26 protein-coding genes are annotated in these 41,950 nt (G+C 57.4%); 23 read left to right on the plus strand and 3 right to left on the minus strand.

The window, feature by feature from the left end; translation table 11 throughout:
- Window positions 1-586 precede the first annotated feature (586 nt).
- The 11 genes from PMI17_RS17225 (at window position 587) to lplT (ending at window position 20,463) form a co-directional block, all read left to right on the plus strand.
- Window positions 587-1,723, plus strand: coding sequence for an efflux RND transporter periplasmic adaptor subunit (locus PMI17_RS17225; RefSeq protein ID WP_007890889.1), 1,137 nt, complete (start codon window positions 587-589; stop codon window positions 1,721-1,723).
- A gap of 9 nt (window positions 1,724-1,732) precedes the next feature.
- On the plus strand, window positions 1,733-4,867 hold the full coding sequence (locus PMI17_RS17230; RefSeq protein ID WP_007890891.1) for an efflux RND transporter permease subunit: 3,135 nt from the start codon (window positions 1,733-1,735) through the stop codon (window positions 4,865-4,867).
- Window positions 4,857-6,257, plus strand: a complete 1,401-nt coding sequence (locus tag PMI17_RS17235; protein WP_007890894.1) for an efflux transporter outer membrane subunit — start codon at window positions 4,857-4,859, stop codon at window positions 6,255-6,257. The genes PMI17_RS17230 and PMI17_RS17235 overlap by 11 nt, the downstream gene beginning before the upstream one ends.
- 142 nt (window positions 6,258-6,399) lie before the next feature.
- A complete protein-coding gene (locus PMI17_RS17240; RefSeq protein WP_007890895.1) occupies window positions 6,400-7,641 on the plus strand; it encodes an MdtA/MuxA family multidrug efflux RND transporter periplasmic adaptor subunit in 1,242 nt (413 codons plus the stop codon).
- A complete protein-coding gene (locus tag PMI17_RS17245) occupies window positions 7,638-10,805 on the plus strand; it encodes a multidrug efflux RND transporter permease subunit (RefSeq protein ID WP_007890897.1) in 3,168 nt (1,055 codons plus the stop codon). Before PMI17_RS17240 ends, PMI17_RS17245 begins: the two co-directional genes overlap by 4 nt.
- Window positions 10,802-13,906, plus strand: coding sequence for an efflux RND transporter permease subunit (locus tag PMI17_RS17250; protein ID WP_007890899.1), 3,105 nt, complete (start codon window positions 10,802-10,804; stop codon window positions 13,904-13,906). Before PMI17_RS17245 ends, PMI17_RS17250 begins: the two co-directional genes overlap by 4 nt.
- The gene (locus tag PMI17_RS17255) at window positions 13,907-15,310 is read left to right on the plus strand and encodes an efflux transporter outer membrane subunit (RefSeq protein WP_007890901.1); all 1,404 of its coding nucleotides are present in this window, start codon (window positions 13,907-13,909) and stop codon (window positions 15,308-15,310) included.
- A gap of 277 nt (window positions 15,311-15,587) precedes the next feature.
- A complete protein-coding gene (locus PMI17_RS17260) occupies window positions 15,588-16,262 on the plus strand; it encodes a hypothetical protein (protein WP_007890903.1) in 675 nt (224 codons plus the stop codon).
- Window positions 16,263-16,476: 214 nt separating this feature from the next.
- The gene (locus PMI17_RS17270) at window positions 16,477-16,956 is read left to right on the plus strand and encodes a type VI secretion system tube protein TssD (RefSeq protein WP_036621632.1); all 480 of its coding nucleotides are present in this window, start codon (window positions 16,477-16,479) and stop codon (window positions 16,954-16,956) included.
- Window positions 16,957-17,125: 169 nt separating this feature from the next.
- A complete protein-coding gene (gene aas, locus PMI17_RS17275) occupies window positions 17,126-19,276 on the plus strand; it encodes a bifunctional acyl-ACP--phospholipid O-acyltransferase/long-chain-fatty-acid--ACP ligase (RefSeq protein WP_007890908.1) in 2,151 nt (716 codons plus the stop codon).
- Window positions 19,273-20,463, plus strand: a complete 1,191-nt coding sequence (gene lplT / locus PMI17_RS17280) for a lysophospholipid transporter LplT (protein WP_007890911.1) — start codon at window positions 19,273-19,275, stop codon at window positions 20,461-20,463. Before aas ends, lplT begins: the two co-directional genes overlap by 4 nt.
- Before the next feature lie 81 nt (window positions 20,464-20,544).
- On the opposite strand, the gene PMI17_RS17285 is transcribed toward lplT, so the two are convergent.
- The 3 genes from PMI17_RS17285 to mutH form a co-directional block, all read right to left on the minus strand.
- Window positions 20,545-21,585 (minus strand): NADP(H)-dependent aldo-keto reductase, encoded by a 1,041-nt coding sequence (locus PMI17_RS17285; RefSeq protein WP_007890927.1) that lies wholly within the window; start codon window positions 21,583-21,585, stop codon window positions 20,545-20,547.
- 144 nt (window positions 21,586-21,729) lie between these two features.
- Entirely contained in the window at window positions 21,730-21,948 is a 219-nt protein-coding gene (locus PMI17_RS17290; RefSeq protein WP_007890930.1) for a YgdI/YgdR family lipoprotein, read from the minus strand.
- Between the two features lie 104 nt (window positions 21,949-22,052).
- Entirely contained in the window at window positions 22,053-22,739 is a 687-nt protein-coding gene (gene mutH / locus PMI17_RS17295; RefSeq protein WP_007890931.1) for a DNA mismatch repair endonuclease MutH, read from the minus strand.
- A 682-nt stretch (window positions 22,740-23,421) separates the two neighbouring features.
- Between mutH and rppH the strand changes: the two genes are divergently transcribed.
- From rppH to recD, 12 genes are all read left to right on the plus strand, one after another.
- On the plus strand, window positions 23,422-23,949 hold the full coding sequence (gene rppH / locus PMI17_RS17300; protein ID WP_007890933.1) for an RNA pyrophosphohydrolase: 528 nt from the start codon (window positions 23,422-23,424) through the stop codon (window positions 23,947-23,949).
- Between the two features lie 12 nt (window positions 23,950-23,961).
- Entirely contained in the window at window positions 23,962-26,208 is a 2,247-nt protein-coding gene (gene ptsP / locus PMI17_RS17305; RefSeq protein WP_007890934.1) for a phosphoenolpyruvate--protein phosphotransferase, read from the plus strand.
- 112 nt (window positions 26,209-26,320) lie between these two features.
- Window positions 26,321-27,202: a prolipoprotein diacylglyceryl transferase gene (lgt, locus tag PMI17_RS17310; RefSeq protein WP_007890935.1), complete on the plus strand. Its 882-nt coding sequence runs from the start codon at window positions 26,321-26,323 to the stop codon at window positions 27,200-27,202.
- Window positions 27,199-27,993, plus strand: coding sequence for a thymidylate synthase (gene thyA, locus PMI17_RS17315; RefSeq protein ID WP_007890936.1), 795 nt, complete (start codon window positions 27,199-27,201; stop codon window positions 27,991-27,993). Before lgt ends, thyA begins: the two co-directional genes overlap by 4 nt.
- A gap of 198 nt (window positions 27,994-28,191) precedes the next feature.
- Window positions 28,192-28,662, plus strand: a complete 471-nt coding sequence (locus PMI17_RS17320; protein ID WP_036621637.1) for a prepilin-type N-terminal cleavage/methylation domain-containing protein — start codon at window positions 28,192-28,194, stop codon at window positions 28,660-28,662.
- A complete protein-coding gene (locus PMI17_RS17325; RefSeq protein WP_007890938.1) occupies window positions 28,653-29,192 on the plus strand; it encodes a prepilin peptidase-dependent protein in 540 nt (179 codons plus the stop codon). Before PMI17_RS17320 ends, PMI17_RS17325 begins: the two co-directional genes overlap by 10 nt.
- Complete coding sequence (locus tag PMI17_RS17330; protein WP_007890939.1) at window positions 29,189-29,608, plus strand: DUF2509 family protein; 420 nt, start codon at window positions 29,189-29,191, stop codon at window positions 29,606-29,608. Before PMI17_RS17325 ends, PMI17_RS17330 begins: the two co-directional genes overlap by 4 nt.
- 1 nt (window position 29,609) lies before the next feature.
- Window positions 29,610-29,882, plus strand: a complete 273-nt coding sequence (locus PMI17_RS17335; protein WP_238344411.1) for a prepilin-type N-terminal cleavage/methylation domain-containing protein — start codon at window positions 29,610-29,612, stop codon at window positions 29,880-29,882.
- A gap of 111 nt (window positions 29,883-29,993) precedes the next feature.
- The gene (gene recC, locus PMI17_RS17340; protein WP_007890942.1) at window positions 29,994-33,374 is read left to right on the plus strand and encodes an exodeoxyribonuclease V subunit gamma; all 3,381 of its coding nucleotides are present in this window, start codon (window positions 29,994-29,996) and stop codon (window positions 33,372-33,374) included.
- A 107-nt stretch (window positions 33,375-33,481) separates the two neighbouring features.
- Window positions 33,482-36,379, plus strand: coding sequence for a pitrilysin (ptrA, locus tag PMI17_RS17345; RefSeq protein ID WP_007890943.1), 2,898 nt, complete (start codon window positions 33,482-33,484; stop codon window positions 36,377-36,379).
- Window positions 36,376-39,915 (plus strand): exodeoxyribonuclease V subunit beta, encoded by a 3,540-nt coding sequence (gene recB / locus PMI17_RS17350; RefSeq protein WP_007890944.1) that lies wholly within the window; start codon window positions 36,376-36,378, stop codon window positions 39,913-39,915. The genes ptrA and recB overlap by 4 nt, the downstream gene beginning before the upstream one ends.
- A complete protein-coding gene (gene recD / locus PMI17_RS17355; protein WP_007890945.1) occupies window positions 39,912-41,750 on the plus strand; it encodes an exodeoxyribonuclease V subunit alpha in 1,839 nt (612 codons plus the stop codon). The genes recB and recD overlap by 4 nt, the downstream gene beginning before the upstream one ends.
- The last annotated feature ends 200 nt before the right edge of the window (window positions 41,751-41,950 follow it).

Genomic DNA, 41,950 nt, shown 5'->3' on the forward strand with positions numbered 1-41,950 from the left:
ATTAGGAGAATGCCTAAAAACGATGCAAAGGACGTATGAGAAACGTCTGCTCCTGAAGGGGGTAAATCTGGTGCTCGCTGTCCCCCTCCTCGGTCCTCCCCCATAAATGGGGGAGGAAGAAGCTGCCAGATGTGCGTTGGGGAGCGGCATGTGGCAGCGTCTCCTTCCCCCGCTGGCGGGGGAAGGCCGGGATGGGGGATAGCGAGCACATGCAAAATTGCAGGCCCGCCTCCGCCGATGGCGAACGAAAGTCGCACCGAGCAGTTTGCCGGTCGCCATTAATGGCGCCCCTACAAAACCGGTGAGTTCGGATGTGATGATTGTCGTAATACAAAACCGGTGAGTCCGGATGTGATGATGGTCGTAATACAAAACCGGTGAGTCCGGATGTGATGATGGTCGTACGATTTGAAACCCACAAAACGCTAAAAATTCCAACGATTTATGGCACGAAAGGTTTACCATTTTCCTTTGGAAAATATATTTTACGCAACCTTAACAACCGCGCGTTTCCCGCCTCCCTACAATGACCCTCCAGAGTCATTCCCTTCGTGACTATTCACCTCCTATCTTTTAGAGAATAACTATGCGCCTGAAACTTCTTTCTGCCAGCGCGGTGTTTTTACTGGCAGCCTGTGACCAGGGCGGAGCCAAGCCCGCCGCACCCGCAACGCCGCAGGTTGGTGTTGTGAACCTGAAAGCGCAACCCGTTACGCTTGTCACCCAGCTGCCGGGCCGAACCACGGCGGTGCGTACCGCGCAGGTGCGTCCGCAGGTCAGCGGCGTGATTGAGAAAATCCTGTTCACCGAAGGCGGCGAAGTGAAAGCCGGTCAGCCGCTGTATCAGATCGATCCCGCCACCTACCAAGCGGCCTACGACAAAGCGATGGCAACCTGGCAAAACGATGCGATGGTGGTGAAACGCTATCAGCCGCTGGCCAGCGCGCACGCCATCAGCCAGCAAACTTACGACGATGCGGTGGCCGCCGCGCGCGAAGCGCAGGCCGATGTGGAAACCGCTAAGGTCAATCTCGATTACACGCTGGTGAAAGCGCCGATTGCCGGCCACATCAGCCGTTCGCTGTATACCGCCGGTGCGCTGGTCACCAACGGGCAAACCGACTATCTCGCCACCATCACCCAGCTCGATCCGATCTACGTCGATGTCAGCGAATCGGCGACCGATCTGCTGCGTCTGCGCCGCGCGCTGGCCGACGGCAAAATTGCCAAAGTGGATGACAACACCGCCGCGGTCGGCTTAACGCTGGAAGACAACAGCCAGTACGGCGAGCAGGGCAAGCTGGCGTTTTCAGAAGTGAACGTCGATACCGCCACCGGCACCGTGGTGCTGCGCGCGGTGTTCCCCAACGCGCACAACGAACTGCTGCCCGGCATGTACGTGCACGCCAGCTTCCCGCAGGGCATTCAGCAGCAGGGCATATTGCTGCCGCAGGAAGCGATCATGCATGACAGCAAAGGCCAGCCGTATGTCTTCGTGGTGAAAGGCGACAACACCATCGAGCAGCGCAGCATTCACACCGGCGAGATGATCAAAGGAGAATGGCTGGTGACGTCGGGCCTGCAGCAGGGGGAAAACGTGGTGGTGAATAACCTGCAAAGCGTGCGCAACGGGGTGAAAGTCACCACCGCCGCCGCCAACACCAACGACACGCCATCCGCCAATGCGGTCAGTCTGTCGATGACTGACGCAGCAGCGCAATAAGGGGGCGGCATGTCGAAGTTTTTTATTGAACGTCCGATCTTTGCCTGGGTTATCGCGATTATCGTGATGCTGGTCGGCGCCATTGCTGCCATCAGCCTGCCGGTCAATCAATATCCCAACATCTCCGCGCCTGCGGTCTCAATTTCGGTGACCTATCCGGGGGCCAGCGCCGAAACCACGCAAAACACCGTGGTGCAGGTGATTGAGCAGCAGCTCAATGGTCTGGATGGTTTGCGCTATCTGGAATCAAGCAGCGCCTCGGACGGCAGCGCGCAGATCATCGCCACCTTTAATCAGGGCATCAATCCGGATATCGCCCAGGTACAGGTGCAGGATCGCGTGTCGCTGGCGGAGTCGCAGCTGCCCACCGACGTGACGCAGCAAGGGATTCGCATCCGTAAGTACCAGAAAAACTTCATGATGGTGATCGGGCTGATCTCTAAAGACGGCAAGCTGACCAACGGCGATCTCGCCGACATGCTGGTGTCGAAGCTGGAAGATCCGATCTCGCGCACGCCGGGCGTTGGTGACTTTATGGTGCTGGGATCGGAGTACGCGATGCGCATCTGGCTCGATCCGGCCAAACTGTACAAATACAACCTGATCCCCAGCGATGTCACTACCGCGATTGATAACCAGAACGTGCAGGTGTCGTCCGGTTCGCTCGGCGGTTTGCCGACCATTCAGGGAGCGAAAACCGAGGCGACGATTCTCGGCAAAACCCGTTTCACTACCGTGCAGCAGTTTGAGAATGTGCTGCTGAAAGTGAACAGCGATGGCTCGCAGGTGCGGCTGAAAGATGTGGCCAGCGTAGCGCTGGGGCCGCAGAGCTACGGTATTGATGCCACCCTGAACGGCAAGCCCGCCGCCGGTATCGCGCTGCGTCTGGCGACCGGTGCTAACGAGCTGGATACCGCCAAAGCGGTGCGCCAAACCATCGCCGACTTAAAAGCGTCGCTGCCGGATAACGTCGAGATTCAGTACCCATACGACACCTCGCCGGTGGTCAGCGCCTCGATTGAAGAGGTGGTAAAAACGCTGATCGAAGCGGTAGTTTTAGTGTTCTTCGTGATGCTGATCTTCCTGCAAAACCTGCGCGCCACGCTGATCACCACGCTGGTGGTGCCGGTAGTGCTGTTGGGTACTTTCGGCATTTTGTCGGCGTTTGGTTACAGCATTAACACCTTAACCATGTTCGGCATGGTGCTGGCCATCGGGCTGTTGGTGGATGATGCGATTGTGGTGGTGGAGAACGTCGAGCGCGTAATGCACGAAGAGCAGCTCGACCCTAAAGCCGCCACCATCAAATCGATGCAGCAGATTCAGGGCGCGCTGTTTGGTATTGCGCTGGTGCTGTCGGCGGTGCTGCTGCCGATGGCGTTCTTCTCCGGATCGACCGGCGTGATCTATCGCCAGTTCTCCATCACTATCGTCTCGGCGATGGCGCTGTCGGTGATCATGGCACTGATCTTCACCCCGGCGCTGTGCGCCACCCTGCTGAAACCGGCGGCGGCGGAGCACAAAACCACCGGCTTCGCCGGCTGGTTCAACCGCAAGTTTGATAGCGGCGCGATGCACTACACCAACGGCGTCAGCAAAGTGATCTCCCGTCGCGGCCTGTTTCTGGTGATCTATCTGGCTATCGTCGGCGTGACGGGCTTTTTGTTCACCCGCGTGCCCACCACCTTTCTACCGGCTGAAGATCAGGGCCTGATGATGGTGCAGATGACGCTGCCGGTGAACGCCTCGTCACAGCGTACCCAGCAGGTGATTAACGATCTCAACGCCTATCTGGAACAGAACGAAGCCTCGGTGGTCACCACCACCTTTGGCGTGGCGGGCTTTAACTTTGCCGGTCGCGGCCAGAGCAACGCCATGGCCTTTGTGCGTTTGAAAGATTGGGGCGATCGTACCCACAGCGGGCAAAGCGTGCAGGATCTCGCCAACCGCGTGATGGCGCACTTCGCCAACTATCAGAACGCCAAAATCTTCGCCATGGTGCCGCCAGCGGTAATGGAGCTGGGCAACGCCACCGGTTTCGATCTCTATCTGCAGGATACCGGCGCGCACACGCATCAGCAGATGATGGATGCCACGCATCAGCTGATTACGCTGGCGAACAACGATCCGCATCTGGCGCAGGTGCGCCTCAACGGGCTGGAGGATGAACCGCAGTATCAGCTGGAGATCAATGACGAGAAGGCCAGCGCGCTCGGCCTGAGCATGACCGATATCAACAACACCTTGTCGGTGGCGTGGGGCTCCAGCTACATCGATCAGTTCATGTATAACGGCCGCGTGAAAGAGGTGTATCTGATGGGCAAAGCGGATTCACGCGTTACGCCATCGGATCTGGATAAATGGTACTTCCGCAACAGCAGCGGCAGCATGGTGCCATTCTCCGCCTTTGCCTCGGGCAAATGGGTGTACGGATCGCCACACTTCGAACGCTTTAACGGCTTAACCGCCGAGGAGATCCTTGGGTCACCTGCGCCGGGCCAAAGTACCGGCGAAGCCATGAAAGCGGTAGAACAGCTGGCGAAACAGCTGCCGCACGGTTTCCGCGTGCAGTGGTACGGCATTTCCTATGAGGAGCAGGCGTCCGGTAGCCAAACCACCCAGCTCTATCTGATTTCGATTGTGGTGGTGTTCCTGTGTTTGGCAGCGCTGTACGAGAGCTGGTCGATTCCGTTCTCGGTGATCATGGTGGTGCCGCTCGGCATCCTCGGCACCATCAGCGCGGTGCTGCTGCGCGGTTTGCAGAATGATGTGTTCTTCCAGGTGGGCTTGCTAACCACGGTGGGGCTGGCGGCGAAAAACGCCATCCTGATCGTCGAGTTCGCCAAAGAGCTGCATGAGCGCGAAGGCAAAACGCTGGTGGAAGCGGCGGTAGAAGCGGCGCGGCTGCGTATCCGGCCAATCATCATGACTTCGATGGCGTTTATCCTCGGCGTGCTGCCACTCACCATTTCTAACGGCGCAGGCGCGGGCAGCCAGCACTCGATCGGCACCGCAGTGGCGGGCGGCATGATCACCGCCACCTTCCTCGCCATCTTCTTTGTGCCGATGTTTTACGTGGTGGTTTCACAGCTGTTTGCGCGCAAGAAAAAAACATCCACAGAGGTGATTAACCATGAGCAGTAAAACTTTTAAGCGCGCGCTGTTGCCGCTGGCGTTGGTGCTGGCCGGTTGTACGCTGGCGCCGCACTATCAGCGTCCGGCAATGCCGGTGGACGCCAAATACGACCAGCCAACGCCGGTCGGCAACGTCGCCGATCTGCCGTGGCAGAACTTCTTCACCGATGCCACGCTGCGCAACCTGATTCAGCTGTCGCTCGACAACAACCGCGACCTGCGCGTGGCGGCGCTGAATGTCGAAGAGGCGCAGCAGGGCGTGACGGTGCAGCGCGCGGCGATGATGCCGTCAATCAGCGCCAGCGCCAGCCAGACGTCGGCGCATGAACCGGCCAATCTCTACAACACCAAAAGCACCGGCGCGGTGACCTATCATGAACTTAACAGCGGTTTGAACGTCACCTCATGGGAGCTGGACTTCTTTGGCCGCCTGCAGAGTCTGAGCGATCAGGCGCAGGAAACCTACCTGTCGAGCGCCGCCACCGAACGCGCCACGCGCATTTCACTGATTTCGGAAGTGGCGACGGCGTGGCTGACGCTGAGCTCGGATAACGATCTGCTGCATCTGGCGCAACGTACTGCGCAAAGCCAGCAGGAGTCGTATCGCATCACCCAACTCAGCTATAACGGCGGCGCCAGCAGCGCGATGGATCTGGCGCAGGCCGAGAGCACGGTGCGCACGGCGCAGGCAGACGTGGCGAGCTACACGCGCCAGGTGCGGCAGGATGTTGATGCGCTGCGCCTGCTGGTCGGCACCGATCTGCCCGCCACGCTGCTGTCACACGCCACGCTCGATGCCCACTGGCAGTTCCCGGCCACGCCCGCCGGATTGCCGTCAGATCTGCTGACGCGTCGTCCGGATATCATGGCCGCTGAGCATACGCTGAAAGCGGCCAACGCCAATATCGGCGCGGCGCGGGCCGCCTTCTTCCCTAGCATCACGCTGACGGCGTCCGGCGGATCCACCAGCAGCTCGCTCGGCAGTTTGCTGGGCGGCGGCACCGGCGCGTGGTCGTTTATGCCGTCGATTAACCTGCCGATTTTTGACGGCGGTAAAAATACCGCTAACCTCAACATCGCGCATATCGAGAAACGCATTGAAATTGCTGACTATGAGAAGGCGATCCAGACCGCGTTTAAAGAGGTGAATGATGCGCTGGCCGGGCAAGATACCTGGCAGGATCAGCTGACGGCGCTGCAGCAGGAGGTTGGTGCCAATCAGCGCGACTACGACTATTCCGAATTGCGCTTTAAGCAGGGCGTCGACAATTATCTCAATGTGTTAGTGGCCCAGCGTTCGCTTTACAGTTCGCAGCAGTCACTGATCGGCGCGCATCTCGGCCAGCTCAGCCAGAAAATCACCTTGTACAAGGCGCTGGGCGGCGGCTGGCAATCCTGAATCTCTTAACGAAACCCTTACGGTTCGCGTATGGAATTCGCGCGGGCATTCAGCCGATAATGCGCGCAGTGATGATTTCCCAATGAAATAATCCCCTGTTTTACAGGGGATTTTCCGTTTCCTTGTTAACCTGAAGACTCTGATGACAAACAACGCTTCCCGCTCCTCCTCTTTCCGCTGGCTGAAATGGCTGCTTCTTTTGCTTGTGCTGTTACTGGTAGCGGGCGTGATCTGGCGCGTGGTTGGCGGGCACGGCGGCATGCCGCCCGGCGCAGAGAAGGGCGCGCGCGGTGGACATCGCGCGGGCGCGGGCGGCCCGCCGGGCATGGCTATGATGGGCGGCGCGACGCTGGTGCACAGCGGCGTGGCCAGCACGGCGGATGTGCCGCAATATCTGAATGCGCTCGGCACGGTGATCCCCAACGCCAGCGTCACGGTGACCAGCCGCGTGGCCGGTCAGCTGGAAAAAGTGTTCTTCACCGAAGGGCAGAAAGTCAGCGCCGGTCAGCTGCTGGCGCAGATCGATCCGCGCAGCTATCAGGCGACGCTGGCGCAGTATCAGGGCGATCTCAATCAGAACCAGGCGTTGCTGAAAAGCGCGCAGTTAACGCTGGTGCGTTATCAGAAACTGGCGGCGCAGGATTCGCTGTCGCGTCAGGATCTCGACACGCAAACCGCCACCGTGGGGCAATATAAAGGTGCGGTGGCCGCCGATGAAGCGCAGATCGCCAGTGCCAAGCTGGATATCGAATACGCGCGCATCACCTCGCCGATTAGCGGACGCGTCGGTTTGCGCCTGGTCGATCCCGGCAACATGGTGCAAACCAGCGATACCACCGGCATTGTGGTGGTGACGCAGATGCAGCCCGCCGCCGTCACCTTCAGCGTGCCGCAGAGCAACATCCCGCAGCTGACCCAAGCGCTGCACGGCGGACAAAGCTTATCGGCCACCGCCTTCGATCAGGACAACAGCACCCCGCTGGCGCAGGGCGAGGTGCAGTTCATCAGCAACCAGATTGATACCGCAACCGGCACCATCGCGCTCAAAGCCACCTTCCCGAACGAAGATGAAGCGCTGTTCGCCAACCAGTTTGTGAACCTGCGTTTGCAAACCAGCATCCTGAAAAATGCCACGGTGATTCCGGCGCAGGCGCTGCAGTTGAGCAGCGACGGCAGCTTTGTGTTTGTGATTAATAAAGACAACACCGTGACGCGTAAAGCCGTCACCACCGGGCCAACGTTCGGTGACGATCAGCAGGCGATCCTTAAAGGCGTGGAACCGGGCGATCGTCTGGTGACCGAGGGCATTGATCGTCTGACCAACGGCAGCAAAGTGCAGCTGGCCGATGAGAGCAAAACCGGCGCGAGCGCGGCAAGCCAATGAATCCGTCGCGCCTATTTATCCAGCGTCCGGTCGCCACCATCCTGCTGATGGTCGGCGTGCTGATCGCCGGGATTTTCTCCTATCGCTTTCTCTCGACTTCGGCGCTGCCGCAGGTGGATTACCCGACTATTCAGGTCACCACGCTCTATCCCGGCGCCAGCCCGGATGTGATGGCGTCATCGGTCACCTCGCCGCTGGAGCGCCAGCTGGGGCAGATGGCCGGATTGAGCCAGATGACCTCGACCAGCTCGAGCGGCTCGTCAATCATCACGCTGAAGTTCAGTCTCGATCTGTCGCTGGATGTCGCCGAGCAGGAAGTGCAGGCGGCAATCAACGCGGCCAATAACCTGCTGCCGAGCGATCTGCCGAATCCGCCGACCTATAAAAAGGTGAACCCGGCCGATACCGCGGTGATCACCCTGGCGGTAAGCTCCGACACGCTGCCGCTGACCCAGGTGCAGGATCTGGTCAACACGCGCGTGGCGCTCAAGCTGTCGCAGATTAACGGCGTCGGCATGGTGACGCTGGCGGGCGGCCATCAGCCAGCGATTCGCGTGCAGATGGATCCGAAAGCGCTGGCGGCGCATAAGCTGTCGCTGGAAGACGTCAATACGCTTATCAGCAACAGCAACGTTAACGGCTCGAAAGGTGGCTTCGACGGCAAATATCACTCGGTGACCATCGACGCCAACGACCAGCTGCGCACCGCCGATGAGTACGGCAATCTGATCATCACCTATCAAAACGGCGCGGCGCTGCGGCTGAAAGATATCGCGCATATCGAACAAGGGCCGGAGAACAGCTTCCAGTCGGCGTGGGCGAATAACAGCCCGGCGATTGTGGTCAGCGTGCAACGCCAGCCCGGCGCCAACGTGATTCAGGTGGTCGACAGCATCAAAGCGCAACTGCCGAAGCTGCAGGCGGCGCTGCCGGACGGCGTGAAGATGAGCATTCTGTCCGATCGCACGCAAACCATTCGCGCCTCGATCAGCGACGTGCAATTTGAGCTGATGCTGTCGGTGGCGCTGGTGGTAATGGTGACGTTCCTGTTCCTGCGCAACGTGGCGGCGACGCTGATTCCGAGCGTGGCGGTGCCGCTGTCGCTGATTGGCACCTTCGGCGTGATGTATCTGGCCGACTTCAGCCTGAATAACCTGTCGTTGATGGCGCTGACCATTGCCACCGGCTTCGTTATCGACGATGCGATTGTGGTGGTGGAGAACATTTCGCGGCGGCTGGAGGAGGGCGAAACGCCGATGCAGGCGGCGCTGAAAGGCTCGCAGCAGATTGGCTTCACCATTATTTCGCTGACCTTCTCGCTGATTGCGGTGCTGATCCCGCTGCTATTTATGGGCGATGTGGTCGGACGGCTGTTCCGCGAATTCGCCATCACGCTGGCGGTGTCGATTCTGGTGTCGATGGTGGTCTCACTGACGCTCACGCCGATGCTGTGCGCTTATCTTTTGCAGCACATTCCGCCGGAGAAACAGTCGCGCTTTTCGCGCAAAGGCGGCGAGCTGTTCGACAAGCTGGTGCGCGGTTACGACCACCTGCTGACGGTGGTGCTGAATCATCAAAAACTGACGCTGCTGGTGGCGCTGGCGACCTTTGCGCTCACCGCGCTGCTGTATATCGCCATCCCGAAAGGCTTCTTCCCGACTCAGGACACCGGCCTGATTCAGGGCGTTACCGTGGCGTCGCAGGATGTGTCGTTTAGCGAGATGTCGAAGCGCCAGCAGGCATTGGCGAAAGTGATTCTGCAAAACCCGTCGGTGGAGAGTTTGTCATCGACCATCGGCATCGACGGCAGCAACACCAGCCTGAACAGCGGGCGCATCCAGATCAACCTCAAGTCGTTTGACGATCGCGCTGATAAAGCCGACGTGGTGATCACCCAGCTGCAGCAAGCGGCGGCGCAGGTGGCGGGTATTCAACTCTATCTGCAACCGGCGCAGGATTTAACCGTTAACGATCAGGTCTCGCCGAGCCAGTATCAGTTCACACTCGATGATGCCGACAGCGAAAACCTGGTGAGCTGGACGCCGAAAATGGTCGCCGCGTTGCAGCAGCGTCCGGAGTTTAACGGCGTGGTAAGCAATCTGCAGGATCAGGGCCGCGTGGCCTACGTGGAATTGAACCGTGATAAGGCGGCGCGCTACGGCATTACCGCCGCCGATGTCGACACCGCGCTGTATAACAGTTTCGGCCAGCGGCTGGTCTCCACCATCTTTACCCAGGCCAATCAGTATCGCGTGGTGTTGGAAGTGGCGCCGCAGTACCAGCAATCTCCAGCGTCATTTGATGATGTCTATTTGCCAGTGACCAGCAGCACCAGCTCATCCAGCGACGACAGCAGCACGTCGTCGTCGGATGAGACCAGCACAACGACCGGCATGGTGAAACTGACGTCGATCGCCACCATTCACCAGCGCACCGGCTCGCTGATGCACATGCGGCTGAATCAGTTCCCGGCGGTGATGGTGTCGTTCAACCTCAACAGCGGCTATTCGCTGGAGGATGGGCAGAAGGCGATTGCCGAGGTGACGCAGCAGCTGAATCTGCCGTCGAGCATCACCCTGCGTTATCAGGGCGAAACCTCGGCGTTCCAGAGCGCCACCGGCAACACGCTGTGGCTGATTCTGGCGGCGCTGATCACCATGTACGTAGTGCTCGGCATTCTGTATGAGAGCTTTATCCATCCGGTGACCATTCTCTCGACGCTGCCGTCGGCGGCGGTTGGCGCCTTGCTGACGCTCTTGCTAGCGGGCAGCGAGTTCAGCCTGATCGCGCTGATTGGCGTGATCCTGCTGATCGGCATCGTCAAAAAGAACGCGATTATGATGATCGACTTCGCGCTTGAAGCGGAGAACAAGCAGCACATGAGCGCGCGCGAGGCGATTCATCAGGCCTGTTTGCTGCGCTTCCGCCCGATTCTGATGACCACCATGGCGGCGCTGCTCGGCGCGCTGCCGCTGATGCTGGCGTCCGGTTCCGGTGCCGAACTGCGCCAGCCGCTCGGGTTGGTAATTGTCGGCGGCCTGATTGTCAGCCAGGTGCTGACGCTGTTCTCCACGCCGGTGATCTACCTGTGGTTTGATGGCATCGCGCAGCGCGGCAAGCGCTATATGCAGCGCAAGCAGCAACAGGCGCGGGGCGATCGATGAACTTAACCCGGCTGTTTATCTTCCGTCCGGTTGCCACGCTGCTGCTGACGCTGGCGATCCTGCTGCTCGGGGCGCTGGGCTATCGGCTATTGCCGGTGGCGCCGCTGCCGCAGGTGGATTTCCCCACCATTATGGTGAGCGCCAGCTTAGCCGGTGCCAGCCCGGAAACCATGGCGGCGACCGTGGCGACGCCGCTGGAGCGTTCGCTTGGGCAAATTGCTGGCGTTAGCGAAATGACCTCTAGCAGCTCGCAGGGATCGACCAGCGTGATTTTGCAGTTTGATCTCGATCGCGACATCAACGGCGCGGCGCGTGACGTGCAGGCGGCGATCAACGCCGCGCGCAGCCTGCTGCCGAGCGCCATGGAGTCGCTGCCGACCTACCGCAAAGCTAACCCATCGGATGCACCGATTGTGATGCTGGCGCTAACTTCCGCCACGCGCACGCCGGGCGAACTCTACGATCTCGCCGAAAGCAAAATTGAGCAGGCGATGGGCCAGGTAAAAGGCGTGGGCGAAGTGTCGCTGATGGGCAGCGCCTTGCCGGCGGTGCGCATCGACCTGCAGCCGCTGAAGCTAACGCAGTACGGCATTTCGCTCGACACGGTGCGCAGCGCCATCGCCAACGGCACCACTAATAAGCCGAAGGGCATTTTGCAGGGCAGCAGCCAATCCTGGGTGGTGGACAGCAACGGCCAGCTGGACAAAGCCGCGCAGTATCAGGATCTGATCGTTAGCTATCAGGACGGCAAAGCGGTGCGCCTGCACGACGTCGCCACGGTTTACGATTCGGTGGAAGACCAGTATCAGGCCGGTTTCCTGGATTCGATGCCATCGGTGATGGTGGGCATCAAGCGCCAGGCCGGTGCCAATATGCTCGACACTATTGATGCCATCAAAGCGCAGCTGCCAGCGCTGGAGAGAGATCTGCCCGCCGATACCCAGCTGAAAGTGGTGGTTGACCGTTCACCGACGGTGCGCGCCTCGCTGTACGACACCGAAGAGACGCTGCTGGTGGCGATGCTGCTGGTGATCGCCGTGGTGTTTGTCTTCCTGCGCAACGTACAGGCGGTGGTGATTCCGGCGCTGGCGCTGCCGGTGTCGCTGATTGGCACCTGCGCGGTGATGTATTTGCTTGGTTACAGCCTCGATAACCTGTCGCTGATGGCGCTGATTATCGCCACCGGTTTTGTCGTCGACGATGCGATTGTGGTGCTGGAGAACATTACGCGCCATATCGAAGAGGGACTTAGCCCACTGCGTGCGGCGCTGCGTGGCGCGCAGGAAGTGAGCTTTACCGTGCTGTCGATGACCATGTCATTGATTGCGGTGTTCATCCCGATTCTGCTGATGGGCAGCATCGTCGGCCGCCTGTTCCGCGAGTTTGCCGTGACGCTGACGGTGTCGCTGCTGATCTCGATGTTTGTGTCGCTGAGCCTGACGCCGATGCTGTGCGCGCGCTTACTCAAGCCAAAAGCGAAAGTCACTCAGCGGCCGCATCCGCTGTATCAGTTTATCGAAAACCAGCTCAATGGGTTGCTGGCGGCCTACTCGCGCGGATTAACCTGGGTGATGGCGCACCAAAAGCTGACCCTGTTCAGCCTGGTGCTGACCGTATTACTCAATCTGTTCCTGTTCTCGGTGGTACAAAAAGGCTTCTTCCCCAATCAGGATACTGGCCTGCTGATGGGCGCGCTGCGGGCCGATCAGAACATCTCTTTTCAGGCGATGAAGCCGAAAATGCTGCAGTTCACCAAAATTATCCAGTCCGATCCGGCGGTGGAGAGCGTGATGTCGTCGATGGGCAGCGGCATGTTCGGTTCGCGCAACAGCGCCAACTTCTTTGTGCGGCTGAAGGATTTTGATCGGCGCGATGCCACCGCCACCGAAGTGGCCAACCGCCTGAGCCTGAAGACCAGCCATATCGCCGGGGCGCAGATGTTCCTGATGGCGGCGCAGGATCTGCATATCGGCGGGCGCAGCGCCAACGCTACCTATCAATACAGCCTGCAGGCCGACGATCTCGATCTGCTGCGCGAGTGGACGCCGAAAGTGCAGGCGGCGCTGGCAGCCATCCCGCAGCTCAACAGCGTCGATTCCGATGCGCAAACCGGCGGCCAGGAAGTGGTGATCAACATCGATCGCGATCGCGCCACCCGGCTCGGCGTTAACGTGCAGATGCTTGATACCATGCTGAACAACGCCTTCAGCCAGCGCCAGGTCGCCACGCTGTATCACACCCTCAATCAGTATCACGTGGTGATGTCGCTGCAGGATAGTTACACGCGCGATCCGGCGATTCTCCAGCAGCTGTATGTGATTAACGACAGCGGCGATCGCGTGCCGCTGGCAGCATTCGCCAGCTTTAAAGGCGGCAACGCGCCGCTGTCGGTGGCGCATCAGGGCCAATCGGCCACCAGCACCGTAGCGTTCAACCTTAATGATGGCGTATCGCTGGAGCAGGCGCAGGCGCTGATCAAGCAGGCGATGGCGCAGCTCGGTTTGCCGTCTACCATTCAGGCCGGTTTTGCCGGCACGGCGGCGGCGTTTGCCCAGCTCACCGCCACCATGCCGTGGCTGATTATCGCGGCGCTGGCGGCGGTGTATATCGTGCTCGGCGTGCTGTATGAGAGCTATATCCATCCCATTACCATTCTCTCAACACTGCCGTCGGCGGGCGTTGGGGCGCTGTTACTGCTGCTGCTCACCAATACGCAGCTGACGGTGATTGCGCTGATCGGCATCATCCTGCTGATCGGTATCGTGAAAAAGAACGCCATTATGATGATCGACTTTGCCATACACGCCGAGCGCACGCAGGGCATGTCGCCGCAGCAGGCGATTACCCAAGCCTGTCTGATGCGCTTCCGTCCGATCATGATGACCACGCTGGCCGCCTTCTTCGGCGCGCTGCCGCTGGCGCTGGGCAGCGGTGGTGATGCTGACTTGCGCAGCCCGCTCGGCATGGCGATTGCCGGTGGTCTGGCGCTGAGCCAGCTGCTGACGCTGTTTACTACGCCGGTGGTTTATCTCTGGCTCGATCGTTTAAGCCGTGCCACGCAGCGTCAGTGGCTGCGGTTGCGTCATGTGGAATCCCGATAGATGAAAATGTCCGTGAAAATAACTCCCGCCCTGCTGGCGCTGTTGCTGGCCGGTTGTGCCGTTGGCCCCGATTATCAGCGCCCCACCATGGCGATGCCGACCCATTTTAAAGAGGCCAAAGGCTGGCAACAGGCGACGCCGCAGGATACCGCCAGCAAAGGCGAGTGGTGGCGGGTGTATCACGACGCCACGCTGGATAGCCTGCTGAAACAGGTCAGTATCTCCAATCAGAACGTCGCCAGCTATGCCGCGCAGTACCGTGAAGCGCAGGCGCTGACCGCGCAATCACGCGCCGCGCTGTTGCCGTCGCTGGGTTACGATGCCAGCAGCACGCGCAGCGGCAGCCGCGCCAGCACCAGCGGACAACGCAGCGTCAGCAACAGCCACGCCGCCGATCTCAGCGCCAGCTGGGAGCTGGATCTGTGGGGCAAACTGCGCCGCACGCTGGAGGAGAACAACGCCAGCGCCGAGGCCAGCAAAGCCGAACTGGCGAATATCACCCTGAGCGCGCAGTCCGAACTGGCGCAGGACTATTTCCAGCTGCGCATCATCGACGAGAAAATCGCGCTCTATCAGCGCAGCATTGATGCGTATCAGCGTTATCTGAAGGTAATTGAAAACAAATATGCCGCTGGCAGCGAATCGCGCGCCACCTTAGCGCAGGCGCAGATGCAGCTGGAGAGCGCTCGCGCTTCGGCGCAGGATTATCAGTGGCAGCGCGCGCAGATGGAGCATGCGATTGCGCTGCTGCTGGGCCGCGCACCGGCTGATTTTTCACTGCCGGTGGCGAAGCTGGATGCCGCGTTACCTGAGATCCCCAATAGCCTGCCCTCGCAGCTGCTGCAGCGTCGGCCCGATATCGCCTACGCCGAACGTAACGTGGCGGCGGCCAATGCGGCGGTCGGCGTGGCGATTGCCGGTTACTATCCCGATCTGACGCTGAGCGCCAGCGGCGGCGTGAGTTCATCGGCGATCAATAGCCTGTTCTCGCTGCCCAATCGCGTCTGGTCATTGGGGCCGGAGCTGAGCGGCACGCTGTTAGATTTCGGGGCTACCTCGTCGAAGGTAGAACAGGCGCGCGCCGCCTATGATGCCAGCGTCGCCAGCTATCGCCAGGCGGTGCTGACGGGCATGGGCGAAGTGGAAGATTATCTGGTGCAGCTAAATACCCTGCAGGGCGAAATCGCCTCGCAGCAGCGCGCCACCGACGCGGCGCAGGAATCGGCGCGGGTCACGCGCAATCAGTATGATGCCGGGATGATCGACTATCTCGACGTCGCCACCACCGAGAACAGCAGCCTGAGCGCGCAGCAGAGTTTGCTGTCATTGCAGAGCACCCAGTGGGTCAGCAGCGTGGCGCTGATCGCCGCCCTGGGCGGCGGCTGGCAGGCGGATTCGCAGTAAACCTGGTCGCCATGAATGGCGTAATGCCGATCGGTTCAGCGCCGTATCAAATCACCGCAGCTTCCGTAGCGGCGCGATTTATCGCGCAATGAATTGCGCCGCTACAATGTGTGCGCTCAGTAATAGGGTTTTCATCTCTTAACTGACAAGCATTACGCCACAGATGGCGACTCTATTTAGAAAGTGCGGACTGTGTCCCGAAAATTATCCTTACAGTTTGAATGGACTCATGATATTTTTTTTGCATCAGGATGATTTTTAACCGCAAGGATTAACTATGTATCACAGTAAATTGATAATCGAGGATATTCAGGCTGATAAGTTGATGGCCCTTCAACTCGAAAAGGCTTTTTCTGGTGTAAGAATGCAGGTTCTTGAGCAGGCCAATAAAATCGGTGATGGTGCAACGCGCTTATCGTATTACATATCATGCTTTACTGATAATTATCAGGATGTTTGCGCCCGATTGAAAGAAGAGGACCTAAGATTTCTTGATGGTGTCGCAGAGCTTGTTAAACACCGCGACCTTATATACAGAATGTTGCATATCTATTTCGAAGATATTTTTAGATTCAAAACTCGTAGCCAGCTCGAAACCATTAAATCAAAACTATTAAAGGCTGGCGTGGTGATTTCAGCCAGTGCTTTAAACAATCAGGCGTTTGTTATTGGAATAACGACGACAGTTTGTCTTGGCACCAGTCTCAGCACTACGATTTTCAAATGGACAGGTAAAGCAGCCACGCTTGCTGTAACTGGACTGGGATTGTACGGCATAGTCCAGCACGCGGCAGAAAGTGCAGAGCGTCTGCAATTGCTGGCCCCCATGTATTATCACGCGCTGTCTCTGCAGAAACTCGATATGATGTATTTTCTTATTGAACCACTATTTATGAAAGCTCGTGCATTCGATAACGATGTTGTTAGCACCATAATAAACATGGTGAAGTAATTATGCTGAACGTCTTAAAGCAATGGATAAAGGCCCAGGCTTCATACTTTTTCTGGGGGTATGTTCCACTTATTTTCATTGTTGCATTCGGAGCCTTTGCCGTGACTTATTTTCGGCCTTATGCTCTACAAGCAACAGGCATTGTCATAGTTTTAACTTTCGCTTTTGTCATCTGGTTCAATCGACCCCGTTAAATTTTAAAAGGATTTTAATGATGTCAACCCCGGCCCATTTATGGTTAACAGACGAAAACGGCTCACCTATTATCGGTGAATGCTTAATGCCGACGCGTTTAGGCTCAATAGAAATGCGTACGTTAACGCATAACGTGACAATTCCTGTAGATGCCTATCATGGGAAATTGACTGGCACGAGAGTACATACCCCCATTGTATTTAAAAAAGAATTTGACCGGACAACTCCGCTATTGTTTCGAGCGCTTTGTCAGGGGCGAACGCTAAAATCGGCCACCATAAAAATGTACCGAATCACAGAGGCGGGGATTGAAGCAGAATATTTTAATATTCTGCTCGAAAACGTAAAAATCACCAGTATTACGCCATCACTTCTACCAACGGGTATCACAGGCACACATATGGAAAACATCGAAATGCGTTATGAAACGATAACGTGGAAGTACGTTGATGGAAACATTCAGTACAAAGACGGATGGAATGAGCGAATGATAGCTTGAGATAAAAGTGAACCACTGCGCCGTTACCCAATATGTACGCATAACGCAGCGGCGCAATTTATTCCCCTTAAAAAGCGTCTAAACCCCGCGAAAATCACCGCGCCACTTGTCGAAAAACCTGAGATCCTGCATCGTAAGAGCCATTTTTTGCGAATGCTAAGGAGCTGGCATGTTACTCACCTTCTTCCGTTTCCTGTTCCGCCTGCTGTGGCGTGTGGAGTTGCGCGGCGATCTCACGGCATTACATAAAGAAAAAGTGCTGATTACCCCCAACCACATGTCGTTTCTCGACGGGGTGTTGGTGGCGCTGTTTCTGCCGATCAAACCGGTGTTTGCCGTCTACTCGTCGATCAGCGAACAGTGGTATATGCGCCTGCTGAAGCCAATTATCGACTTCGTGCCGCTCGATCCCACCAAGCCGATGTCGGTTAAACATCTGGTGCGGATGATCAATGAAGGGCGTCCGGTGGTGATCTTCCCGGAAGGGCGCATTACCGTGACCGGCTCGCTGATGAAGATCTACAGCGGCGCCGGTTTTGTGGCGGCGAAATCTGGCGCTACCGTGGTGCCGATGCGTATTGAAGGCGCGGAATATACGCCGTTTGGTCGGCTGGCGGGCGTGTTTAAGCGCCGCCTGTTCCCGCGCATCACCTTGACGGTGCTGCCGGCAACGGTGATCCCGATGCCCGAAGCCAAACGCGCGCGCGATCGCCGTCAGTTGGCGGGTGAGCACTTACACCATGTGATGATGGAAGCGCGTATGGCGGTGCGTCCGCGTGAAACGCTGTTCGAGGCGTTTCTCGATGCGCGCCAGCGTTATGGGCTGACGAAGCCGTGCATCGAAGACGTCAACTTCAAGCCGGATAGCTACACCGGTTTACTGAAGAAAGCGCTCGGCGTGGGGCGCATTCTTGAACGCTATAGTCAGCAAGGCGAATACGTGGGCCTGCTGCTGCCGAACGCCACGGTGACGGCGGCGGCGATCCTGGGTGCATCGCTGCGCGGACGCGTTCCGGCGATGCTCAACTACACCGCGGGCGTCAATGGCATGCGTGCGGCGCTCACCGCTTCACAGGTAAAAACCGTCTTCACCTCGCGCCAGTTCCTCGAAAAGGGCAACTTGTGGCATCTGCCGCAGGGCCTGACAGAAGTGCAGTGGATTTACCTGGAAGATCTGAAAGATACCGTCACGCTGAAAGACAAACTGTGGATTGTGGCGCATCTGCTCATGCCGCGCCGCGCGCAGGTCAAACAGCAGCCGGAAGATGCCGCAATGGTGCTGTTCACCTCCGGTTCAGAAGGCAATCCCAAAGGCGTGGTGCATTCACATAAAAGCCTGCTAGCTAACGTAGAGCAGATTCGTACCGTGGCAGACTTTACGCCGCGCGACCGTTTTATGTCGGCGCTGCCGCTGTTCCATGCTTTCGGTTTGACCGTTGGCCTGTTTACGCCGCTGCTGACCGGCGCGCAGGTCTTCCTCTACCCAAGCCCGCTGCATTACCGCATCGTGCCCGAGCTGGTTTATGACCGTAACTGCACCGTGCTGTTTGGTACCTCGACCTTCCTCGGCAACTACGCGCGTTTCGCCAGCCCGTATGATTTTGCGCGGCTGCGCTATGTGGTGGCCGGGGCGGAGAAGCTGCAGGAAGCGACGCGTCAGATCTACATGGATAAATACGGCATTCGCATTCTTGAAGGCTACGGCGTGACCGAGTGCGCGCCGGTGGTGGCGATTAACGTGCCGATGGCGGCAAAAAATCATACCGTGGGCCGTATTCTGCCGGGCATGGATTCGCGTCTGATTTCGGTACCGGGCATTGAGCAGGGCGGTCGCCTGCAATTGCGTGGTCCAAACGTGATGAACGGTTATCTGCGCGTGGAGAATCCAGGCGTGCTGGAAGTGCCGGTGGCCGATAACGGCGAAGGCGAAATGGAAGCGGGCTGGTACGACACCGGCGACATCGTCAGCTTTGATGAAGGCGGTTTCTGCCAGATTCAGGGCCGTGCGAAGCGCTTCGCCAAAATTGCCGGTGAGATGGTATCGCTGGAAATCGTTGAGCAAATCGCGCTGAAAGCCTCGCATGAGAAGCAGCATGCCGCATCGCTGCGTCCGGACGGTAATCGTGGTGAAGCGTTGGTGTTGTTCACTACCGATAGCGAACTGGGCCGCGACACCTTGTTGCACGCGGCGCGTGAGATCGGTGCGCCGGAGCTGGCGGTGCCGCGCGATATCCGCGTGATGAAACAGCTACCGATGCTGGGCAGCGGTAAACCGGACTATGTCAGCCTGAAGCAGCTGGCGGAAGAGGAACAAGCATGAGCCAGGTGTTAAATAAGGATGCACCGCTGTTATCGCGCAACATGCTGGCGGTGATTGTGGCGCAGTTCTTCTCGGCGTTTGGCGACAACGCGCTGTTGTTCGCCACGCTGGCGCTGCTGAAGAATCAGTTCTATCCGGACTGGAGCCAGCCGATCCTGCAAATGCTGTTTGTCGCCACGTACATTCTGCTCGCGCCCTTTGTTGGGCAGATGGCAGATAGCTTCGCCAAAGGTCGGGTAATGATGTTCGCCAACAGCCTCAAGCTGCTGGGCGCGCTGATCATCTGCTTTGGCTTCAATCCGTTCCTCGGCTACACGCTGGTGGGGATTGGCGCGGCGTCCTACTCGCCGGCCAAGTACGGCATTCTGACCGAAATCACCCGCGGTGAACGCTTAGTGAAAGCCAATGGCTTAATGGAAGGCTCGACCATTGCGGCGATTCTGCTGGGTTCAGTGGCGGGCGGTATTCTGGCGGACTGGAACCTGGTCGCCGCGCTGGTGGTGTGTGCCATGACGTATGCCATGGCGGTGGTGGCGAATATCTTTATTCCGCGCCTGACGGCAGCGCGTCCGGGCCAGAGCTGGCATTTTGGCGTGATGCTGCGCAGCTTCGTGGCGGCGACCAAAATACTGTGGCGCAACGGCGAAACACGTTTCTCGCTGCTCGGCACCAGCTTGTTCTGGGGTGCAGGTGTGACACTGCGTTTCTTGCTGGTGCTGTGGGTGCCGGTGGCGCTTGGCATCAGCGACAATAAAACCCCGACCACGCTGAATGCGATGGTGGCGATTGGCATCGTGATTGGCGCGGCTGCGGCAGCAAAACTGGTGACGCTGCAAACCGTGCGTCGCTGCATGCCGGCGGGCGTGCTGATTGGCGTGATGGTGGTGGTGTTCGCGTTACAACAGAGCTTGCTGAATGCTTATCTGGTGCTGATGCTGATTGGTGCGCTGGGTGGGTTCTTCGTGGTGCCGCTCAATGCGCTGCTGCAGGAGCGCGGCAAAGAGTCCGTGGGTTCCGGTAACGCGATTGCGGTGCAGAATCTGGGTGAAAACAGCGCCATGCTGCTGATGCTGGGGTTGTATACCGTGGCGATTAAGCTGGGTGCGCCTGCGGTGGCGACTGGCGTGGGATTCGGTGCGATTTTCGCCGTGGCAATTGCGGTGCTGTGGTGGAAAGCGCGGCGGTAATTGTGCGGTAATTAAAAAGGTCGCCATGAATGGCGACCCTACGGCAGAATTTGTAGGGTGCGCATTAATGCGCACCTGGTTTCAAGGGGCAGGATAAGTAAACTGGCGATGAATCGCTTCCAGCTCCTCTAACACCTCGGCGTTCAGCGTCAGATTGAAACTCTCCACGTTAATCTTCAACTGCTCCAGCGTAGTTGCGCCCAACAGGGTGCTGGCAACAAACGGCTGCTGACGCACGTAGGCCAGCGCCATCTGCGAAGGATCCATATTGTGCTTGGTCGCCAACGCCACGTATGCGGCAATCGCCTGCTGTGACTGATCGCCGCTGTAGCGGGTAAAGCGGCTAAACAGCGTATTGCGCGCACCAGCCGGTTTCGCACCGTTCAGGTATTTACCACTCAGCGTACCAAACGCCAGGCTCGAATAAGCCAGTAGCTCAACGCCTTCATGCTGGCTGATCTCCGCCAAACCGACTTCGAAGCTGCGGTTCAGCAGGCTGTACGGGTTCTGGATGGTGACGATACGCGGCAGCTCATGCTTCTCCGCCAGCTGCAGGTAGCGCATCACGCCCCACGCGGTTTCGTTCGACACGCCAATGTAGCGAATCTTACCGGCGCGCACTTGTTCCGTCAGCGCTTCCAGCGTCTCCAGCAGCGTGACCGGCACGCTGGAATCGGTATATTGATAACCCAGCTTGCCGAAATAGTTGGTCTGACGCTGCGGCCAGTGCAGCTGATAGAGATCGAGATAATCGGTATTCAGGCGTTTCAGGCTGGCATCCAGCGCTTCACGGATATTTTTGCGATCCAGCGCCTGATGCGGGCGAATCGAGGCATCCGCGCCGCGTACCGGTCCGGCAACTTTGCTGGCCAGAATAATTTTGTCACGGCTGCCGCGCTTCTTCAGCCAGCTACCAATATATTGTTCGGTTAATCCCTGGGTTTCCGGGCGCGGTGGCACCGGATACATTTCCGCGGTATCAATCAGGTTAATGCCACTGCTAACCGCGTAATCGAGTTGTGCGTGGGCGTCGGCTTCGCTGTTCTGCTCACCAAACGTCATGGTTCCAAGCCCCAGCTGACTCACTTCCAGCGTGCTATGGGGAATACGGTGATAGTGCATTTGCCGGCATCCTTTTTTCATTATGAAAGGGAATGTTGTGTCCTTTGGGACTATAACGTGTCAAGCGGCGCGGAAGGAAGGGGGGAAAGTTCGGGAAATCGCCTGCACAAGGGGAAAACGCGTGCAGGCTTGGCAATTTGGCACTTAACGCTCAATGATGGTTGAGACCTCGTCACCATTGATCTGCATCTGATGGCCTTTCTCATCGGTGTACTGTACCAATCCTGTCTCTTTATCGATGGCCGGTTTGCCATCCGTCATGATCATACGGCCATCTTTGGTCGCCATGACGTAATCACTGCTGCAACCGCTCAACAATACCGCCACCAACGCCAAACCCACTGCACTCACCAACCCTTTCATTCTTATCTCCTTCTCGCGACTTCAACTGCAAAAGTGTAGTAATAAATGCTTTCATCGCCAGGAGTAATCGCATCATTCCTAAAGTTATCGGCAGCAATATGCGTTTACAGTAAAAAATGTCGCGCTAAAAGTGGACCGGTGAAGCTTTTCTTCAAATAAAAGCCGCGTGGCAGCGTCATGATTGGCTCGCCATGTTCGCCAATCGCTTCAGTCAGGGCTTTGCTGTTGGCGGCTTTGGGCCGGATTTGCAGCCAGGCGCCGTGACGGGCGGTGATACGCTCAACCTGGCCGAGCACAATCATATCCATTAACTCTTCCCAGTCTTCCCGCAGCTGCTGCTCCTCTTCCTCGTTAGGATGCCACAACAGCGGTGAACCCACGCGCCGCTCGGCCAGCGGTAGCGCACGATCGCCTTCAATCGGGATCCACAGCACTCGCGCCAGCTTGTGACGCACATGGCTGGTTTCCCAGGTGACGCCGCTATTGCCGGTTAATGGTGCGACGCAGACAAAGGTGGTCTCCAGCGGTTTGCCTTGTGCATCCACCGGGATGGTTTTCAATTCAATGCCGAGATGGGCGAAATCCTGCTCGGCTTTGCTGCCGGCGCTGGCACCTAAATGCAGCTCCAGCAGCATGCCAACCCAGCCTTTATCGCGCTTCAAATCCGCCGGAATGGGCAGGTTGATCTGCGCGGCCAGCGCGGCAAATGTCTGACCTGCCAGCTGCTGGGCACGTTGCAGTAATTCCGCTTCGTTTTCAGGCGGCGATGACAATAAGGGTGAGGAGTGCATGTTAAAACTCACATTGGTCGAAGAGTGAACAGTAAACGCGGCCTGGATTTGTCCACATGGCAGTTAAGTGAATAACGTTGATAATAGCATGATTCAGCATGCTTTTTTAATTGTATAGCCACCAGGCGTCTGCGGTTATCGCAAGGTTATCCCAGCTTGTTATCGACAATGAACAGGTGTTGAACCAGGTTATCCACAGAAAAATGGGGTAACCCCCTGTTACGGCTACCCCTGTTTCCATTTACAGCCTTGACTTTCGCGTTTTGAACGCTTTTTTTCCTTTCTTTGACCAGGTTTAGGGCGTTCTCTGTGGATAAAAACGTCGCTGCTGGATCTTTGACCGATCGAAAAAACAGACGCAAGCATAACCCAGGATCCTCATGGCCATTTAATAGTGATATGAATTTATCACAATGAAAAATATCAATTTAAATGTTATTTCAAGGTTGGATGATGAGAATTTTCCGAAGCGGTTATTCACGTCATTCCCGTGTTCTGCACAAAGCTATCCACAGAAAAGGTGAATAAGATCGCTGATAAATCCCCCTTGCTGTTTATAACTTGGCTCATCTCTGTGAGTTATCCTGTTTTTATTCTGCTTGCAGGCCGGTATCCAGTGGTTTACCGCCTGTAAGGAGTGTGAAACAATCAGGCTATTCAAATTTAGCTTTGAGGTAGTCCAGTGATCGATGATGATGGCTACCGCCCGAATGTTGGTATCGTAATCTGTAACAGGCAAGGACAAGTGTTATGGGCCAGGCGCTTTGGACAGCACTCTTGGCAATTTCCTCAGGGAGGCATCAATCCGGGTGAAACCGCTGAACAGGCGATGTATCGCGAACTGTTCGAAGAAGTGGGTTTACACCGCAAAGATGTTCGAATACTTGCTTCAACCCGAAACTGGTTACGCTACAAGTTGCCAAAACGTTTGGTGCGTTGGGACACAAAGCCGGTGTGTATCGGCCAGAAACAAAAGTGGTTTCTTCTGCAGTTGATGTGTAGTGACGCGGAAATCAATGTGCAGCACAGCAGCACGCCTGAATTTGACGGTTGGCGCTGGGTTAGCTTCTGGTATCCGGTGCGTCAGGTGGTCTCTTTCAAGCGCGATGTGTATCGCCGCGTCATGAAAGAGTTCGCTGGCGTGGTGATGTCTATGCAGGAGAGTGCCGGGCAGCGCAATAACGCCGCCCAACGACGTAAAAGAGGATAGGCCACGCCCTTTATGCTCACTCAGTTACGCGAAATAGTAGAGAAAGTGGCGAGTGCTCCACGTCTGAATGAAGCACTCGACATTCTGGTAAACGAAATTTGCCTTGCGATGGAAACCGAGGTTTGCTCGGTTTATCTCGCCGATCACGATCGTCGTTGCTACTACCTGATGGCGACACGCGGGCTAAAAAAGCCGCGTGGTCGTACGGTCACGCTGGCGTTTGACGAAGGCATTGTTGGCCTCGTCGGACGGTTAGCCGAGCCGATCAACCTCGCCGACGCGCAGAGCCATCCCAGCTTTAAATACATTCCTTCTGTTAAAGAGGAGCGTTACCGCTCCTTCCTCGGCGTACCCATTATCAGCCGCCGCCAGCTGCTTGGCGTGTTGGTTATCCAGCAGCGCGAACACCGTCAGTTTGATGAGAGCGAAGAGTCCTTCCTCGTCACGCTCGCCACGCAAATGGCGGGCTTGCTGTCGCAGTCGCAGCTCGGCCAACTGTTTGGACAATTCCGTCAGACGCGCGTCAAAGCCATTGCCGCGTCACCCGGCGTGGCGGTTGCGCCAGGCTGGGTAGATGAAACCCAGCCGCTGCTCGATCAAGTCTCCGCCGCTTCCACCCTTGACGTGCAGCGTGAACGTGAGCGTCTGGTGATGGCGATGGGCGAGGCGGGTAACGAATTCCGCCGCTTCAGTAAACGTTTTGCCGCCAGCGTGCAGAAAGAGAGCGCGGCGATCTTCGATCTCTACTCGCACTTGCTCACCGATGCGCGGCTGAAAAAAGATCTGTTTGATGAGATCGAGCGTGGATCCGTAGCGGAGTGGGCGGTTAAGCAGGTGATCGAGAAGTTCGCCGAGCAGTTTGCCAATCTGCAGGATCAATATCTGCGTGAGCGCGCCGGCGATTTGCGTGTGCTTGGTCAACGTCTCCTGTTCCACCTCGATGATTCGCTGGTCGGCACCAATGCCTGGCCGGAACGCTTCGTGTTAGTCGCTGATGAACTCACCGCCACCACGCTGGCTGAACTGCCGCAGGAGCGTTTAGCCGGTGTGGTGGTGCGCGATGGCGCAGCCAACTCGCATGCGGCGATTTTGACGCGCGCGATGGGCATTCCAACCGTGATGGGCGCGGATATTTTGCCGGCGCAGCTCAACAAACGTTTGCTGATTGTTGATGGTTATCGTGGCGAAGTGCTGATCGATCCTGAACCGGTGCTGGTGCAGGAGTATCAGCGTTTGATCAGCGAAGAGAACGCGCTGAGCAAAATGGCCGAAGGTGTCGTTGAGCAGCCCGGCGAGCTGAAAAGCGGTGAACGGGTTCAGGTGATGCTGAATGCCGGACTTAGCCCGGAACATGAGCGGGCGCTCGACAGCTGGGTTGACGGTATTGGTCTGTATCGCACCGAAATTCCTTTCATGCTGCATAACGGCTTCCCATCCGAAGAGGAGCAGGTAGCGCAGTATCAGGGCATGTTGCAGCTGTTCTACGACAAGCCGGTCACGCTGCGTACCCTCGATGTCGGCGCCGATAAACAGCTGCCGTACATGCCGATTAGCGAAGAGAATCCCTGTCTCGGCTGGCGGGGCATCCGCCTGACGCTCGACCAACCGGAGATCTTCCTGGTGCAGGTGCGTGCCATGCTGCGTGCCAACGTGGCGTCCGGCAACCTGAGCATTTTGCTGCCGATGATCAGCCATATCGACGAGATTGATGAAGCGCGTCGTCTGATCGATCGAGCCGGTCGTGAAGTGGAAGAGATGCTGGGCTATGTGATTCCCAAGCCGCGCATTGGCATCATGATTGAAGTGCCGTCGATGCTGTTTATGATCCCGCATCTGGCGGATCGTATCGATTTCATCTCAGTGGGGACCAACGATCTCACGCAATATCTGCTGGCGGTTGATCGCAACAATACGCGCGTGGCGAATCTATATGATTCCCTGCATCCGGCGATGCTGCGGGCGCTGCACACCATTGCCAGTGAAGCCCGCCAGGCCAAACTGGAGCTGTGCTTGTGTGGTGAAATGGCCGGCGATCCGATGTGCGTCGCGCTGCTGGTGGGGATGGGTTATCACCATCTCAGCATGAACGGTAAAAACGTACCGCGCGTGAAATATCTGCTGCGCCATCTCGATTTTGAGGAAGCGCAGAAGCTCAGCGAGCAGGGACAGGCGGCGCATACGGCATCGGAAGTGCGCCATTTAGTCTCTACCTTTATGGAGCGTCGCGGTTTAGGCGGCCTGATTCGCGGCGGGCGTTAACGGTTACAACTTGCCGGACTCTGTATACCCGGGCTGTGCTATTATGCGCGGCCTTTTATTATATCAACCCTTAGCCAGACCCGTTTCAGGGCAGAAAAAACGATGGTGAAAGATGACTGACGGCTACATTTCGTTTCCCCAATTCGATCCGGTAATTTTCTCTATCGGACCGGTTTCGCTTCACTGGTACGGCTTGATGTACCTGGTGGGCTTTATCTTTGCCATGTGGCTGGCGACGCGTCGTGCCAACAAACCAGGCAGCGGCTGGAAAAAAGAAGAAGTGGAGAACCTGCTGTACGCGGGCTTCCTCGGCGTCTTCCTCGGCGGCCGCATCGGCTATGTGCTGTTCTATAACTTGCCGCTGTTCCTTGAGAATCCGCTGTATCTGTTCAAGGTTTGGGATGGCGGTATGTCGTTCCATGGCGGCTTGATTGGCGTCATCGTGGTGATGTTGATCTTCGCACGCCGTACCAAACGTACCTTCTTCCAGGTGGCTGATTTTATTGCGCCGCTAATCCCGTTTGGTTTGGGTGCTGGTCGTCTTGGCAACTTTATCAACGGTGAACTGTGGGGCCGCGTAGCGCCAGACTTCAAATACGCCATGCTGTTCCCGGGCTCACGCAGCGAAGATATCGCGCTGGCGGCGAATAATCCGCAGTACCAGGATTTGCTGAATACCTACGGCGTGCTGCCGCGTCATGCGTCACAGCTGTATGAACTGTGCCTTGAAGGCATCGTGCTGTTCATCATCCTGAACCTGTTTATTCGCAAGCCGCGTCCGATGGGCAGCGTCTCTGGCTTGTTCCTGATTGGCTACGGCGCATTCCGCATCATCGTTGAATTCTTCCGCCAGCCGGATGCGCAGCTTGGCCTGTTCGAAGGCGGCGTCAGCATGGGACAAATTCTGTCGATCCCGATGATTCTGGCCGGGGTGATAATGATGATTTGGGCGTATCGTCGTCGTCCGCAGCAACAAACTCGTGAGGTAAAATGAAACAGTATCTGGACCTAATGCAACATGTGCTGAATGAAGGCGCAGAAAAGGCCGACCGCACCGGAACCGGCACGCTCTCCATCTTTGGCCACCAGATGCGTTTCAATTTGCAGGACGGTTTTCCGCTGGTTACCACCAAGAAAGTGCACCTGCGCTCGATCATTCATGAGCTGCTGTGGTTCCTCAAAGGCGACACCAACATCGGTTATCTGAAAGACAACAAGGTGACGATTTGGGACGAGTGGGCAGATGAGAACGGCGATCTTGGCCCGGTATACGGCAAGCAGTGGCGCAGCTGGGGCAGCGCTTCGGGCGAAGAGATTGATCAGATTAGCAAAGTGATTGAGCAACTGAAGCGCGACCCGGATTCTCGCCGCATCATCGTTTCGGCGTGGAACGTGGGCGAACTGGATCAGATGGCGCTGGCACCTTGCCATGCCTTCTTCCAGTTCTACGTTGCCAACGGCAAGCTCTCTTGCCAGCTGTATCAGCGCTCGTGCGACATCTTCCTCGGTCTGCCCTTCAATATCGCCAGCTATGCGCTGCTGGTGCATATGGTGGCGCAGCAGTGCGATCTCGAAGTAGGTGATTTTGTCTGGACCGGCGGTGACACGCACCTGTACAGCAATCACCTTGAGCAGGCGCGACTGCAATTGACGCGTGAACCGCGTCCGCTGCCGAAGCTGGTGATCAAGCGTAAACCGGCCTCAATCTTCGACTATCAGTTCGAAGATTTCGAGATTGAAGGCTACGATCCGCATCCAGCGATTAAAGCGCCCGTAGCGATTTAACTATTTTTACCCGTCGTGGTCGCCATTCATGGCGACCACGACTCAACCGCAGCTCAATCCCCAACCGCACCTCAATTCTGAATCCGCCTCGCAAAAATCTGTATCTCTCTGCACATCCCAGTGATTCCCTGCGCAGCGTTCCCCAACGCGTCACTCTGCCGCTTGTTGGGCATCCTCTCGGCGGGCAAATTAGCCGCCATGAACAGAAACGATAACCACGGCTTCACCTTGCCTGAACTGTTATTAGTGATGGTGATCGCTGGCATCCTCAGCGTGGGTGCCTTACAAGGCTGGCAGCGCTGGCAGCAGTACCAACAGCTGCGCGACAGCGTGCTGCAACTGCAGGGATTTCTGCTGCGGCTGCGTGCCCATGCCAACTGGCATAATCGCGATCTTACGCTGTGGTTGCAGCCAAGCGAGAACGGTTGTCTTGGCGCAGGAGCAAAGCCCGCGGAGGGCTGCGCGCTGCCATCACGCTGGCTGTATAAGCCGCCGCATGACAGCGTGCGCATCGTCGCCATCACCGGTGACGTCGGTTTCTACGGTCGGCGCGATGTCGCGCGCCCTGGCAGCATCGATCTCGCCAGCGATGCCGGGCGCTGGCGTTTAATCATCTCTGCCAGAGCACGCATCCGCGCCTGCCAGCCGGGAGAGAAAGGATGCGAATAACGCAGAGCGGTTTCAGTCTGCTGGAGATGCTGATTGCCATGGCGATTGGCGCGGTATTGATGATTAGCGTCGGGCGTTTTTTGCCGCTGCTGCTCGAGCAGAACCTGCGCCTGCAACAGCGCGTGCAGTTACAACAGGAACTGCAGCAGATCGCCCATACGCTACAAAAGGCATTGCGCCGTGCAGGTTATTGTCACGGTCAGTGCAGTGGTTCTGCATTGACGCTGGTCGCTAACGGCAGCTGCGTATTGCTGCGCTGGGATGAAAACAGCAATGGTCGCTGGGAGGGCGTGGGCCACAGCGAAAGTGATTATTACGGCTATCGACTGCGCAGCGGGCAGTTGGAAATGCAGCGTGGCGTGGATGAGTGCAACAGCAGCGGCTGGGAGAAACTGTCCGATCCGGCCTTTCTCACGCTTGATGCCTTCCAAGTCGAACGCCAAGGCTCGCGCCTTATTCTACAGCTGGCCGGACACGTCGGTAACCAAAGTGTGGCGCTGGAAAACTGGATTGAAGGAATCAATCTGTGAAGCAACGCGGCAATAGCACGCTGGGCATGGTGCTGATGATGTTACTGATGGGCGGATTGACGCTGCACGCGACGCGCAGCCAGCTGTCGCAAAGCATGGTGTTAGTGGCTGATGAGCAGCAGCACAGTAAGGATTTCTGGCAGGCGCAGGCTGCATTAGCGTGGGGTAGCGTACAAAACTGGCCGCTGGCAACCGGCTGGCAATGCCAGCAGTGGGCGGCAGAACAGTGGCAAAGTTGCTTGTTAAGAATGGAGGATGACAATGCGTTGTTATCAGGGCATGGAGAAGGGCAGCCGCTGTGGCTTTATCGTTGGGTATCGATGCGCAACACGCAGCCGCAGCCGCAAGAGCATGGCTGGATTGATTACTGTCCCCTGTCGCAGCCGGAGCTGTGTCAGCCAGCAGCAGGGCTTTAGTCTGGCAGAAACGCTGGTGGCGATGTTATTGCTGGCGATGACTATCAGCACGTTGCTGCAATACCATCGCGCGCTGGCGCTGGGCTTCAGCCTGCAGTGGCAGCAGCGTCAAGCCTGGCATGTTGCCGGTCAGGCGCTGCTTGGCCATGAGGTTGAGGGCTGGCAAAGCCAGCGCCAGCAGCAGAGCCTGGGCAGTGGCTGTACGCTGGAGCGCGTCACGGTTACGGGACCACAACAGCGTTCGGCCTCTTTAGGGCAGCTCAATTGCCGCTGAGATGGCTTCAGCGGTAGGCATCAATGGCGATAAACGGTAGAGTGGCTCGGCTGCGTGCAGCCAACGCACCTGCGGCATGAAGTATGACGGGTATATCTTTGAAGGAGAATTATGTTCCGGGTCTATCATTCCAATCAGCTTGATCTGTTGAAAAATCTGGCAGGCATTCTGATTGAAAACCAACCGCTGGCCGATCCGCTTGCTGCTGAGCAGGTGCTGGTGCAAAGCCCGGGAATGGCCCAGTGGCTGCAAATGGAGCTGGCCAACAGTTTCGGTATTGCCGCCAACATTGATTTCCCGCTGCCCGCCAGTTTTATCTGGAACATGTTCGTTAAGGTGCTGCCTGATATTCCTGAGGAGAGCGCCTTCACCAAAGCCAGCATGAGCTGGAAGCTAATGCATCGGCTGCCGACACTGCTGGAGCAAGAGGCTTTTCAGCCGCTGCGTCACTACCTCAATGACGACGATGACAAGCGCAAGCTGTATCAGCTCAGCGCCCGCGTGGCCGATCTCTTTGACCAATATCTGGTGTATCGCTCGGACTGGCTCAACAGCTGGGAGCGCGGCGAGCTGATTGATGGCTTAGGCGAATCACAACAGTGGCAGGCGCCGCTCTGGTGCGATCTGGTCAACTTCACGGAGAGTCTGGGCCAGCCGATGTGGCATCGTGCCAATCTCTATGCTCGCTTTATCCATAAGCTTGAGCAGGCAGATACGCCACCGCCAGGTCTGCCACAGCGCGTGTTCATTTGTGGTATCTCCGCGCTGCCGCCGGTCTACTTGCAGGCGCTGGAGGCGCTAGGTCGGCACATCGATATTCATCTGCTGTTCACCAATCCCTGCCGCCACTACTGGGGCGACATTCAGGATTACGCCTTCCTGGCGAAGCTGCAAAGCCGCCAGCGCCGCCGAATTCAATCGGATGAAATGCAGCCACTCTTCCGCGATCCGACAGGCGCCTCGGCACTGTTTAATGACCTCGGCGAGCAGCAGTTAACCAATCCACTGCTGGCGTCCTGGGGCAAACTCGGGCGCGATAATCTGTTTTTACTGAGCCAGATGGAATCTGCTGCCAACGACATTGATGCCTTCGTGGAAATGTCGCAGGACAACCTGCTGCACAGCCTGCAAGCGGACCTGCTCAACCTGGATGATAAAGCGGTGATCGGGTTAAACGCCGGAGAGCTGGCCGACAGCCGCGAGAAGCGCCTGCTCGATCCGCAAGATCGTTCGATTACGCTGCAGGTCTGTCACAGCGCTCAGCGCGAGGTCGAAGTGCTGCAGGATCATCTGCTGACGCTAATGGAAGCCGATCCCGGGCTTAAGCCACGCGACATCATTGTGATGGTGGCCGACATCGACAGCTATGCACCTTTCATTCAGGCCGCTTTTGCCAGCGCGCCGAGTGAACGTTATTTACCTTTTGCCATCTCGGACCGGCGCGCCAGCCAGGCGCACCCGGCGATTCTGGCACTGCTCAGTTTACTGGCGCTGCCGGAGAGCCGTTTTGCCTCGGAAGATGTGCTGGCGCTGCTGGAAGTTCCGGCGTTAGCGCAGCGTTTCTCAGTGGATGAAAGCGGCCTGCGTCTGCTGCGTCGCTGGGTGATGGAATCGGGTATTCGCTGGGGATTAGATGATGCCAGCGTTGAAGCACTGGCACTGCCGGTTACCGGGCAACATACCTGGCGCTTTGGTCTGCAGCGCATGCTGCTGGGCTATGCGCTAGAGAGCAGAAATGGCGACTGGCAAGGCATTCTGCCGTATGACGAATCCAGTGGATTGATCGCCGAGCTGGCGGGGCATCTGGCCGAATTACTGTCGCGACTTGAACAGTGGCGCGCCCGTCTGGCCGAAGAGCGCTCGTTAGCCGAGTGGATGCCGTTGTGTCGGGAACTGATTGAAAACTTCTTCAGCGGTGATGCTGAAAGTGAAGCCGCGCTGCTGCTGGTCGAAACACAGTGGCAGCAGATTATCGAACAAGGCATGCAGGCGGCCTATCAACAGCCCATTCCGGTTACGTTGTTGCGTGATGAACTGCGTTCGCGCCTCGATCAGCAGCGAATTAGCCAGCGTTTCCTCGCCGGTCCAATCAACTTCTGTACGCTGATGCCGATGCGCTCCATTCCTTTCAAGGTAGTGTGCTTGTTGGGAATGAACGACGGCGTTTACCCGCGTACCTTAGCGCCTCTGGGCTTTGATTTAATGCAGCAGCAGATGCGTAAAGGCGATCGTAGCCGCCGTGATGATGACCGCTATCTGTTCCTCGAAGCGCTGATTTCGGCGCAGCAGCAGCTGTACATCAGCTATATCGGCCGGGCAATTCAGGACAACACGGAGCGCTATCCGTCGGTATTGGTGAGTGAGCTGGTGGATTATCTCGGGCAGAGTTTCCGTTTGCCGGGCGATGAAGCCTGTGAGCCTGATGTCAGCGAGCAGCGCGTACGCGAACACCTGCAGAAGCTGCATAGCCGTATGCCCTTTGCCGCTGAGAACTTCCAGCCGGGCGCACAAGGCCAAAGTTTTGCCGCCGAGTGGCTGCCAGCGGCCAGCGGCAGCGGTGTGGCGCAGCCGCATTTCGTACAGCCATTACCTGCCGTGCCGTTAGAGACCTTGTCGCTGGAACAACTGCTACGCTTCTGGCGACATCCGGTGCGCGCCTGGTTCCAGCAGCGCTTAGGGGTTGCCTTCTGGATGGAGGAGAGTGAACTGCCCGACAGCGAACCGTTCGCGCCGGACAGCCTGGAGCGCTACCAAATTAACGCCCAGCTGTTGAACACGCTGGTCAACGGTGACGATCCGGCGCAGCTGTATGCCCGCCATCGCGCCGCGGGCAATCTGCCTTATGGCCCATTCGGGGAACTTTTCTGGCAGAGCCAGACCGAAGAGATGCAGGAAGTGGCGGCTGAAGTGAGTGGTCAGCGCCAGCCGGCCGAGAGTTGGGAGATCAACCTGAAGTTGGCTGAGGTGCAATTGACCGGTTGGCTGACTCAGGTGCAAGCTGATGGGCTGCTACGCTGGCGTCCGGGCGTACTCAATATGAATGATGGCCTGCTGTTATGGCTGGAGCATCTGGTGTATTGCGCGCTAGGCGGTACGGGTGAAAGCCGCATGTACGGGCGCAAGCAGAGCCATTGGCGCTTCACTGCGCTGGCATCCGAACAGGCGTTAGCGTTGCTCAATGAGTACGTTGCAGGTTATCAGGCCGGGTTGGTTCAGCCGCTGATGCTGCTGAACAAGTCTGGCGGTGCCTGGCTGGAGGCGAGCTTTGATAGCAAGACTCACCAGCTGCTGGAAGACGAAGCAACGCAGAAAAAGGCACTTAACAAACTGCTGCAAGCCTGGCAGGGTGGTTTCCAGGTGGAAGGCGAGGGCAGCGATCCCTATCTGCAGCGCCTTAGCCGTACACTGGATGAAGCGACGGTAGAGGCAATGACTGCCGCCGCACGCCACTGGTATTTACCGGTGCGTCTCGCACATCAACATGATGATTAGCAATCGGGCGCGGCTTGGTTCGAAGCTGTTCCCAACACTATAAAAAAGTTTTTCTATTTCACCGCTGGACACACAGCCAGCGGAAAAGGGTAACGTAAGGGGTTTAAATGCGGATCTACGCACGCTGTATAGGAGCGCTGCTGCTGAGCACGTTGGCGCTGAATGCCTTTGCCGATACCGATCGCGGCTGGCAACCCATCAATGAAACCATTCGTAAAAGCGATCACGATCCACGCAGTTACCAGGCGATTACCTTAAGCAACGGCATGACCGTACTGCTGGTCTCAGACAAGGACGCGCCGAAATCTCTGGCAGCACTGACGTTGCCGATTGGTTCGCTGGATGATCCCAATCAGCAACTGGGTCTGGCGCACTATCTCGAGCACATGGTGCTGATGGGGTCTAAGCGTTATCCGCAGCCTGATAACCTTGCCGAATTCCTGAAAAAACACGGCGGCAGCCACAACGCCAGCACCGCGTCCTATCGCACGGCGTTCTATTTGGAAGTGGAGAACGATGCGCTGCAGCCCGCGGTAGATCGTCTGGCCGATGCGATTGCCGAGCCGCTGCTCGATCCGGTCAATGCCGATCGTGAGCGTCATGCCGTCAATGCCGAACTCACCATGGCCCGTTCACGCGATGGTTTGCGCATGGCGCAGGTTGGGGCTGAAACCCTTAATCCGGCCCATCCCGGCTCACGCTATTCTGGCGGTAATCTGGATACGTTAAGTGATAAACCAGACAGCAAATTGCATCAGGCGTTGACCGATTTTTACCGCAGCCATTATTCGGCCAACCTGATGAAGGCGGTGATTTACAGTAATAAACCGCTGCCGGAGATGGCCGATATTGCGGCAAAAACCTTTGGTCTTGTCGCTAATCATCAGACCACGATACCGAAGATCGACGTACCGGTGGTGACCGATGCGCAGAAGGGCATTATCATTCACTACGTGCCGGCTCAGCCGCGCAAGCAGTTAAAAATTGAGTTCCGCATTCCTAATAACAGCGATCGGTTCCGCAGTAAAACCGACACGCTGATCAGCTATATCCTCGGCAATCGCAGCAAAAATACCCTTAATGACTGGCTGCAAAAGCAGGGCCTGTCGGACGGCGTCAGTGCCGGTGCCGATCCCATGACCGAGCGTAACAGCGGCGTGTTCGCCATCAGCGTGTCGTTGACCGATAAAGGTCTGGCGCAGCGCGATGAGGTGGTCGCCGCCGTATTTAACTATCTCGATATGCTGCGTAATAAGGGCATCAGCAAAGATTACTTTGATGAAGTTTCTCACGTGCTGGCGCTGGATTTCCGCTATCCGTCAATCACGCGCGATATGGATTACATCGAATGGTTGGTGGATACCATGCTGCGGGTGCCGGTTGAACACACGCTGGATGCGCCCTATCTGGCCGATCAATTCGATCCCGCAGCCATCAAAGCGCGTCTTGATGAAATGACGCCGCAGAATGCGCGCATCTGGTATATCAGCCCGCAGGAGCCGCATAACAAAGAAGCTTACTTTGTGAATGCGCCTTATCAGGTGGATAAAATCAGTGACGCACAGTTCAGTGACTGGCAACAGCGATCCAGCCAGCTCCAGCTGTCGATGCCAACCCTGAATCCCTATATTCCGTCTGATTTCGCCATCATGCCTTCCGCAGGTAAAACTTACGATCATCCGGTCGCGCTCACCAATGGCGACAGCATGCGCATCTACTGGATGCCAAGCCAGATTTTCGCCAGTGAACCCAAAGCTGCCATCACCTTAGCGCTGCGCAATAAAGCCGCGATTAGCGATGCCCGTCAGCAGGTGCTGTTTGGTTTGAATGACTATCTCTCCAGTCTGGCACTGGATGAGTTGAACTCGCAGGCATCGGTTGGCGGCATCAGCTTCTCCACTGGCGAAGATGATGGCATCGTGTTTAGCGCCAGCGGCTTTACCCAACGTTTGCCGGAGTTGCTGAAAAAACTGGTGGAAGGCTATGCCACCTTTACGCCGGATCAACAGCAGTTGGAGCAGGCCAAATCATGGTATCTGGACCGCCTGGAAGCCGCCGAAAAAGGCAAAGCGTTTGAGCAAGCCATTCAACCGATGCAGATGCTGTCGCAGCTGCCTTATACCCAGCGTGAAACGCGTCGCAAACTGGTGAAAGATATCACGCTGAAAGAGGTCACTGATTACCGCGATGCGCTGATTCATCACGCCACGCCAGAGATGATGGTGGTGGGTAATCTCTCTGCGGATCGCGTTACACAGCTGGGTGATGAACTCAAACAGCAGTTGCAGAGCGACGGTCACGGCTACTGGCACAGTGATTATGTGCTGGTAGATAAAGCGATGAAAGCGAACCTGCAGAAAGCGGGCAGCAGCACCGACTCGGCGCTGGCGGCGCTCTATGTGCCGCTGGGGTATAGCGAATATGCCAGTATGGCGAACAGCACCATGCTCAGCCAGATTGTGCAGCCCTGGTTCTACAATCAACTGCGTACCGAGGAGCAGCTCGGTTATGCCGTGTTTGCCTATCAGATGCCGATTGGTCGCCAATGGGGGATCGGTTTCCTATTGCAAAGCAACAGCAAACAACCTGCCTTCTTACTGCAACGCTTCGAGGCCTTTTATCCGCAGGCTGAACAGCGCCTGCGCACCATGAAACCGGAAGACTTCGCGCAGTATCAGCAGGCGCTGATCAATGATATGAAGCAGCGCCCGCAGACGCTGGATGAAGAGGCGAACCGCTTTAACCGTGACTTTAAGCGGCAGAACTTTGCTTTCGATACGCGTGAAAAAGCGATTGAGCAAATTCAAAAGCTGACGCCAGCGGGTCTGGCCGACTTCTTCCATCAGGCGGTGTTAGCGCAACAAGGCATGGCGATGATTTCGCAGATTGGCGGTAGCCATGATGGCTCAACCAAAGATGACTACGCGCCATTGCCCGGCTGGACCACCTGGGATGAGGTGCAGAAATTGCAGCAATCATTGCCAGTGAAGAGTGATGCGCAATGAGTTTGTTACCTGAAACCCTCAATCCCCTGACGCTGCCGCTGCGCGGTGAGCGTCTGATTGAAGCCTCAGCCGGAACAGGCAAGACCTTTACCATCGGTCTGCTCTATCTGCGCCTGCTGCTCGGGTTAGGTGGACAAAATGCGTATTCCCGTCCGCTGTCGGTAGAAGAAATTTTGGTGGTGACCTTTACCGAGGCTGCTACCGCCGAGCTGCGTGGACGTATTCGTGCCAACATCCACGAGCTGCGATTGGCCTGCCTGCGCGGCGTCAGCGGCAACCCGATGCTGATGCAACTGTTGCAGGAAATTCCGCAGCCTGCTGATGCGGCTTCGCTGCTGCTGGCCGCCGAACGTCAAATGGATGAGGCGGCGATTTTCACGATTCACGGCTTCTGCCAGCGCATGCTCAATCTCAACGCCTTTGAGTCGGGAATGTTGTTTGAACAACAGCTGATTGAAGATGAGCAGCTGTTGCTGCGTCAGGCGACGGCCGATTTCTGGCGTCGTCACTGCTATCCGCTAACGCTGGATGTGGCGCGCGTGATCGTCAGCGAATGGAGCGGTCCGGAGCAGCTACTGGCGACGTTGCGTCCGTGGTTGCAGGGCGAATCACCTGGCCTGCGCCTGCCGCCGGCCGACAGTGAAACGCTGGCCTCGCGCCACAGCGAAAACCTGGCGCGTATCGCCGCCATGAAAGCACAATGGCAGGCGGCGGGTGAAGAGGTGCTGGCGCTGGTCGGTCAATCCGATGTGGATAAGCGCAGCTACAGCAGCAAAAATTTGCCGGTTTGGATCAACAAGGTGAGTTTTTGGGCACAAAGCGAAACGCGTGACTATCAGGTACCCGCCGAACTGGCGCGTTTTGGCCAGCGCATGCTTGAAGAGAAGACTAAGAAGGGCAATCCGCCGCATCATGCTTTATTCGACGCCATCGACAGCTTCCTCGCGCAGCCGCTTTCGCTGCGCGATTTAGTGATTGCGCGAGCGCTGGTCGAGGTGCGAGCGGCAGTACGCAAAGAGAAACGGCAGCAGGCGCTACTCGGTTTTGATGACCTGTTAAGCCGCCTTGACGAAGCGCTGCAGCAGCCAGGCGGCGAGCAGCTAGCGCACGCTATCCGCCAGCGCTTTCCGGTCGCGTTGATCGATGAGTTTCAGGATACCGATCCGCTGCAATACCGTATTTTCCGCACGCTGTATATCAATCAGCCAGCCCATGCGCTACTGCTGATTGGCGATCCGAAGCAGGCGATCTATGCGTTTCGTGGCGCGGATATCTTTACCTACATTCGCGCGCGTAGTGAAGTGAGTGCGCACTACACGCTGGATACCAACTGGCGCTCCTCGCCAGCGATGGTCAACAGCGTCAACCAACTGTTTGCGCGCCTCGACGCGCCATTCTTGTTTGCCGATATTCCGTTCCTGCCGGTGCACTTCGCGCCCCCTAATCAGCAGCTGTCGCTCAGTATCGACCAGGCTGAGCAAGCGGCATTGCGCTTCTGGCTGCAGCCGGGTGACGGCTGCAGCGTGGGCGATTATCAGCAAAGGATGGCGCAGCAGTGTGCTGCTGATATTAGTCGCTGGTTGCAGGCAGGACAGCAGCAGCGCGCGATGCTGGGTAAAGCAGCGGCGTTGCGGCCGGTGCAAGCCTCGGATATCACGGTGCTGGTGCGCAGCCGTAACGAAGCCAACCTGATTCGCGAAGCATTGAATCTTCTCGGCATCCCGTCGGTCTACCTCTCGAACCGCGACAGCGTCTACACCACGCCGGAAGCGCGCGAACTGTTGTGGCTGCTGCAGGCCGTGCTGGCACCGGAGCAGGAGCGTATGCTGCGCACCGCGCTGGCTACCTCGCTGTTTGCCTTTGATGCCTCACAACTTGATGCGCTGGATCAGGATGCGCGCGGCTGGGACGAACTGGTTGACACCTTTGCCCGTTGGCAACTGGTGTGGCAGCAGCGCGGCGTGTTGCCGATGCTGCGTGAAATGATGCTGGAGCGTCAGCTGGCCGAAAATCTGCTGGCTTCGGACAACGGCGAACGGCGCCTGACCGATTTACTGCACTTGGGTGAATTGTTGCAGGAGGCGGCTGCGCAGCTGGATAGCCCGCATGCGCTGGTGCGCCATCTGGCACAGCAGATTGCGCGTCCGGATAGCCAGTCGGCTAGCCAGCAGCTGCGTCTGGAGAGCGATCGCCATCTGGTGCAGATTGTTACCATTCATAAATCCAAAGGTCTGCAATATCCGCTGGTGTGGCTGCCGTTTGCCGCCGGGTTCCGTGAAGCGGATACCGCGCTGTATCACGATCGTGAGAACTTCAACGCAGTACTGGATCTGCAAGCCGATGAGGAGAGCCTGGCGTTGGCTGAACAGGAGCGTCTGGCGGAAGATCTGCGCCTGCTCTACGTGGCGTTGACCCGCTCGATCTTTCACTGCAGCGTTGGCGTGGCGCCGCTGTTTCGTGGCACGCGGAAAAAAGAAGGTGCGAGCGATTTGCACAAAAGCGCGCTCGGGTTCCTGCTGCAACGCGGCGAGGCAGCGACGGCTGAACAGCTCGCTACATTACTGCATGAAATGGACGCAGCGGGCACTGACGTGGTGCTGGCGGATGACATTGATGCCGAGCGCTGGCAGGTCGATGCGGTCGCCGATAGCGCGCTGGGCGCACGTGCTGTGACGCGAGTACTGGCCGATCCCTGGCGTGTGACCAGCTATTCCGGTTTACAGCAGCACAGTTCGCATCGCTTACTCGATGTGATGCCTAACTTCGATGTTGAAGCGGCGGGCGAAGAGGATCTTGAAGAAGAGCGGGAAGCCGCCTTGACGCCACACCACTTCCCGCGCGGCGCCGCACCCGGCACATTTTTGCATGAGCTGTTCGAGTCGCTGGATTTCCCGCAACCGCCCAGCGAGGAGAAACTGGCGCAGCATCTGCAACAAAATGGCTATCCGCTGCACTGGCAACCGATGCTGAGCGAGTGGATCACGCGCGTGCTGAGCACGCCGCTGAATGCGCAGGGCATTCATTTGGCGCAGGTGCAGAGCAGCGATCGTTTGGTGGAGATGGCGTTCTATCTGCCGATTGATAATGTGCTGACCGCGCATGAACTGAGCGCGTTGATCTCCCAGGATGCGTTATCGGCTCAGGCTCCGCCGCTGGATTTCCGTCAGGTGCAGGGCATGCTGAAGGGCTTTATTGACCTGGTCTTCCGCTGGCAGGGTAAATACTATCTGCTGGATTATAAATCCAACTGGCTTGGCGACAGCCACGAAGCTTATACGCCGCAGGCAATGGCGCAGGCAATGATCGATCATCGCTATGATTTGCAGTACCAGCTCTACACGTTGGCGCTGCACCGCTATTTACAACATCGTGTGCCGGATTATGATTATGAGCAGCACTTCGGCGGCGTTTTCTATCTCTTCCTGCGTGGCATGGACGGCAGCTCGCCCAATAACGGCGTGTTCCACACGAGTCCCACTTTCGACTTTGTCTCACAACTGGATAGCCTGTTTCGCGGGCCAGGAGAGTCAGCATGAGCAGCATGACAGCGCTTTTATCCCAGGCGGCTGAGCTGCGCTTGCTGCGCTCATTGGACGTTCAGTTTGCCCAACTGCTGGCCGATGACGCTCAGCCGGCGCGCTTGCTTCTGGCGGCATGCCTAAGTGCCGAAGCCGGGGATGGGCATGTCTGTTTGCCGCTGACGCAGCTCAGCCGTGACAATCTGTTCAAGGGGCGTCATCCAGAATTGGCGCACGCTATCTGGCAAGCGGCGGGGGAGCCGCAGGATTGGCCTGCGTTGTTGAACGGCTGGTCTGCGCTCAGTGATAGCGAGCAGGCGGCGCCGATTGTATTAAGCGAAGATCGTCTTTACCTGCATCGTCTCTGGCACAACGAAGGGCAGGTAGCACACTTCTTTCAGTCACAGTCGGCAGCACAGCCTTTTGCACCTCAGCAGGTAAGAGCCGTGCTGGATCAGCTATTTGGCACCGAACCGGATAACTGGCAGAAAATTGCGGCTGCCGTGGCGCTGACGCAGAAAACGGCGGTGATTTCTGGTGGTCCAGGGACCGGGAAAACCACCACCGTGGCAAAACTGCTGGCCGCGCTGATCCGTCTCAGCGAAGGTGCGCTGCGCGTTCAGTTAGCCGCACCAACCGGAAAAGCGGCGGCGCGTCTTACCGAATCACTCGGTAAAGCGCTGCAGAAGTTACCGGTCAGCGAGACGGAGCGTCAGCGCTTCCCCGCTGATGCCACCACGTTACACCGTTTGTTAGGCGCGCAGCCGGAAACGCAGCGCTTGCGCTATCACGCAGGAAATCCGTTACATCTGGATGTGTTGGTGGTAGATGAAGCCTCGATGGTGGATCTCGGCATGATGGCCAATCTCATTGCCGCCCTGCCACCGCAGGCGCGGGTCATTTTTCTTGGCGATCGCGATCAGCTGGCATCCGTTGAAGCGGGCGCGGTGCTGGGTGATATCTGCCGCTGTGCTGAAGCGGGTTACAGCCCTGCGCGTGCAGCACAACTCAGCGAACTCACCGGCTGTGCGGTGGCGGGCAATGATGATGTCAGCGCCCCCGCTGTGCGCGATGCGATTTGCCTGCTGCGTAAAAGTTACCGCTTTGACGCTAATTCCGGCATCGGCCAGTTGGCCAGCGCCGTCAACGCGGGAGATGCAAAAGCCGTGGAAGCGGCGTTTCAGGCGGGATTCAGCGATATCACCCGCCAACCGCTGAATGATAGTGATGCTTATCAGGCGATGCTGACGGAGATTGCCGCAGGCTATCAACCTTTCCTCAGGTTAATTAGCCAGCGGGCAGATGCGGCGGAGATTATTGCGGCGTTTGGCCGTTATCAGCTGCTGTGCGCGCTGCGCGAAGGACCCTTTGGGGTGCAGGGGTTGAATCAGCGTATTGAGCAGAAGCTCATACAACTGCAGTTGATTCGTCGTCCCACCGGCGGCAGTCGTTGGTATCAGGGACGTCCGGTGATGGTGACGCGCAACGATAGCGCGCTGGGTCTGTTTAACGGTGATATTGGCATTACGTTGTTCGACGATGAAGGCCTGCTAAAAGTGTTCTTCCCATTGCCGGATGGCAGCATTAAAGCGGTACAGCCAAGTCGTTTACCCACACACGATACCGCGTGGGCGATGACGGTGCATAAATCGCAGGGGTCGGAGTTTGATCACACGGCGTTAGTTATGCCGGCGCAGTTTCTACCGGTACTAACCCGTGAACTGATTTACACCGCGATTACCCGTGCGCGTAAGCAGCTGACGTTATACAGCGATGACAGTGTGTTCCGCCGCGCGGTGCAGTTGCGTACCCAGCGACGCAGCGGATTACTCGAGCGGTTAAGCGAGGAATAAACCCGGTCGGCATCAATGCCGCCCCTACAAATGCATCCTAGGGTCGCCATTCATGGCGTAATGCTCGTCAGTTAAGCTGCGCATTGGCATCGCGGGGGTTCCGCCCGCTAAGCCTAGGGCAGTTTCAGAATGTGTGAAGCCGGCGGCCGGGCTAAGGTCCGAAGGCGCGGACCTTAGCAATCCGCGCCTGCGCCGTCCTC

It is taken from the genome of Pantoea sp. GM01 (assembly GCF_000282675.1).
Taxonomy (GTDB): domain Bacteria; phylum Pseudomonadota; class Gammaproteobacteria; order Enterobacterales; family Enterobacteriaceae; genus Pantoea; species Pantoea nemavictus.

What these genes read in the sequence shown, in the direction of transcription:
- recB (WP_007890944.1), top strand. Translation starts at nt 36,376, where the DNA reads ATGAGTTTGTTACCTGAAACCCTCAATCCCCTGACGCTGCCGCTGCGC.
- PMI17_RS17320 (WP_036621637.1), top strand. Translation starts at nt 28,192, where the DNA reads ATGAACAGAAACGATAACCACGGCTTCACCTTGCCTGAACTGTTATTA.
- PMI17_RS17240 (WP_007890895.1), top strand. Translation starts at nt 6,400, where the DNA reads ATGACAAACAACGCTTCCCGCTCCTCCTCTTTCCGCTGGCTGAAATGG.
- lplT (WP_007890911.1), top strand. Translation starts at nt 19,273, where the DNA reads ATGAGCCAGGTGTTAAATAAGGATGCACCGCTGTTATCGCGCAACATG.
- PMI17_RS17230 (WP_007890891.1), top strand. Translation starts at nt 1,733, where the DNA reads ATGTCGAAGTTTTTTATTGAACGTCCGATCTTTGCCTGGGTTATCGCG.
- ptsP (WP_007890934.1), top strand. Translation starts at nt 23,962, where the DNA reads ATGCTCACTCAGTTACGCGAAATAGTAGAGAAAGTGGCGAGTGCTCCA.
- ptrA (WP_007890943.1), top strand. Translation starts at nt 33,482, where the DNA reads ATGCGGATCTACGCACGCTGTATAGGAGCGCTGCTGCTGAGCACGTTG.
- PMI17_RS17260 (WP_007890903.1), top strand. Translation starts at nt 15,588, where the DNA reads ATGTATCACAGTAAATTGATAATCGAGGATATTCAGGCTGATAAGTTG.
- recD (WP_007890945.1), top strand. Translation starts at nt 39,912, where the DNA reads ATGAGCAGCATGACAGCGCTTTTATCCCAGGCGGCTGAGCTGCGCTTG.
- mutH (WP_007890931.1), bottom strand. Translation starts at nt 22,739, where the DNA reads ATGCACTCCTCACCCTTATTGTCATCGCCGCCTGAAAACGAAGCGGAA.
- PMI17_RS17290 (WP_007890930.1), bottom strand. Translation starts at nt 21,948, where the DNA reads ATGAAAGGGTTGGTGAGTGCAGTGGGTTTGGCGTTGGTGGCGGTATTG.
- thyA (WP_007890936.1), top strand. Translation starts at nt 27,199, where the DNA reads ATGAAACAGTATCTGGACCTAATGCAACATGTGCTGAATGAAGGCGCA.
- PMI17_RS17285 (WP_007890927.1), bottom strand. Translation starts at nt 21,585, where the DNA reads ATGCACTATCACCGTATTCCCCATAGCACGCTGGAAGTGAGTCAGCTG.
- PMI17_RS17255 (WP_007890901.1), top strand. Translation starts at nt 13,907, where the DNA reads ATGAAAATGTCCGTGAAAATAACTCCCGCCCTGCTGGCGCTGTTGCTG.
- PMI17_RS17270 (WP_036621632.1), top strand. Translation starts at nt 16,477, where the DNA reads ATGTCAACCCCGGCCCATTTATGGTTAACAGACGAAAACGGCTCACCT.
- lgt (WP_007890935.1), top strand. Translation starts at nt 26,321, where the DNA reads ATGACTGACGGCTACATTTCGTTTCCCCAATTCGATCCGGTAATTTTC.
- PMI17_RS17250 (WP_007890899.1), top strand. Translation starts at nt 10,802, where the DNA reads ATGAACTTAACCCGGCTGTTTATCTTCCGTCCGGTTGCCACGCTGCTG.
- aas (WP_007890908.1), top strand. Translation starts at nt 17,126, where the DNA reads ATGTTACTCACCTTCTTCCGTTTCCTGTTCCGCCTGCTGTGGCGTGTG.
- PMI17_RS17235 (WP_007890894.1), top strand. Translation starts at nt 4,857, where the DNA reads ATGAGCAGTAAAACTTTTAAGCGCGCGCTGTTGCCGCTGGCGTTGGTG.
- PMI17_RS17245 (WP_007890897.1), top strand. Translation starts at nt 7,638, where the DNA reads ATGAATCCGTCGCGCCTATTTATCCAGCGTCCGGTCGCCACCATCCTG.
- recC (WP_007890942.1), top strand. Translation starts at nt 29,994, where the DNA reads ATGTTCCGGGTCTATCATTCCAATCAGCTTGATCTGTTGAAAAATCTG.
- PMI17_RS17225 (WP_007890889.1), top strand. Translation starts at nt 587, where the DNA reads ATGCGCCTGAAACTTCTTTCTGCCAGCGCGGTGTTTTTACTGGCAGCC.
- PMI17_RS17325 (WP_007890938.1), top strand. Translation starts at nt 28,653, where the DNA reads ATGCGAATAACGCAGAGCGGTTTCAGTCTGCTGGAGATGCTGATTGCC.